General features: G+C 68.9%; 49 protein-coding genes and 1 pseudogene. 37 read left to right on the top strand and 13 right to left on the bottom strand.

Annotation, left to right across the window (positions count from 1 at the left end):
- Positions 1-104: 104 nt before the first annotated feature.
- The gene (locus tag V3W47_RS16225) at positions 105-950 is read right to left on the bottom strand and encodes an IclR family transcriptional regulator (protein WP_331826268.1); all 846 of its coding nucleotides are present in this window, start codon (positions 948-950) and stop codon (positions 105-107) included.
- 79 nt (positions 951-1,029) lie between these two features.
- Here V3W47_RS16225 and V3W47_RS16230 point away from each other — a divergent pair, with 79 nt between their 5' ends.
- The 18 genes and pseudogenes from V3W47_RS16230 (at position 1,030) to accC (ending at position 20,294) form a co-directional block, all read left to right on the top strand.
- On the top strand, positions 1,030-2,802 hold the full coding sequence (locus V3W47_RS16230; RefSeq protein ID WP_331826269.1) for a M28 family peptidase: 1,773 nt from the start codon (positions 1,030-1,032) through the stop codon (positions 2,800-2,802).
- Entirely contained in the window at positions 2,799-4,337 is a 1,539-nt protein-coding gene (locus V3W47_RS16235) for an ABC transporter substrate-binding protein (protein WP_331826270.1), read from the top strand. Before V3W47_RS16230 ends, V3W47_RS16235 begins: the two co-directional genes overlap by 4 nt.
- On the top strand, positions 4,337-5,293 hold the full coding sequence (locus tag V3W47_RS16240) for an ABC transporter permease (protein ID WP_331826271.1): 957 nt from the start codon (positions 4,337-4,339) through the stop codon (positions 5,291-5,293). Before V3W47_RS16235 ends, V3W47_RS16240 begins: the two co-directional genes overlap by 1 nt.
- Position 5,294: 1 nt before the next feature.
- On the top strand, positions 5,295-6,155 hold the full coding sequence (locus tag V3W47_RS16245) for an ABC transporter permease (RefSeq protein ID WP_331826272.1): 861 nt from the start codon (positions 5,295-5,297) through the stop codon (positions 6,153-6,155).
- Positions 6,156-6,174: 19 nt separating this feature from the next.
- Entirely contained in the window at positions 6,175-7,632 is a 1,458-nt protein-coding gene (locus tag V3W47_RS16250; protein WP_331826273.1) for a M20/M25/M40 family metallo-hydrolase, read from the top strand.
- Complete coding sequence (locus V3W47_RS16255) at positions 7,625-9,175, top strand: ABC transporter substrate-binding protein (protein ID WP_331826274.1); 1,551 nt, start codon at positions 7,625-7,627, stop codon at positions 9,173-9,175. The genes V3W47_RS16250 and V3W47_RS16255 overlap by 8 nt, the downstream gene beginning before the upstream one ends.
- A 52-nt stretch (positions 9,176-9,227) precedes the next feature.
- On the top strand, positions 9,228-10,454 hold the full coding sequence (locus V3W47_RS16260) for a dipeptidase (protein WP_331826275.1): 1,227 nt from the start codon (positions 9,228-9,230) through the stop codon (positions 10,452-10,454).
- Positions 10,451-11,311 (top strand): alpha/beta fold hydrolase, encoded by an 861-nt coding sequence (locus V3W47_RS16265; RefSeq protein WP_331826276.1) that lies wholly within the window; start codon positions 10,451-10,453, stop codon positions 11,309-11,311. The genes V3W47_RS16260 and V3W47_RS16265 overlap by 4 nt, the downstream gene beginning before the upstream one ends.
- Entirely contained in the window at positions 11,308-12,504 is a 1,197-nt protein-coding gene (locus tag V3W47_RS16270; RefSeq protein WP_331826277.1) for a M24 family metallopeptidase, read from the top strand. The genes V3W47_RS16265 and V3W47_RS16270 overlap by 4 nt, the downstream gene beginning before the upstream one ends.
- 171 nt (positions 12,505-12,675) lie before the next feature.
- Positions 12,676-12,954 (top strand): cupin domain-containing protein, encoded by a 279-nt coding sequence (locus tag V3W47_RS16275; protein WP_331826278.1) that lies wholly within the window; start codon positions 12,676-12,678, stop codon positions 12,952-12,954.
- Positions 12,951-13,904 carry an ABC transporter permease gene (locus V3W47_RS16280; protein WP_331826279.1) on the top strand — a complete coding sequence of 318 codons (954 nt, stop codon included), beginning with the start codon at positions 12,951-12,953 and terminating at the stop codon, positions 13,902-13,904. The genes V3W47_RS16275 and V3W47_RS16280 overlap by 4 nt, the downstream gene beginning before the upstream one ends.
- Positions 13,901-14,770 carry an ABC transporter permease gene (locus V3W47_RS16285; RefSeq protein WP_331826280.1) on the top strand — a complete coding sequence of 290 codons (870 nt, stop codon included), beginning with the start codon at positions 13,901-13,903 and terminating at the stop codon, positions 14,768-14,770. Before V3W47_RS16280 ends, V3W47_RS16285 begins: the two co-directional genes overlap by 4 nt.
- A 50-nt stretch (positions 14,771-14,820) precedes the next feature.
- A complete protein-coding gene (locus tag V3W47_RS16290) occupies positions 14,821-16,341 on the top strand; it encodes an ABC transporter substrate-binding protein (RefSeq protein WP_331826281.1) in 1,521 nt (506 codons plus the stop codon).
- Positions 16,342-16,404: 63 nt separating this feature from the next.
- A pseudogene (locus V3W47_RS16295) lies at positions 16,405-16,720 on the top strand (IS3-like element ISDds1 family transposase); the annotation flags it as partial.
- A 282-nt stretch (positions 16,721-17,002) separates the two neighbouring features.
- The gene (locus V3W47_RS16300; protein ID WP_331826282.1) at positions 17,003-17,476 is read left to right on the top strand and encodes a hypothetical protein; all 474 of its coding nucleotides are present in this window, start codon (positions 17,003-17,005) and stop codon (positions 17,474-17,476) included.
- Between the two features lie 114 nt (positions 17,477-17,590).
- Positions 17,591-18,148, top strand: a complete 558-nt coding sequence (efp, locus tag V3W47_RS16305) for an elongation factor P (RefSeq protein WP_331826283.1) — start codon at positions 17,591-17,593, stop codon at positions 18,146-18,148.
- A gap of 179 nt (positions 18,149-18,327) precedes the next feature.
- The gene (gene accB, locus V3W47_RS16310) at positions 18,328-18,870 is read left to right on the top strand and encodes an acetyl-CoA carboxylase biotin carboxyl carrier protein (RefSeq protein WP_331826284.1); all 543 of its coding nucleotides are present in this window, start codon (positions 18,328-18,330) and stop codon (positions 18,868-18,870) included.
- An 86-nt stretch (positions 18,871-18,956) separates the two neighbouring features.
- Positions 18,957-20,294 (top strand): acetyl-CoA carboxylase biotin carboxylase subunit, encoded by a 1,338-nt coding sequence (accC, locus tag V3W47_RS16315; RefSeq protein WP_331826285.1) that lies wholly within the window; start codon positions 18,957-18,959, stop codon positions 20,292-20,294.
- Positions 20,295-20,370: 76 nt separating this feature from the next.
- Here the strand turns inward: accC and V3W47_RS16320 are convergent, their stop codons facing one another.
- Positions 20,371-20,589, bottom strand: a complete 219-nt coding sequence (locus V3W47_RS16320) for a hypothetical protein (RefSeq protein ID WP_331826286.1) — start codon at positions 20,587-20,589, stop codon at positions 20,371-20,373.
- Between the two features lie 203 nt (positions 20,590-20,792).
- Here V3W47_RS16320 and V3W47_RS16325 point away from each other — a divergent pair, with 203 nt between their 5' ends.
- The gene (locus tag V3W47_RS16325) at positions 20,793-21,419 is read left to right on the top strand and encodes a class I SAM-dependent methyltransferase (RefSeq protein ID WP_331826287.1); all 627 of its coding nucleotides are present in this window, start codon (positions 20,793-20,795) and stop codon (positions 21,417-21,419) included.
- 3 nt (positions 21,420-21,422) lie between these two features.
- On the opposite strand, the gene V3W47_RS16330 is transcribed toward V3W47_RS16325, so the two are convergent.
- Entirely contained in the window at positions 21,423-21,731 is a 309-nt protein-coding gene (locus tag V3W47_RS16330; RefSeq protein ID WP_331826288.1) for a hypothetical protein, read from the bottom strand.
- A gap of 109 nt (positions 21,732-21,840) precedes the next feature.
- Here V3W47_RS16330 and V3W47_RS16335 point away from each other — a divergent pair, with 109 nt between their 5' ends.
- The 3 genes from V3W47_RS16335 (at position 21,841) to V3W47_RS16345 (ending at position 25,216) form a co-directional block, all read left to right on the top strand.
- Entirely contained in the window at positions 21,841-22,650 is an 810-nt protein-coding gene (locus V3W47_RS16335; protein WP_331826289.1) for an exodeoxyribonuclease III, read from the top strand.
- 128 nt (positions 22,651-22,778) lie between these two features.
- Positions 22,779-24,542 (top strand): DNA primase, encoded by a 1,764-nt coding sequence (dnaG, locus tag V3W47_RS16340; protein WP_331826290.1) that lies wholly within the window; start codon positions 22,779-22,781, stop codon positions 24,540-24,542.
- A 5-nt stretch (positions 24,543-24,547) separates the two neighbouring features.
- Positions 24,548-25,216: a nucleotidyltransferase family protein gene (locus V3W47_RS16345; protein ID WP_331826291.1), complete on the top strand. Its 669-nt coding sequence runs from the start codon at positions 24,548-24,550 to the stop codon at positions 25,214-25,216.
- A gap of 9 nt (positions 25,217-25,225) precedes the next feature.
- On the opposite strand, the gene V3W47_RS16350 is transcribed toward V3W47_RS16345, so the two are convergent.
- The 5 genes from V3W47_RS16350 to V3W47_RS16370 all read right to left on the bottom strand — a co-directional run bounded on the left by V3W47_RS16350 (position 25,226) and on the right by V3W47_RS16370 (position 30,523).
- Positions 25,226-26,041 (bottom strand): shikimate 5-dehydrogenase, encoded by an 816-nt coding sequence (locus V3W47_RS16350; protein ID WP_331826292.1) that lies wholly within the window; start codon positions 26,039-26,041, stop codon positions 25,226-25,228.
- Between the two features lie 24 nt (positions 26,042-26,065).
- Positions 26,066-27,007, bottom strand: coding sequence for an N-acetyl-gamma-glutamyl-phosphate reductase (argC, locus tag V3W47_RS16355; protein WP_331826293.1), 942 nt, complete (start codon positions 27,005-27,007; stop codon positions 26,066-26,068).
- Complete coding sequence (locus V3W47_RS16360) at positions 27,004-27,546, bottom strand: GNAT family N-acetyltransferase (RefSeq protein WP_331826294.1); 543 nt, start codon at positions 27,544-27,546, stop codon at positions 27,004-27,006. The genes argC and V3W47_RS16360 overlap by 4 nt, the downstream gene beginning before the upstream one ends.
- Positions 27,547-27,556: 10 nt before the next feature.
- Positions 27,557-28,612 carry an ornithine carbamoyltransferase gene (gene argF, locus V3W47_RS16365; protein ID WP_331826295.1) on the bottom strand — a complete coding sequence of 352 codons (1,056 nt, stop codon included), beginning with the start codon at positions 28,610-28,612 and terminating at the stop codon, positions 27,557-27,559.
- 93 nt (positions 28,613-28,705) lie between these two features.
- Positions 28,706-30,523 carry an SBBP repeat-containing protein gene (locus tag V3W47_RS16370; RefSeq protein WP_331826296.1) on the bottom strand — a complete coding sequence of 606 codons (1,818 nt, stop codon included), beginning with the start codon at positions 30,521-30,523 and terminating at the stop codon, positions 28,706-28,708.
- A 161-nt stretch (positions 30,524-30,684) separates the two neighbouring features.
- Between V3W47_RS16370 and V3W47_RS16375 the strand changes: the two genes are divergently transcribed.
- The 3 genes from V3W47_RS16375 to V3W47_RS16385 all read left to right on the top strand — a co-directional run bounded on the left by V3W47_RS16375 (position 30,685) and on the right by V3W47_RS16385 (position 34,389).
- Entirely contained in the window at positions 30,685-31,686 is a 1,002-nt protein-coding gene (locus V3W47_RS16375; RefSeq protein WP_331826297.1) for an MBL fold metallo-hydrolase, read from the top strand.
- 224 nt (positions 31,687-31,910) lie between these two features.
- Positions 31,911-32,696 (top strand): histidinol-phosphatase HisJ family protein, encoded by a 786-nt coding sequence (locus V3W47_RS16380; RefSeq protein ID WP_331826298.1) that lies wholly within the window; start codon positions 31,911-31,913, stop codon positions 32,694-32,696.
- A complete protein-coding gene (locus V3W47_RS16385; RefSeq protein WP_331826299.1) occupies positions 32,689-34,389 on the top strand; it encodes a helix-hairpin-helix domain-containing protein in 1,701 nt (566 codons plus the stop codon). The genes V3W47_RS16380 and V3W47_RS16385 overlap by 8 nt, the downstream gene beginning before the upstream one ends.
- Positions 34,390-34,816: 427 nt before the next feature.
- On the opposite strand, the gene V3W47_RS16390 is transcribed toward V3W47_RS16385, so the two are convergent.
- Positions 34,817-35,983, bottom strand: a complete 1,167-nt coding sequence (locus V3W47_RS16390; RefSeq protein WP_331826300.1) for an MFS transporter — start codon at positions 35,981-35,983, stop codon at positions 34,817-34,819.
- A 148-nt stretch (positions 35,984-36,131) separates the two neighbouring features.
- Between V3W47_RS16390 and V3W47_RS16395 the strand changes: the two genes are divergently transcribed.
- Positions 36,132-36,647, top strand: coding sequence for a hypothetical protein (locus V3W47_RS16395; protein WP_331826301.1), 516 nt, complete (start codon positions 36,132-36,134; stop codon positions 36,645-36,647).
- An 8-nt stretch (positions 36,648-36,655) separates the two neighbouring features.
- On the opposite strand, the gene V3W47_RS16400 is transcribed toward V3W47_RS16395, so the two are convergent.
- The gene (locus tag V3W47_RS16400) at positions 36,656-37,180 is read right to left on the bottom strand and encodes an isoprenylcysteine carboxyl methyltransferase family protein (RefSeq protein ID WP_331826302.1); all 525 of its coding nucleotides are present in this window, start codon (positions 37,178-37,180) and stop codon (positions 36,656-36,658) included.
- A gap of 102 nt (positions 37,181-37,282) precedes the next feature.
- On the opposite strand from V3W47_RS16400, the gene V3W47_RS16405 reads away from it, so the two are divergent.
- The 7 genes from V3W47_RS16405 (at position 37,283) to V3W47_RS16435 (ending at position 44,262) form a co-directional block, all read left to right on the top strand.
- On the top strand, positions 37,283-38,443 hold the full coding sequence (locus V3W47_RS16405; RefSeq protein ID WP_331826303.1) for an ABC transporter substrate-binding protein: 1,161 nt from the start codon (positions 37,283-37,285) through the stop codon (positions 38,441-38,443).
- Positions 38,444-38,567: 124 nt separating this feature from the next.
- Positions 38,568-39,626: an alpha/beta fold hydrolase gene (locus tag V3W47_RS16410; RefSeq protein ID WP_331826304.1), complete on the top strand. Its 1,059-nt coding sequence runs from the start codon at positions 38,568-38,570 to the stop codon at positions 39,624-39,626.
- Entirely contained in the window at positions 39,627-40,487 is an 861-nt protein-coding gene (locus V3W47_RS16415; protein WP_331826305.1) for a branched-chain amino acid ABC transporter permease, read from the top strand.
- The gene (locus V3W47_RS16420; protein ID WP_331826306.1) at positions 40,484-41,476 is read left to right on the top strand and encodes a branched-chain amino acid ABC transporter permease; all 993 of its coding nucleotides are present in this window, start codon (positions 40,484-40,486) and stop codon (positions 41,474-41,476) included. Before V3W47_RS16415 ends, V3W47_RS16420 begins: the two co-directional genes overlap by 4 nt.
- A complete protein-coding gene (locus V3W47_RS16425) occupies positions 41,473-42,255 on the top strand; it encodes an ABC transporter ATP-binding protein (protein ID WP_331826307.1) in 783 nt (260 codons plus the stop codon). The genes V3W47_RS16420 and V3W47_RS16425 overlap by 4 nt, the downstream gene beginning before the upstream one ends.
- Positions 42,252-43,007: an ABC transporter ATP-binding protein gene (locus tag V3W47_RS16430; protein ID WP_331826308.1), complete on the top strand. Its 756-nt coding sequence runs from the start codon at positions 42,252-42,254 to the stop codon at positions 43,005-43,007. The genes V3W47_RS16425 and V3W47_RS16430 overlap by 4 nt, the downstream gene beginning before the upstream one ends.
- 142 nt (positions 43,008-43,149) lie before the next feature.
- Positions 43,150-44,262: a GDSL-type esterase/lipase family protein gene (locus tag V3W47_RS16435; protein ID WP_331826309.1), complete on the top strand. Its 1,113-nt coding sequence runs from the start codon at positions 43,150-43,152 to the stop codon at positions 44,260-44,262.
- Positions 44,263-44,367: 105 nt separating this feature from the next.
- On the opposite strand, the gene V3W47_RS16440 is transcribed toward V3W47_RS16435, so the two are convergent.
- A complete protein-coding gene (locus V3W47_RS16440; protein ID WP_331826310.1) occupies positions 44,368-45,108 on the bottom strand; it encodes an alpha/beta hydrolase in 741 nt (246 codons plus the stop codon).
- Positions 45,109-45,234: 126 nt separating this feature from the next.
- Here V3W47_RS16440 and V3W47_RS16445 point away from each other — a divergent pair, with 126 nt between their 5' ends.
- Complete coding sequence (locus tag V3W47_RS16445; protein WP_331826311.1) at positions 45,235-45,756, top strand: pyridoxamine 5'-phosphate oxidase family protein; 522 nt, start codon at positions 45,235-45,237, stop codon at positions 45,754-45,756.
- Positions 45,757-45,829: 73 nt separating this feature from the next.
- Here the strand turns inward: V3W47_RS16445 and aspS are convergent, their stop codons facing one another.
- The gene (aspS, locus tag V3W47_RS16450; RefSeq protein ID WP_331826312.1) at positions 45,830-47,128 is read right to left on the bottom strand and encodes an aspartate--tRNA(Asn) ligase; all 1,299 of its coding nucleotides are present in this window, start codon (positions 47,126-47,128) and stop codon (positions 45,830-45,832) included.
- Positions 47,129-47,370: 242 nt separating this feature from the next.
- Entirely contained in the window at positions 47,371-47,859 is a 489-nt protein-coding gene (locus V3W47_RS16455; RefSeq protein ID WP_331826313.1) for a GreA/GreB family elongation factor, read from the bottom strand.
- 206 nt (positions 47,860-48,065) lie between these two features.
- Between V3W47_RS16455 and V3W47_RS16460 the strand changes: the two genes are divergently transcribed.
- From V3W47_RS16460 to V3W47_RS16470, 3 genes are all read left to right on the top strand, one after another.
- On the top strand, positions 48,066-48,728 hold the full coding sequence (locus V3W47_RS16460; RefSeq protein ID WP_331826314.1) for a hypothetical protein: 663 nt from the start codon (positions 48,066-48,068) through the stop codon (positions 48,726-48,728).
- Between the two features lie 123 nt (positions 48,729-48,851).
- Positions 48,852-49,388, top strand: coding sequence for a TetR/AcrR family transcriptional regulator (locus V3W47_RS16465; RefSeq protein ID WP_331826315.1), 537 nt, complete (start codon positions 48,852-48,854; stop codon positions 49,386-49,388).
- Positions 49,373-50,674, top strand: a complete 1,302-nt coding sequence (locus V3W47_RS16470) for an MFS transporter (RefSeq protein ID WP_331826316.1) — start codon at positions 49,373-49,375, stop codon at positions 50,672-50,674. Before V3W47_RS16465 ends, V3W47_RS16470 begins: the two co-directional genes overlap by 16 nt.
- Positions 50,675-50,966: the final 292 nt, after the last annotated feature.

Here is a 50,966-nt window from a genome sequence, read left to right on the forward strand (position 1 = left end):
CGGTGATGTTGCCCCTGGTTCGGGCGCGCCCTCCGGACGTAACGCTTGAACTCGGCGCTGTGGGTGGTGCGGTGGGTCATGAGGATGCCTCCTCTCTTCGAGGCTTAGCCCCTTCTCCGCCATACCGGGTTACCCTCAACCGCAGGGTGGTCAGGAGCACGCGATCCGGCGAGAAAGCCGAAACTCTCCGAAAGCTCGCGGCTGGCCGCACGAATCAGGTGGAGGTACCGCTCCTGTTTGTGCCCGTCGAGGCGCATCAGTGGCCCGGCGATGCTCACAGAGGCCACCGCCTGACCCTGGTCATCAAAGATTGGGGCGGCAATCGAGAAGGTGTCCTCCTCCAAATCCGAGATCGCCACATGCGCGCCGTCCTCCCGGATGCGTTCCAGCGCCTGCTTCAACACGCCCGCATCGGTGATGGTGCTGTCCGTGAAGCGTTCCAACGGCTTCTCGAGAATGGCGTCGAGGACTTCCTGGGGGGCATACGCCAGCAACACTTTGGACGACCCCCCGGCGTGCAGCGGCCCGATGCGCCCCACACGGGCGAACATCCGCACCGGGTGCGGTGAGGTCCGGATGTCGATGACCAGGGAGTGCTGGCCTTCCCTGACCACGAGGTGGATGTTCTCCCCGGTCTCCTCGGCGAGGCGGTCGAGAATCGGCCTGGCCGCCCGGGTCAGCGAATACTGCTCCTGGGCCTGTTGACCGAGGATGAGGGAGGCCGACCCCAGGCGTACCGCGTGCTCCTCGTCGAACCAGACGTACCCGAGGCGGGCCAGGGTCTGGAGGATGCGGTAGACCCTGCTTTTGGTCATGCCCGCCTGAGCGGCGAGCTGCGGGATTTTCAGCTCCGGGGACTGACCGACCAGGGCGAGGACCTGAAGACCGGCCTCCAGGGCCGAGATGGTGTATTCCGGTGACGACTCGGGCGTTGCACTTGACTTTGACATACGGCGACCTCACACTACACCCAGTCACAATCCACACAGCGAATCAGTAATTCATCTGGTGAATCACAAGGGGAGGGGTATGTTGCTCGCCGAAGAACGCCAGCTTCTCGATGCCGTCACGCTCGACCGCCCGTGGGAACTGATCGAGGCGTTCAGTGGCCTCAAGCGCGAGCATCCCGACGACGTGCGCCGCGCCGCCGAGCAGATCGAGCGTCACCTGCGCCAGCTCGGCATCCCCGTCAAGGTTCACCGCCCGGAGCTGTTTCTCAGCCTGCCGCGCCGGGCGAGCGTCACCGTCGGCGGCGCGACCTTCAGCGCCAAGCCGATGGCGATGAGCGCCATTTTCGGTGAGGGACTCACGGCTCCCCTGGTCTACCAGCCCAGCGTCTACGCGGCCAATGCCGACGACATGTTCTCCAGCGCCCTGCTGGAGGGGGAAGTTGATGTCCGGGGCAGGATCGTCGTGACGGAGGGCTTCGGGATGCCCGGCAAGATTCGGGAACTCGAACGGCGCGGCGCGGTGGGCATCATCGCCATCAACCCCGGAGAGCGCGCCCACTGGGGCATCTGCACCAGCATCTGGGGCACCCCGGACCTGAACGATCTGCCGCGCAAACCCCGTGTGGCCGTCGCCAACGTCAACCGACCCGACGGGAACCGCCTGGTCGAACTCGCCAAGTCCGGAGCGGAAGCCGTGTTGGTCACCGATCTGGAGGAGGGCTGGTTCCCGTCGTCCGTTCCGGTCGTGACCATCCCGGGAACCGAGGACCCCGACGCCTTCGTGCTGCTGCACGGGCACTACGACTCGTGGGACTACGGCGTGGGGGACAACGCGGTAGGGGACGCCACCCTGCTGGAGGTCGCCCGCAACCTGTGGAACCACCGGGCGCAGTTGCGCCGCAGCGTGCGGATCGCCTGGTGGCCGGGGCACTCCACCGGACGGTACGCGGGGAGCACGTGGTACGCCGACCACTTCGCCCTGGACCTCTACCGCCACTGCGTCGCCCAGATCAACTGCGACTCGCCCGGCTGCCGCTGGGCCACCGAGTACAAGGACGTGAGCGTGATGGCGGAGGCCACCGCCTGGGCGGGCGACATCATCCGCGACGTGACGGGCCAGGAGATGCACGCGGAACGCCCGGTGCGAGCCGGGGACTACTCCTTTAACAACATCGGCCTCAGTGGGTTTTTCATGCTGCTCTCGACCATGCCGGGCGACCTGCGGGCCGAGAAGGGCTACTACGCGGTCGGGGGCTGCGGGGGCAACATCGCCTGGCACACCGAGGACGACACGCTGGAGGTGGCCGACCGCGACATCCTGCTCAAGGACATGCGGATTTACCTCCTGTCGGCCTACCGCACGGCCAACAGCACGGTCATCCCCTTCGACTACACCCGGACCCTCGACGAGTTCGAGCAGGCGCTGAACGAGTACGCAGCGGCGGCGGGAACGGCCTTCGACCTCGGCCCGGCGCGCGCGGCGGTCCACGACCTGCGGCTGGACGTGGGGCGGCTCGCCCGGTCTGCGCGGGCACTAAGTGGCGAGTCCCTCGCGTCCCCCGCCGTGCGCCGGGTGAACGCCGCGCTGATCTCGCTCGCCCGGCACCTCGTTCAGGCCAGCTACACGCAGGTTCCCGCGTTCTTCCACGATCCCGCCGAGCATGTGCCGCCGCTGCCCGACCTCGCCATCCTCGGGAGGCTCGCCGAGGTCGGGCCGGAAGAGCGCGGGTTCGTGCTCACCCACGCGCGGCGGGGGCAGAACCGGCTGCTCGCCCACCTGATGGACGCGCAGAACGCCGTTCGCAGCGCCCTGGACCACATCGAGGTTTCCGTCAAAGGAGGACCGTCATGACAAGGCCGTTGATGGTGCTGAGTTTCGCTCTGGGCGTGGGGGTGGCGAGCGCGCAGTCGAACATCCTGCAACTGCCGCTGATCAACGACCCGATCATGAATCCCCTGATCGCGCCGGAGCTGGGCAGCATCCTGGTGAACAAGGTGATCTTTCCGGGCCTCGTGCGGCCCAACGAGGACCTCCAGCCCGTCCCGGACCTCGCCCGGAGCTGGACGATCACCAACGGGGGCCTGGTCTACACCTTCACCCTGCGGGACGATGTGCGCTGGCACGACGGCAAGCCCTTTACCGCCGACGACGTGGTGTTCACCTTCAACACGGCCAGGGACCCCAAGAGCGGCTCGCGGCTGGCGTCGGACTTCAGCTCCATCAAGTCCGTGGAGGCGAGGGGCAGGAACACGGTGCGCTTCGTCCTCTCCCGCCCCTTCGCGCCGTTCCTGATCCTGCTGGGGCACAACGCAGGTATCCTGCCCAAGCACCTTCTCGAAGGCAAGGACCTCAACTCGGCGACCGCCTTCAACCGCCAGACGCCCATCGGGACCGGCCCCTTCAAGGTCTCGCGGGTCGTGCCCGGCGCGAGCGTCACGCTGGTCGCCAACCGGGACTACTACGGCGGCGCGCCCAAACTGGACGGCATCACCTTCAAGGTCGTGCCGGACCTGAACACCCAGGTCGCGCAACTGCGCTCCGGCGGCCTCGACTGGGTGACGCTGGAACCCAGCAACCTGCCGAGTGTCCAGGGGGCGCAGAACGTCACCATCAAGCAGGCCGACGCCGTGCAGCACTACCTTGTCTTCTTCAACCAGAAAAACCCCCTCTTCACGAGCGCCACGGTTCGGCGGGCCATGCAGTACGCGGTGAACCGCCGGGCGATCATCGACGGCATCCTCAAGGGGTACGCCGACTATCCGACCGGCACCATTCCCACGGCGCTGCGGACGTATTACGACAAGTCCATCAAGCCCGTCACCTACGACCCGGCGCAGGCGAGAAAGCTTCTCCTCCAGGCAGGCTGGCGACCCAACGCCCAGGGTATTCTTGTCAACGCCAGGGGTGAGCCTTTCAAGTTCACCCTGATCGTGGACAAGGGCAACGCCACCCGTGAGCAGGCGGCGCTGGCCGTGCAGCAGGACCTGAAGAGGGTCGGGATGGACGTGACGCTCCAGACCCTGGAGTTCGCCACGCTGGTACGCGACTACCTGATTCCCGGAAAGTACGACGCGAACCTGATCTGGTGGACCACGCCGCCCGACCCGGACCAGTACTCGTTCTACGCCACCGGCCAGGACAACAACGAGGCCGCCTGGAGCAATGCCCGCGCCGACGCCCTGCTCCGGCGGGGCCGCGAGACGGTGGACCCCGCCGCCCGCAAGAATATCTACAACGCCTACCAGCGCCTGACCATGCAGGACCCGCCCGTGCTCGTCCTCTACTACCCCAAGGAACTCCAGGCCATCAGCCGTCGGCTGACCGGCGTCCCTGACCTGGGCATCCGCGACGCCCTGCGCCACACCGAGCGGTTCGACCTGCGCTGATGCTCAGCCCCGGATTCGTCGCCCGGCGTGTGCTGCACGCCCTCGTCGTGCTGGCGGTGGTGGCGGTGGTGACCTTTTTCATCGTGCGGCTCGCGCCCGGTGGGCCGTCCCTCCTGGCCGATCCCGCCCTGCGGGACGCCGAACGTGCGGCCATCGAGGCACGGTTAGGGCTGGGCGATCCTCTGCCCGTGCAATTCCTGAAGTTCGTGGGAAACGCCGTGCGGGGCGATTTCGGGCAGAGCTTCCTGTTCGGTACTCCCACCTTGCAGGTCATCGCCTCGCGCCTGGGCAACACGCTGATCCTGGCAGGGGCCGCCCTGACGCTGACGCTGCTCGTCGCGGTGCCGCTCGGGACGATCTGTGGCCTGCGCCCCCACTCCTGGCTGGACCGGCTGATCAGCGTGGTGAGCGTCGTGGTGCTGGCCGTGCCCGTCTTCTGGCTGGGCCTGATGTTGATTATCGCCCTCGCGGTGCTGCGCCCGGTTCTGCCCGCCGGGGGGATGTACACGACCGGGATGGAGGGCAATGTCCCAGACCTCCTGCGACACCTCCTGCTGCCCGCCGTGGTGCTGGCGAGCGCGTCCATCGCCGAACTGCTGCGCTACACCCGCTCCAGCGTCCGGAGTGCCGCACGGCTCGATCACGTCCGCACGGCGCGGGCGAAGGGGCTGCCCCAGCGAGCGGTGAACCTGCGCCACGTCCTGAAGAACGCCCTGATCCCGGTCGTGACGGTCATCGGCCTGCAACTTCCCCGGCTCGTGGGGGGTGCGGCGGTGACGGAGACCATCTTCGCCTGGCCCGGCATGGGACGCCTCAGCGTGGAGGCGGCGCTGGGGCGCGACTATCCGCTGATCCTCGGCGTGACGCTGGTCGTGGCGCTGGCCGTCGTGCTCTTCAACCTGCTCGTCGATCTGCTCTATCCCCTGATCGACCCGCGCATCCGGACCGAGGCCTGAGATGACGGCCCGGCTGATTCACCCCCCACAGGCCCCGGCCCAGCGAACGTGGCGGCGGTTGCGTCGCGACCCGGTGGCCGTCACGGCGGCGGCGGTGTTGGCCGGGGTGGTCCTGTTCGCGTTCCTGGGGCCGGTGGTGCGGCCCGTCGACCCCGACACCCTCGACCTGGGAAATACCCTGGGGCGGGCCAGTGGGCAGCACCCGCTGGGCACCGACGAGAATGGCCGCGACGTGCTGGTGCGGCTGATGCTCGGCGGGCGCGTCAGCCTGCTGGTGGGGCTGTTCGCGGTGCTGGTCTCACTCCTCGTCGGCACCCTGGTCGGCGCGTTGTCGGGCTTCTACGGCGGGTGGCTGGAGGGCCTGCTGATGCGCTTCACCGACGGCATCCTGGCGCTGCCCGCCTTTTTCGTCAGCGTTCTGACCCTGACCTTCTTCGGCCCAGGGCTGGTGCCGCTGGTGCTCGTCATCGGCCTGACCTCCTGGATGGGGCTGGCCCGGCTGGTGCGCGGCGAGGTCCTGAAGTACCGCGAGGAGCAATACGTCGAGGCGGCCCGCGCGCTGGGGGGGCGCGATGGCCGGGTGCTGTTCCGGCACGTGCTCCCCCAGGTCCTCCCCACCCTGATCGTGAACGCCAGCGTTGGCATCAGCACCGCCATCCTGGCCGAGTCGGCGCTGTCCTTTCTCGGTCTGGGCATCCAGCCGCCCAATGCCAGTTGGGGAAACATGCTCAGCGGCGCGCAAAACTACTTCTACACCGCCCCCCGGCTCGCCGTATACCCCGGCCTGTTGATTCTCGTCACGGTCCTGGCGAGCAACCTGCTGGGGGACGCTCTACGGGACGCCACGGAGCCGACGGGTTGAAGGCCCGCAAGGAGAGTCCATGCCAGACAGACCACACAGCGGGGCCACCGCGAAGAGGAGCATGAACGTTCAGGCCATCCACGCCGACCTGGAGCGGCATTTCGACGGCGACCTGGAGGACATCCGCCGCTTCCTGCGCCAGCCCAGCATCAGCTACACGGGCGAGGGCATCCGCGAGACGGCGCGGGCCGTGGCCGACCTGATCGCCTCGCTGGGGGGTGAAGCCGAGATCGTCGAGACGCCGGGCCACCCCATCGTGTACGGCGAGCTGTGGCAGGACGCGCCCCGGACCCTGCTGATCTACGGCATGTACGACGTGATGCCCACCGACGAGGACGGCTGGATCGCCGAGCCGTTCGGGGCCGAGATTCACGACCTGCCGGGGCTGGGGCCGAGCGTCATCTGCCGGGGCGCGGTCAACACCAAGGGACCGCTCGCCGCCTTCTTCACCGCCATGCGCGCCGTTCAGCGGGTCGAGGGGAGGCTCCCCGTCAACCTGCTCTTCGCCGTCGAGGGCGAGGAGGAGATGGGCAGCCGCTCGTTTCCGGCCTTTGCAGAGGAGTACGCAGACAGGCTGAGGCGGGCCGACGCGGTGCTGTTCCCCTTCTTCGAACAGGACGAGGCCGGGATGCCCAGCCTGGTCCTGGGCACCAAGGGGATGCTGTACGTCGAGCTGATCTGCACCGGCGGCGAGTGGGGCGGCCCCACCGAGCGCGGCATCCACGGCAGCTACAACGCCTGGGTGGCGAATCCGGCGTGGCGACTGACGCGGGCGCTCGCCAGCTTTGTCGATAACGACGAGACCATTCTGGTGGACGGCTTTTTCGACGACGTGCGTCCCCTCCCCGAGCGTGAGGCGGCCCTCCTGGATGAGCAGATCGACGCGGGGCTATTCGACGCCGGGGTGTTCCGGGACGCCTACGCCGTGCGGCGGCTCAAGGAGCCGGACGACCGCCGCGCGTGGCACCGCCTCTTCTCGCAGCCGCAACTCAACATCGACGGCCTCTTCGCGGGCTACACCGGCCCGGAGACCAAGACCGTGCTGCCGCATCAGGCGACGGCCAAGGTGGACGTGCGGATGGTTCCCAATATGGACCCAGACAAAGTGCTGGCCGGACTGCGCGCGCATCTGGACAAAGGAGGCTACGGCGACATCGAGATCAAGGTCTACAACAAGTATCCCTGGTCGAAACTCAGCCTGGACGAACCCGCCGTGCAGGCCATGATCCGCACCTACCGGGCGCTGCACGGAGAGCTGCAACTGTGGCCGATCAATCCCGGCAGCGCCCCCTACTACGTCTTCGAGCGGCTGCTGGGCCTGCCCTACGTCACCGGCGGCCTGGGGCACGGCTCGCGGCAGCATTCCAGCAACGAGTACTGCACGGTCGCGGGCATCCTGGACTTCGAGCGGTCGATGGTCACGTTTCTGGACGAATTCACGCGGGGTCAGACCCCGGAGGGAGACGAACATGCGTAAATGGCTTCTGGCGGGACTTCTCTTGGCGGGCGGCGCGTCGGCCCAGACCATCGTGTTCGGCCTGAGCGGTGAGCCGATCAGCCTCGATCCCAGCGTCACGGCGGACGGCAACAGCGCCTACGTGCAGACGCAGATGTACAACAGCCTGATCAGCTTCAAGCCCGGCACCGTTGACTTGCAGCCCGACCTGGCGCAGCGCTGGACCACCAGCCCCGAAGGCCTGACCTGGACCTTCTACCTGCGCCAGAACGTCCGCTTTCACGACGGAACGCCGCTGAACGCCGAGGCGGTGCGCTTCAACTTCCTGCGGTGGTGGGACCCCGGCTTCGAGTTCGGCGCGAACAAATCCTTCCTGGGGTGGAAGAACAACCTGGGCGGCTACAGGGGCGAGGCGAGTTCCATCGTCAAGGACGTGAGGGTGAGGAATCAGTACGCCGTCGACATCGTGCTGGGTCAGCCCTACCCGGCCCTCGGCTCGGTGCTGGCCGACGCGGGCCTTTTCGGCATCGCCAGCCCCACGGCCATCCGCAAGAACCCGGCGCAGTACGGCACTCCGGCGGGTCTCGCGGTGGGGACCGGCCCCTTCGTGCTGAAGAAGTGGACCAGCGGCGTGAACGTGGAGTTGAGCCGCAATCCCCGGTACTTCCGCGCCGGGCTGCCCAAATCCGACGCCCTGACCTTCCGCTTCGTCAAGGACCCCGCCGGACGCCTCAACGAGCTGCTGACGGGCGGGGTGGACATCGCGGGCGACCTGCTGCCCGATCAGCTCAGGTCCGTCCAGTCCAATCCCCGGCTCCGGGAGGTGCTGCGCCCGGCCCTCAATCTGGGGTACCTGGGGCTGAACACCAGCTACAAGCCGCTCTCGGACGTGCGGGTTCGCACGGCGATTGCCATGGCCCTGAACAAAAAGGCCATCGTGGACGCCTTCTGGAACGGTCTGGGCACCACCGACGGCCACCTGCTGCCGCCGCCCCTGGCCCGCTACCACGCCAGGACGGTCACGGACTACAAGTTCGACCCGGCGGCGGCCAAGCGCCTGCTGGCGGCGGCGGGCTACCCCAACGGTTTCACGCTGGACCTGTGGTACATGCCCGTCTCGCGCCCGTACTACCCGACCCCCAAACCCATCGCCGAGGCGATGGCCGCCGACCTCTCGGCGGTCGGGATCAAGATCAACCTCAAGACCGCCGACTGGGCCAAGTACCTCGAAGACCGCCAGAACGGCAAGCTCCAGGCCTTCATGCTCGGCTTCGTGTACGTCACCGACCCCGACAGCGCCTACACCTACCTGATCGCGGGCGGCTCGACCACCGACATCAACTGGACCAGCCCGGAGGCGGACGCGGCCTTAGTGAGCGCCCGCAAGCTCCCGAACGCGGCCCAGCGCCTGCCCCTCTACCACAAGGTCGACGAGATCATGTTCAGGGAGGCCGTCCGGATTCCCATCGTGCATTCGCGTCTGCTGGCGGCCAGCGGCGCAGGCGTGAAGGGGTGGATTCCCAGCCCGACGGGTTCGGAGAAGCTGGACACGGTGGAGAAGTAACGGGGCGTTTCCAGCCTTCCGCCGCGCCCCTTCTCTCACCAGGAGCCTGCCCATGACTGACCTAAAAGACGCTCCGATGCAACAGAAGAATTACACGGGCTACAAGTCCTTCTCCTACCTGGAGGCGGGCACCGACTACAAGGTGTGGCCGCTCAGCCCGGAACTCAACCGGGTCCCCAGCCGCCGGGTGGAGGTCAGCGCCGAGCAGGAGGAGCGGGTGCGGCGTCTCTTCCGCGAACATCTGATGATCTCGCTGCACGACCACTGCTTCGTGGCTCCGCAGGACCTCTCGCAGTTCCTGGAGTTCCGCCGCTGGGGGCGCGACTTCACCGGGTACGAGGGGCTGAGCGTCTCCGGGCTGGACGCCGTGTTCGACAACCTGATGAACGGCACCGCCATGATCACCTCACGCGGCGGCTGGAAGTGGGAGGACATCGTTTACGACCTCGGGATGCGCCTGTCCGACATCGCGCATCAGGACATGGTGATCCACTGCAAGACCACCGAGGACATCGTGAACGCCAAGAAAAACGGCCAGATCGCGTTCATCGTGTCCATCGAGGGCGCGGCGATGATCGAGAACGAACTCGACCGCCTCGACATCCTGTACGGTCTCGGCGTGCGCTGCCTGGGCATCGCCTACAGCGAGGGCAACGCGCTGGGAGCAGGCCTCAAGGAACCTCGCGACGGGGGGCTGACCGTGTTCGGGCGGCAGGCGGTCAGGCGCATGAACAAGCTCGGCATCGCCATCGACGTGAGCCACAGCGGGGACCAGACCTCACTCGACACCATCGAGGCGAGCGAGAAGCCCATCTTCATCACGCACGCCGGGGCGCGCGCCCTGTGGAACTCCAACCGCCTGAAGCCCGACGACGTGATCCGGGCCTGTGCCGGGAAGGGTGGGGTGATCGGCATCGAGGCCGCGCCGCACACCACCCTCACCGAGCGGCACCCACGCCACAGCATCGAGTCCTTCATGGAGCACTTCGAGTACTGCGTGAACCTTGTCGGGATCGACCATGTGGCCTTCGGGCCGGACGTGCTGTTCGGCGATCACGTCGGGCTGCATCACGCGCTCAGCGAGGCGCTGTCCATCGGGGCCTCGCGCGGGCACCTCCAGTACGAGGAGGTCGAGTACGTGGACGGCATCGAGAATCCCGCCGAGGCCTTTCCCAACATCGTGCGTTGGCTGGTGAAACACGGCTACAGCGACGAGGACATCGCCAAGGCGACGGGCGGCAACGTGATGCGGGTGCTGAAGGAGGCGTGGTACCGGTGAGCCGGACCCTGGAGGTCAATGGCGTCCGGCTGGTCTACGACGATTCCGGGGACGACACGGGGCGCAAAACGACCATCGTCACGCTGCACGGCGGGCCGGGGATGGGGAGCCGCGTGAGTGACTGGGCCGCCTTCCAACCGCTCACCGACCACTACCGCCTGATTTCCTACGACCAGCGGGGGAGCGGGGAGTCGGAGGGGGCCGAGCCGTACTCGCACGCGCAGTTCGTGGCGGACCTGGAGGCGTTGCGGACGGGGCTGAATCTGGGCAGGATCGTCGTATTGGGCGGGAGTTACGGCGGCTTCATCGCGTTGGAGTACGCCCTGGCCCGCCCGGAGAACCTGCACGCGGTCATCCTGCGCGACACGGCGGCGAGCAACCGCTTTCAGGGCACCAGCAAGGAGCGGGCGTTGAGCAGCGGCTTCCCGATGGACGGGGAGACGCTCGACCGCCTCTTCTCAGGTCAGATACAGGACAACGGCGACTTCCGTGCCAGCTTCGCCATGATCCAGCCGCTGTACACCGTGGAGCGTGATCCGGCGGCGGAGGCCGAACGCCTCGCCCGCATCCCCTTCCGGTACGAGACCCACAACTGGGCCTTCTCGCGCAACCAGCCGACCTACGATCTGGTGGACCGCCTGCCCGAGATCACGGTGCCCGTCCTGGTGACGGTGGGCCGCCACGACTGGATCACGCCGCTGGAGGCCAGCGAGGAACTGGCCGCCGGGCTGCCGGGGGGCGAACTGGTGGTGTTCGAGCGCAGCGGGCACTCGCCGCAGATCGAAGAACAAGCCCTCTATCTCCAGACCGTCCGCGAGTTCCTGGCCCGTCATCTGGCGGCGGTGGGCGCGGCGTGAGTGACCTCGGCCCCATCAGTCAGCAGGAGCGCGCGGCGCGGGCGCAAGCGGTCTTCGACCATCTGGATACGCCCCTGGACGCCCTGGTGCTGTTCGACGATCAGTTCATCTTCTACTACAGCGGCTTCGCCTTCTTCCCCACCGAGCGGCCCATCGCCCTGATCATCACGCGGGGCGGCGAGCGCGTCCTCTTCGTGCCCCGGCTGGAGCGCGAACATGCCGCTCAGACCGACGAGGCCGAGCGGGTGGTGGACTACCCGGAGTTTCCCGGCCAGCCCCACCCGATGAGGCACCTGTCCGACCTGCTGGCTGAACTGGGACTGGACCGGGCCAGGCTCGGCGTCGATCACGATGGCTACCCGCCCGTGATGGGCTACGACGGCCCGGCATTGAGTGAGCAGCTTGGAGGGGCCAGAGTTCGACGGGTCACCCGCGCCCTGGACCACCAGATGGCGCTCAAGTCTCCGGCGGAAGTGGCGCTCATCCGGGAAAGCGCCCACTGGGGAGCGCACGCCCACCATCTGCTGCAAACCTATACCCGAGTTGGCGAGAACGAGACGGAGGTCGAAGCCCGCGCCACCAAAGAGGCCACCGCCAGCATGATCGCCGCGCTGGGCGAGGGGTACCGGGGCCAGAACCGCTGGCTGAGCGGCGCGGTAGCCCTCTACCGGGGGCAGATCGGCGTTCACAGCGCCCTGCCGCACGCCATGACCACCGGAGCCACCTTTGGTCACGGCGATACGCTCGTCACCGGGGCTGGGGCCGCCGTCTGGGGCTACCTCAGCGAGCTGGAGCGCACCATGTTCGTGGGGGAGGCGAGCGCGCGGCAGCGGCTCTTCTTCGGGCACATGCTCAACCTGCAAGACATCGCCTTCGAGGCGCTGCGGCCCGGACGCACCTGCGCCGAGGTGGACCGGGCCGTGCGGGCCTACTACGAGCGCGAGGGGCTGTGGGACCACTGGCGGCACCACGTCGGCCACAGCCTGGGGCAACGCATCCACGAGAGTCCCTTTCTGGACCTCGGCGACGACCGCCCCCTGGAACCTGGCATGGTGCTGAGCGTGGAACCGGGCCTGTACGTGCCGGGGCTGGGCGGCTTCCGGCACTCGGACACCATCCTGATCACGGCGAACGGCATGGAGCTGCTGACCGATTACCCCCGCGATCTGGAGAGCCTGACCTTGCCGGCCTGACCGGGGAGACGACCAGCCCGACACTCGTGGAGAGGTTCTGGACCTCACGAGGAGTCCGGGACCGGGTGCGGAAAAGGGTAATGTTTCCTGGAGGCCCCTGCCCGCAGTCGGACTTCACCGCCAGCGTCGCTCCTGTCAACCGAGGTCCCCGTCCTGCCCTGCGGAGGTTTCATGGAGAGGCTCAACGTTCACGACGACCACCGCCGCTTCCGGGCCCTGCCCGCCACGGTCGGGCACCTCCACTTCCCGGCGGGCACGGTCCTGCCGGAGACCTGGCACGCGCAGGACGAGGTGTCCTTTATCCACAGCGGCTCCCTGCGCGCGGTCAGCGGCGACGAGGAGTTCCTGATCCGGGCCGGGGACGTGACCTTCATCCCCGCCGGGGAACGGCACCGCGCCGTCGTGCTGGAGGACGTGACGCTGAGCTACGTGCTGCTGGAGAGGGAATGAGTGTCGGTTGGCTGGCCCGCCGGGTGGCGCTGGCTCTCCTTGCGGCGTTCGGGGTCAGCGTGCTCGTCTTCGCGCTCCTGCGGCTGGTGCCGGGCGACGTGGTGACGAACCTGATCGGCCTGGAGGGGAACGTCAGCCCGGAGGGGCAGGCGGAGATGCGGCGGCTGTTCGGGCTGGATCAGCCGATCTCCGGGCAGTTCGCCACCTGGTTCGGTAGCCTGCTGCGGGGCGACCTCGGGGTCAGCCTCCGCACCGAGCGTCCGGTGTTCACCGACCTGCTGCTGCGCTTCCCGGTGACGCTGGAACTCACCCTGCTGGCGCTCCTGATCGCCCTCTTGATCGGGGTGCCGCTCGGCGTGACGGCGGCGCTGCACCGGGGCAAGCTCGCCGACGTGCTGTCGAGCGGTTTCGTGCTCGTCGGCCTCGCCGCGCCGGAGTTCTGGGTGGCCCTGCTGCTGATCCTGCTGCTCAGCCTGAAGTGGCCGCTCTTTCCCCCCAACGGCTTCGTGCCGTTTCAGGAGTCCCCCTGGGAGAACCTGCGCTCGGTGTTCCTGCCGTCGCTGGCGCTGAGTCTGGGGCTGGCCGCCGCCGTCACGCGGATCGTGCGCGCGAGCCTGCTGGAGGTCCTGACGCAGGATTACGTCCGCACCGCCCGCGCCAAGGGACTCGCGGAGCGCCGGGTGGTGTACCGCCACGCGATGCGCAACGCCCTGATCCCCGTCGTCACGGTGGTCGGCCTCCAGGCGGGCAGCCTGCTGGGCGGAGCGGTGATCATCGAGCAGATCTTCGGGCTGCCGGGCGTGGGGCGGTACGCGCTGGAGGGCATCAACCTGCGCGACTACCCGGTGGTGCAGGGTGCCGTGCTCTTCATCGCGGTGAGCTACGTGCTCGTCAACGTGGTCGTGGACGTGCTGTACGGGCTGATCGACCGGCGGGTGGTGTACGGGTGACGGCCCTGCCGGTCGTCCCCACCGTTCAATCGCCCGTGCGCCGGGCGGCCCGCCTGTTCTTCCGCTCGCCCGGCGGGGTGATCGGCCTCGCGCTGACGGTGCTGATCGTGCTGTGCGCGCTGCTGGCCCCCCTCCTCGCGCCCTACGACCCGGTGGCCTACCTGCCCGCCGACCGGATGCAGGGTCCCAGCCTGCGCCACCCCCTGGGCACCGACCTGTACGGGCGGGACCTGCTCTCGCGGGTGATCTACGGCAGCCGCATCAGCCTGTCGGTGAGTGCCCTCAGCGTGGGCCTGGCCCTGCTGGTGGGGGGGCTGTTCGGGGCGCTGACCGGGTATTACCGGGGCTGGGTGGACACGGTGGTCATGCGGGTGACGGACGTGTTCCTGGCCTTTCCCGCCGTGCTGCTCGCCATCGCCCTGCTCGCCTTTCTGGGCGGCGGCTTCTGGAACCTGACGCTGGCCATCGCGGTGGCCTTCACCGCCCCCTTCGCCCGGGTGGTGCGCGCCGCCGTCCTGCGAACCCGCCACGCCATGTTCGTGGAGGCGAGCGGTGCCCTGGGCGCGACCGACTCGCGGCTGCTGTGGCGGCACGTGTTGCCCAACGCGGTGGGTCCCATCCTGGTCGAGATCACCCTGCGCCTCGCCTACGCCATCCTCGCCGAGGCGGCCCTGAGCTTTCTCGGCCTGGGCACGCAGCCGCCCGCCCCCGCCTGGGGTCAGATGATCGCGGACGGGCGGCCCTTTCTGGAAACGAATCCCTGGATCTCCATCGCCCCCGGCCTGGCGATCATGTTCACCGTGCTGGGCTTCAACCTCTTCGGCGACGCCCTGCGCGACGCCCTCGACCCCCGGCTGGGTCGCTGACCCCGACTCTCCCCCATCTTCGCGCTCCCCAGGGGCACCCAGGAGGCACCATGAACCAGCGTCACGTCCTGAAGGCTTCGCTCCTCGCCCTCGGCCTGTCCTCCGGGGCCGCCGCGCAGACCTCCGGCGGCGTCCTGCGGGCCGGGATGCAGGCCGACCCGGTGGGCCTCGACCCCCACGTCACCGAGGCGACCTCCACCCGCAACCAGCTTGAGAACGTGTACGACACCCTGGTGGCCTTTGACGGCAGCGGGCGGATCGTGCCCTCCCTGGCGACCCGCTGGACGGCGAGCGCGAATGGGCTGACCTGGACATTCACGCTGCGGGGCGGGGTGCGCTTTCACAATGGCCGCGCACTGGAGGCGGGCGACGTGGTGTACTCCATCAACCGCCTCAAGAACCCGGCCACCAGGTCCCCGCGCAGCGGCGACTTTGAACTCGTCAGGTCGGTGACCGCGCCGAACAAGACGACGGTGGTGATCACGCTCAGCAGGCCCTTCTCCCCGCTGCTCAGCAAGCTCGCCTTCAGCCTGAACGTCATCGTGCCCAGGGAGGCGGCGGCCACGCTGAACACCCGGCCCGTGGGGACGGGACCCTTCACCTTCGTGGAGTACGTGCCGCAGACGCGCATGGTGCTGCGGAAGAACCCGAACTTCTGGGGGCGGGACGCGAGGGGCACCCGGCTCCCGTACCTCGACGGCATCACGTACACCTACCTTCCCGACCCCACGGCGCGGGTGACGGCGCTGCGGACGAACACCGTGGACTGGATCGAGTACGTGCCCGCGACCGACATCAAGACGCTCCAGGCCAACCCGCAGGTGCGCGTGCTGGGCGGGCCGAGCGCGAACTACCGGGCGCTGTTTTTCAACGTGGCGCAAAAACCGCTCGACGACGCGCGGGTGCGCCGGGCCATCGCCTACGCCATCAACACCCAGGAGATCGTGGACGTGGCCCTGCTGGGCACGGGGGGCCTGCCCGCGCGCGGCACCACCCTGCCGAACGGCAACTACTACGCCGTGCCCGACCCCAACTACGGCAAGCCCAACCTGGAGCGGGCGCGGGCGCTCCTGCGGGAGGCGGGCTACGGAGGCGGCTTCACGCTCGACCTCAAGGTCACCTCGACCTACGACTTCCTGCGTACGCCCGCCGAGATCATCCAGGCGCAACTCGCGCCCCTGGGGATCAGGGTGAACATCACGGCGCTGGAGTGGAGCGTGTACCTGCCGGACATCCTCAAGAAGAACTACACGGCGACCATCCTGGGCGAGAGCGGGCAGGGCGACCCGGACGACTACCTCTACACCCCCTTTGCGTCCGACAGCGGCGGGAACCTCACGAACTTCAAGGACGCGGGACTCGACCGGCTGCTCGATCAGGGTCGGCAGACCAGTGGTGCGGCGGCCAGAAAAGCCATCTACGCGCAGGTGCAGCGTCGGCTGGTGGACCTCAGCCCGATGGTCTTCCTGTATTCCAGCACGCAGTACGAGGCGGCGACCCGGCGGGTGCAGGGCTACCAGCATTACCCGAACACCAGTTACCTGGGCTTCCGGACCACCTGGCTCCGGTAAAGCCCGCCCCCGGGTAACTCGGGGGAAGTCACCTGCTGCCCCTCCCCCTGGTGAGGCTTCCACCCTCCACCAGGCCTCCTGTACCACAGCGAGCGGGGGAGCCAGGACGCCAGCCGGGGAGTTCAAGAACAACTGGCCCGCCGGCGGGCCAGGGGCAGCCTGAGCCGCAAGGGGGAGTGTTGGGACAACGCGGTCGTGGAGAGCTGTTTCAGCTTCCTCAACAGGGAGCTGTTCGAGGACCTCATCGTTGAGAACCGGGCTGCTGCACGGCGGGCAGTCTTCGAGTCCACCCTCGGTCTTCTCCCACCGCCAGCGACGCCATGCCACGCTCGGGGACTTGACGCCCCTGGCGTTCGAGCGCCAAGCTACAGCCGCTTAACTTCACCGACGCACAAGCCGGACAGGCCCAGGATAGCCTGGAAGTGTGTCCGACCTCCTCCCTCCAGCCTGGCTCAAAGAGGCCAGGAGACAGGTTCAGTCTGCCCTGCCTGACCTCTGGCCCGAGTTTGATCCGGGGCGCATTCCCCTCCTCTTCTTTGGCGGCGGGGTGACTCATCTGAGCGGGGCTATGCCACAGGAACCGGGCTGGGAACCCGCAGAGGGAGGTTGGGTATGGCCGGGACGCCACCCTGCCCTCACGGCAGGCACCGCACTTGACGAGGTGTTGCGCGCTCGCCTGGGCACGTCGCCTCTCCCCTTCCCCACTCCGGCGCTCATGGAGGCGGAGGCGGCACAGCTCGCCACCTGTGAGACAAAGACGCGGTTGGTGACGCGGCTGGACGCCTTTCGAGGACTGCCGGGAACGCGCCTATCCCTCAAAAGTCAGGTCCCCTTGCAGGTCGTGGGCTTCGACCCCCTCAATCTTCACGTCCTCCCCGACGGTTCTTACCTGCACGCCCGTTACCTGCGTCTTTCCGGGCCAGCAGTCGAATTGGAAGTTCTGGGAGGGCAGGCACTTGCCCACGGTCCGGGACCGCTCACAGTCACCGACCTGGAAGTGGCCGGACTGCCCGCCGACCTCACTCCTACTCTCGAAGCCGGGAGATGGTGCTTGAAGGGCGAGGTTCTGAGCGTTCAAGTTTCGCAGAGCTGCGTGACCAGGGACGGCGCGGGCGGGTGGCACCTGCACTTCTGAGCACTCCCGGCCCATCTGCTAGAATCTGCCCCGTTGCCGAATGCGGCGCGGCTCCCCCGGTGAGTTTCCCACGGTGAGACATGCGCCCCGGCCCGAGCAAGGAGATTTCGAGACATGATCAGCGTGACTGAACTGCGTAACGGCACGAAGGTGGAGATGGACGGCGGCCTGTGGGAGTGCCTGGACTACTCCCACCTCAAGATGGGACGTGGCGGTGCCAAAGTGGTGACCAAGTTCCGCAATATGGAGACCGGCTCGATTGTCGACCGCACCTTCAACTCCGGCGAGAAGTTGCAGGACATCTACGTGGAAGGCAAGAAGATGCAGTACCTATACAAGGACGGCCAGGACCACGTGTTCATGGACCTGGAGACCTATGACCAGGTGCATCTGCCCGGCAACCTCGTCGGCGACGCGGCCAAGTTCATGAAGGAGAACACCGATGTCGAGGTCCAGATGTACGGCGACAAGCCCCTCAAGATCACCCTGCCCAACCAGGTGATCCTGAAGATCGTGCGGACCGACCCCGGCGTGCGCGGCGATACCGTCTCGGGCGGCACCAAGCCCGCCACGCTGGAGACGGGGGCCGTCGTGCAGGTGCCCCTCTTCGTGGAGCAGGAGACCAACGTCAAGGTGGATACCCGCACGGGCGAGTACCTCAGCCGCGCCTAAATGAACCCCCGGAACGCCGCCCTTCCCCCTACCGGGAGGCGGCGTTTCCCTTTGCCATTAGACTCGGTGCATCTATGACGAGCGTTCGACTTCCAACAGGCTCCACACCTGGAGCCCGCGTCATGATAGGCAACGAGTTCTTGCCGGACTCACCACCCGAACCGACCACAGGAGGGCCTATGAATCCAGACGACCTCAAGAAGATTCTCGACGCCCTCAGCGCCGCCGATGTGCGCGAGTTCAGCCTCCAGACGGGCAGCTACACCCTCGACCTCAAGCGCGGGCCACAGGCTGGGATGGGCAATGGGGCCTCCACCTCGGCGAGCAGCGCGAGTTCCGCGCCGTCTCCTGCCTTCACCCCAGCCCCGGCGGCGACGAGTACGACCACGCCCGCTTCCTCCACGCCAGCCGAGACGACCGCGCCCACGCCTCCCGCTCCTACCGCCGAGCCAACCATTCCGGCAGCAGGTAGCCCGGCTCGCAGCGCCGGAACGCCCGTGAAGGCCCCCATCGTGGGCACCTTCTACACGGCCAGCAGCCCGGACGCCGCGCCCTACGTGAAGGTCGGCGACACGGTGCAGGCCGGGCAGGTGCTGTGCATCATCGAGGCGATGAAGCTGATGAACGAGATCGAGGCCGAGACGGGCGGCACCGTGCGCGAGATTCTGGTGAAGAACGCCGAGCCGGTGGAGTACGGGCAGACGCTGTTCATCATCGAGTGAGCGGTCAGCGGTCAGCGGTCAGCCATCAGCCGCCAGGGCTGAGGCTCCCGCTCCCCCTGACGGCTGAAAGCTGAGGGCTGAGAGCTGTGTTTAAGAAAATCCTGATCGCCAACCGGGGCGAGATCGCCCTGCGCGTCATCCGCACGGCGCGCGAGATGGGCGTGAAGACGGTCGTGGTGTATTCCACCGCCGACGAGAAGAGTCTGCCCGTGCTGCTCGCCGACGAGAGCGTGTGCGTGGGGCCGCCCGCCTCGAACGCCAGTTATCTCAATATCCCCAACATTCTCTCGGCGGCGCTGATGACGGGGGCCGAGGCCATCCACCCCGGCTACGGCTTCATGGCGGAGAACCCCGACTTCGCCGAGATGTGCCGCGAGCACGGCATCGTCTTCATCGGGCCGACGCCGGAGAGTATGCGGGCGCTGGGAAGCAAGGCGGGCGGGCGTCAGATCGCCGCCGAGAGCAACGTGCCCGTCGTGCCCGGCACAGGCGTGCTGGAGGACGTGGACGCGGCCCTGCTCGCCGCCAAGCAGATCGGCTACCCGGTGCTCCTCAAGGCGTCGGCGGGCGGGGGCGGGCGCGGGCAGAAGGTCGTGCGGACCCAGGACGAACTGCGGTCGGCCTTCGCGCAGGCGCAGGAGGAGGCGCGGCTGTATTTCGGGGACGCCGCCATCATCATGGAGAAGTTCCTGGAGGAGTTCCGGCATGTCGAGGTGCAGGTCATGGGCGACGGCCAGGGCCACGTCATCCACATCGGCGAGCGCGACTGCTCCATCCAGCGGCGCAACCAGAAACTCATCGAGGAGGCACCCTCCACACTGCCCGCCACCCTGAGGCAGGAGATTCTGGACGCGGGCGTGCGGCTCGCCAGGTTCGTCAACTACGCCGGGGCGGGCACCCTCGAATTCATCGTGGACCGCGACGGCCACTACTACTTCATGGAGATGAACACCCGCATTCAGGTCGAACACTGCGTCTCGGAGGAGATTTCGGGGCTGGACTTCGTGCGGCTGCAACTCCAGATCGCGGCGGGCGAGGGCCTCCCGCTCCGGCAGGAGGACATCGTGCTGCGTGGGCACGCCATCGAGTGCCGCATCAACGCCGAGGACCCCGACAAGGACTTCCGCCCGGCGGCGGGCAAGATCGAGGACATCCACTTCGCGGGCGGCCCCGGCGTGCGGGTGGACTCCCACGCTTACAGCGGCTACGTCATCCCGCCGCACTACGATTCGCTCATCGGCAAGCTGATCGTCCACCACGACAGCCGCGAGGGGGCCATCCTGAGAATGCGCCGGGCGCTGGAGGAGACCGTCATCCACGGCCCGAAGACCACCGTGCCGCTCTACATCAAGATCATGGACAACCCCTTCTACAAGCGGGGCGCGGTGATGACGAACTTCCTGAAGACACGGATGGAGATGTAACGGCCTGACACGCCCACTTCTTTCTACAACGACAAAAACACCCGGCCTCAAACCGGGTGTCTTCGCTGGTGTGGGTTTACTGGCCCGTGATGATGTTCTTGCCCGCCTTCTCGCGGTCCTCGATGACCTTACCGAGGATGAAGAACGTGGGCGGCCAGAAGCCGACGAACAGGGCGTCGCGCTCCTTCTCGCTCTCCTCGGTGGTGCTGGTTTTCGTGTTGCCCGACACAAAGTTCGCCGCCGAGGCGAGAATGGAGGCAAAGCCGAGGATGTACATGATGTTGGAGAGTTTCATGCGTGAACCTCTTTCTACAAGAACCGGGAGGGGAAAAACCGACGAAGCCGGACATAGCACCGAGTCTCAGAAACGCTCTGCCCGAACTGCCCCTGACTCTGCTGCGCCCCTCCCGTCTGAAAAGTAATCCTTCCCTCCTTCTGAAGGGGGCTTAAATCGCCGCTATGACGAACATGGAGGGAAGGTACAGCCAGGGTGAAAGTATGGCGCTTGCAGACCGCGATGAACGGCTGTCACAGCCTGCGGGGACGAGCTGGCCGTTCGGTCCCCTGCTCGGCGCGCTGGCCCTCTCCCCCACCGCCGACCTGCTGGGTGTGGGCGCTGGAGACGGGCGGGGGCTGAGGCTGCTCAGGGGTCGCGGGCATAGGGGTCGCCTGGCAGGGATAGACCCACAGCCGGGCAGGCCAGAGGTGGAACAAGGAGAGGCAGACGCTCTCCCCTTTGCCGACGCCTCCTTCGACGTGGTGGCGTTCTTGCGGGTATTGGGGCATCTGCGAGATGCGCGGGCGGCCCTGGCGGAAGCTTGGCGGGTCCTGCGGCCCGGCGGACGTGTGGTGCTGGCGGCGCACGGCGCGGACCACCTGCGGGAGACGTGGCGGGCGTTGGGGCAGGAAGGCCTGGGACCGGGACCGGAAGAGGCGTTGCGCTCGGCCCTCGCCGAGATGGGTTGGACCGCACGACGACTCGACCTTCGACTCCCCGTTACCCTCACGGCGGTGGATGCGGGCGTCGTCACATCCTACGGTTCAAACATCGACGTGCCGCAGACGGCCTTTCCCGTCGACGACACGTTGCATCTGGCGCTCTTTGTGGTTGTCAAACCTGCTTAACGGCTACTTGTCGAACTTCTCGTACCCGGCGGCGCTGCGGCGCTGGGCACCCCGCGCGTAGTCGAGCTGCATCTCGACGGTCTCGTGCTTGCCCTCCGTGAAGGTGGAGTCGTGAATCCAGTAGTTCAGGCGGTGGTCGCCGAGCTGGACCCAGAACTTGTGGGCGTCGTCGGGGTCGCGCCAGAAGACGACGTGCTCGTACTGGTTGCGTTGCGCCCAGGTCTGGACATCCGCGAGGACGCGGGCGGCCCTCGGGTGGGTCATCTCGAACTCGCTGCCGTCCTGTTCGTTGCGGAATCTGATCTCGGCCATACCATCCCCAGCGTACCCGATGCCCGCTGGACCGAGGTCAGGCATTTGGGTGAAGAGGGCTTCAGGACGCGCCTCTTCCCGGTCCTCACCTCCTGCTATCCTCCCGCCGATGCCCTCCCCGCGCCCCCTCAAGGTGACGACGACGAACGTGAACGGGCTGCGCGGTGCCATGAAAAAGGGGCTGCGCGACTGGGTGGCGCGCGAGCGGCCCGACGTGCTGCTGCTCCAGGAGGTCCGCGCCGACCCGCAGCCCGACGCGCTGGCGGACCTCGGCTATGCGGGCGCGTGGTTTCCCGCCCGGCGGCCCGGCTACAGCGGTGTGGCGCTCCTGAGCCTGCACCCCCTCGCGGATGTGCGCGTGGGCATGAACCACCCCGAGATGGACGACGAGGGCCGGGTTGTCAGCGCCGTCGTGGAGGGCGTGCGCTTCGTCAGCGTCTACCTGCCGAGCGGCAGCTCCGGCCCCGAGCGGCAGGGGTTCAAGGACCGCATCCTGGCCGACTATCAGGCGTGGACGGCAGCCACCCTCGCCGAAGGTCGGCCCCTCGTCATCGGCGGCGACTACAACGTCGCGCACCGGGAGATCGACCTCAAGAACTGGCGCTCCAACACGAGAAACAGCGGCTTTCTTCCCCACGAGCGGGCGTGGATGACCGCGCACCTCGCTTCCGGCCTGACCGACACCCACCGCGCGTGGCTCGGCGAGCGGGCGGAGTATACGTGGTGGAGCAACCGGGCGAACGCCTTCGCCAACGATGTCGGCTGGCGCATCGACTACCTGCTCGCAGCGGGCGTGGCCGTGCGGGACGTGGGCGTGGACCGGGGGGTGCGCTTCAGCGACCACGCGCCGCTGACGGGGATGGTGGAGGGGGCGGCCAGCTTCCAGCAGCCAGCTTCCAGCAAGGGACGGGAGAAATAGAACCCCAGCGCCCGCCCCGTCCGACCGTTCGGGAACTTTGCGGCGGCCTCTCCGGGCGAGTACACTGAGGGTCTTCCGCTCCCGGCCCATGCCGGTGGGTGTGCGGCGGCGAGGGGGTGAGGGGCGCAGTGGGAACCAAGGAGGATGTTCGGTCGCGGCTGAACATCGCGGAGGTCGTGGGCGAGTACGTGCGCCTCTCCCCCGCCGGGAAGGGCCGCCTCAAGGGCCTGTGTCCCTTTCACAAGGAGAAGAGTCCCAGCTTTCAGGTGGACACCGAGCAGGGCTACTTCTACTGCTTCGGCTGCAAGGCGGGCGGCGACGTGTTCTCCTTCGTGCAGCGGGCGGAGAACCTCTCGTTCGGCGACGCCCTCCGCAAGCTCGCGGAGAAGGCGGGCGTGCAGGTCGAGGCGAAGTACGGCGAGCGGTCGAGCCGCGACCTGTACGATGTGAACGCCTTCGCGCTGGAGTACTTCCGCGAGCACCTGCCCGGCCCGGCGCTGGACTACCTGCGGCGACGCGGGCTGACCGACGGGACCATCGAGAGCTTCGAGCTGGGCTACGCGCCCGAGGGCTGGGACGGCCTGCTGAAACGGGCGCGCAGCCGGGGCCTCGCCGAACGGCAATTGCTGGAGGCGGGCCTCCTCACCGAGAACCCGGAGTCGGGGCGGGTGTACGACCGCTTCCGGGCACGGGTGATGTTTCCCATCCGCGATCACCTGGGCCGCCTCGTGGGCTTCGGGGGACGGGTGCTCGACGACAGCAAGCCGAAGTACCTCAACACGCCGGAGACGGAGGCCTTCAAGAAGGGCGAGCTGCTGTACGGGCTGGACAAGGCGCGCGCGGGGCTGAGTGACGGGGCCGAACTCGTCGTGGTCGAGGGGTACATGGACGTGATCACCATGCACCAGCACGGCTTCACGGGGGCGGTGGCGAGCCTGGGCACGGCGCTGACCGCCGAACACGCTACCCTGCTGGAGCGGCTGGGGGCCACCCGCCTCACGCTGCTGTTCGACCGGGACGAGGCGGGGCTGCGGGCCACCCTTGCCGGGCTGGATCAGGTGCTGGGGGCGAAGTTCCGGGTGCGGGCCACGGGCGTGCCCAGCGGCAAGGACCCCGCCGACGCCCTGCTCGCCGGGGACGGGGCGGGGCTGCGCGCGGCGCTGGACGGCGGACTGGACGAGGTGGAGTACCGTGTGCAGGCGGCGGTCGAGGCGCACGGCCTGGGCACCACCGAGGGCAAACGCCGGGTGCTGATGGCCCTCCTCCCACGGATGCAGAACCTCGATCCGCTGGACGAGGGGGCGGAGCGGATGCGGACGCTGGCATGCCACACCCTCGGCATCCGGCCCGAGGCGCTGCTGGAGTGGATCGGCAGCAAGGCGCGGCGGCGCACCCTGACCGACACCCACCTCGCGGGCATGAGCGTGGCGCGCACCGAGGAGGACCGCGAACTCGCCCTCCTGCGTCAACTCCTCGTGGACCCCTCCCTGCTCGCCAAGCTCGACGGAACGACCCCGTGGCGCAACGAGGCGGTCCGCAAGGTCATGCTCGCCGCGCAGGGGGCGCGCAGCCCCGACGACATTCTGGAGGTCTTCCGGGGCCAGCCCGAGGAGCAGCTCCTGATCCGCCTGATGTTCGAGGGCCGCGACGCGGGCACCATCGGGCGCGAAAACAGCCATCAGTACGAGCAAAACGTGGGGGCCTACGCCGCCGCCGCCGTGGACGACATTCAGGTGGGGCTGAGCATCGATTCCCTGCGCGCCGAGGTGGACCTGCTCAAGCGCCAGGTCGCCGCCGCCGCCCCCGCCGAGCAGCTCGCCCTCCTGCGCCAGATCGGGGAGTTGCAGCGGGCCATCGAGGCGGAGAAGCGCGGGCGGCGGGCGCACGCCTGAAGCTCGTGACCCCACCCGCCCTCCCCGTCTGGGGCGTTCTCCTCGCGGCGGGCCGGAGCACCCGGATGGGACGGCCCAAACAGCTCCTCCTCCTGCGCGGCGTGCCCCTCGTGCGCCACGCGGCGGAGGCGCTGGCGGGCGGCGGCCACGACGGGCTGCTGGCGGTGCTGCCTCCCGGCGAGGTCGGGGCGGGCGTCCGCGCGGCGCTCGCCGACCTGCCCTTCGCGTTCGTGGTGAACCCCGACCCGGCACGCGGGCTGCTGGGGTCCTTCCGGGTCGCCGTGGAGGTCCTGCCGCCGGGCGTGGCCGGGGCCAATTTCGCGCTCGCGGACATGCCGCTCGTCACGGCGGGGATGCACGCGGCGCTGCTGGCGGCCTTTCGGGAGACGACCGCGCCCGCCGTCCTCGCCCGGTACGGAGATGGGAAGCAAGGGCAGGAGGCGGTGCGCGCCCCACCCCACCTCCTGCGCGCCGACCTGCTCGCCGGAGTGCCCGGCCTCCCCGACGCCGACCACGGCCCCCGCGCCCTGCTGCGCGCCCACGAGACCGAGAGCGTGACCCTGACCTTCCCCGCCGCCCACCTTCTCGACGTGGACACGCCGGGGGCGCTGGCGCGCGCCGAGGCGTGGCTGGCCGGGGACGGGCCGCCTTCCAGTGACAACACGGCGTCCTGACCGGAGCCGCTACGGCCCGCGCGCAAGGGCCGCCGCCCGCCCGATCTGCTCGTCGCCAGGGCGAACGCCCGTGTAGAGCACGAACTGTTCCACCGCCTGCAAGACGGCGACCTCTGCCCCGGTGATCACCCGCCTGCCGAGCTGTCGGGCGTAACGGATGAGGGGCGTCTCCGGCGGGAGGGCCACCACGTCGAAGACGGTCCGTGCCCGCGCGATGGTCTCCGGTGGGAAGGCCAGCTCGTCCGCCTCCGGGCCGCCTGCCATGCCGATGGGGGTGACGTTGACGAGGAGATCGGCCTCAATGCCGTCGAGACTGGGGTGCCACGCGAACCCACATGCCTCCGCCAGCACCCGCCCGGCCCCTTCGTTCCGGGCGAGGATGGTGCCCGAACGAAAGCCCGCGTCCCGCAGCGCGTACGCCACCGCCTTCGCCATCCCGCCGCTTCCCCGCAGGAGGAAGGTGGAGGTGGTGGGCACGCCTTCCAACAGCTTCGATACCGCGATGTAGTCGGTGTTGTAGGCGCGCAGATACCCGTCGTTATTCACGATGGTGTTCACCGAGCCGATGACGGCGGCGGAGGGGTCGAGTTCGTCGAGGAACTGGATGCACGCCTCCTTGAAGGGCATAGAGACCGCGCAGCCCCGGATGCCCAACGCGCGGACGCCACCGATAGCCGCCCGCAGATCGGTCGTCGTGAACGCCTTGTAGACGTAATCGAGGCCCAGCTCCTCGTACAGCGCGTTGTGGAAGCGGGTGCCGAAATTGCCGGGGCGGCCCGCCAGCGATATGCACAGCCGGGTATCCCTGCCGATTCTCGGTTTCAACTCGGCCTCGATTTCAACACAGCCTCACGCGGGGACCGGGGAGGCAGGTTCCCCCAGCCCCAGCATCACGTCCAGATTCTGCACTGCCGCGCCGCTCGCCCCCTTGCCGAGGTTGTCGAGCCGGGCGGCCAGGACGGCCCGCGCCCCGTCCGCGCTGGGGTAGACGAAGAGTTCCATGTCGTTCGTGCCGTTGAGCGCCTGAGGATCGAGGATGGCGGGATTCTCGGCCTGAGCGGCGACGCGCACGTACCGCCCACCCGCGTAATGGTCGCTGAGCGCCTCGTGGAGCCGGGCGGCGGACACGCCCAGGGCCTCCAGGTGCAGCGGGATGGTCACGGTCATCCCCTGTGCCCACGCGCCCACGTTCGGGGTGAAGATCGGCGTGCGGGTCAGGCCGCCGTAGCGCATCATCTCGGGCAGGTGCTTGTGGTCGAGGTTCAGGCCATAGCTCAGGTACGCGCCGCGCATGGGATGGGGCTGGTCCTTCTCGTGCGCGTCCACGAGCGCCCGCCCGCCGCCCGAGTATCCGCTGAAGCCCTGGATGTTCACAGGATGGTCCGCCGGAAGCAGCCCCGCTGCCGTCAGGGGCGCGAGCAGGGCGATGGCCCCCGTGCTGTAGCAGCCGGGATTGCTCACCCGCCGCGCCGTGCGGATGCGCCCCGGTTGCCCCGCGTCCAGCTCGGGGAAGCCGAAAACCCAGCCCTCTGCAACCCGGTGCGCCGTACTCGCGTCGAGCAGGCGGGCGTTCGGGTTCGTGGTGAGTTGAACGGCCTCGCGCGCCGCGTCGTCGTGCAGGCACAGGATGGAGAGGTCGGCGGCGTTCAGGAGTTCGGCCCGCGCCTCCGGGTCCTTGCGCCGCGCGGGGTCGATGCTCAGGAGTTCGAGGTCGGGGCGGCCCGCGAGCCGCTGGCGGATGTGCAGGCCCGTGGTTCCGGCCTCGCCGTCGATGAAGATTGTGGGGGTCATGAAACGAGATTCTCCTGGGGATGCCTGGCTCGCCACTCACGCGCCAGCAGGCCGTGGATGGCATCGTCAGCCCACCCGCCCCGGTGAAGGTAACTTTCCAGGGTGGTGCCCTCGTGCCGGAATCCAGCGCGGGCGAGGAGCGCGGCAGCGCGGCGATTGCGGGGATCGACGCTGGCGTAGACGCGGTGCAGGGCGAGTGCCCCGAACAGGTGTGCGATCAGCAGGTTCAGCCCTTCTGCGGCTAGGCCGTACCCCTGCGCGTGAGGAGCGAGCGTGATGCCGACTTCGGCCTGCTGACCCGCACCCCGTACGGCAAGGTCGCCCAGCAGCGCCCCGGTGTCCGCGTCCGCCAGGGCCAGTTGCGTCCAGCCGTCCTGTCCTGGGGTCCGACCATCCATCGTGTGGATCAATGCCTCAGCCGCCGCCAGCGGGTAAGGCAAGGGCCAGCCCTGATACCGGGCCACCTCCGGGTCGTTGCGGTACGCGGTCAGCGCGGGCGCGTCAGCCGAGATCAGGGGGCGCAGGACAACGCGGCTCATGCTCGTCAGCTTACCAGCGGGGCCTCGCCCCTCCCAGCAGGTGGTACAGCAGCGCCTTTTGCGCGTGCAGGCGGTTCTCGGCCTGATCGAACACGCGGGACTTGGGGTGCTCGGTCGCCTCCGGCACCGTCTCCTCGCCGTAATGGGCGGGCAGGCAGTGAAGGAAGATGCCGTGCGGGGCGATGGTCTCCAGCATCTCCGGCGTGACCTGATAACCCCGGAAGGCGCGGCGGCGGATGTCGGCCTCGGCCTCCTGCCCCATGCTGATCCACACGTCGGTGTACAGCACGTCGGCACCCTCCACGGCGGAGAGGTCATGGGTGAGGGTGACGCCCACGCCCGCCTTCACCGCATCCATGAGGACGCCCGCGTTCGGCTCGTAACCGACCGGGGTCACGATGGTCACGTCGGTCCCCGTCAGGATGCCCATGTGGATGTGGCTGTTGGCGAGGTTGTTGCCGTCGCCGATGTACACGACCCGCCGCCCGGCGAGATGGGTACCGAACTCCCCCTCGATGGTCTGGTAGTCCGCGAGGAGTTGCGCGGGGTGCAGCATGTCGCTCAGCCCGTTGATGACGGGAATGGAGGCATGGTCGGCGAGTTCCTGCAACGTCTGCTGGAGGTAGACGCGGCCCATCACGCCGTCCACCCAGCGCTCGAGGTTGCGCGCCACGTCGGGGACGCGCTCGCGGGTGCCGAGGCCGATCTCCGCGTTGGAGAGGGTGATCGCGTGCCCGCCGAGCTGGTACATGCCCACGTCGAAGGTCGTGCGCGTCCGCAGGCTCGCCTTCTCGAACACGAGGGCGAGGCTCAGGCCGGACAGGGGCTTGACGTTGCGCCACTCGCCCCGGCGCATGGAGTGGGCGGTGTCCAGCACGGCGCGCAACTCGGCGGGCGTCATGTCCAGATTGCTCAGGAAGTCGCGCCCGGCGAGGACGGGGGCGGGCAGCGTCTCCGGGGTGAGGAGCGCAGGATTATTCACCGGGACTGAGTTGGGCACGGGCGGCGTTTGCCCCATGCCTCCTGTCGTCTCGGTTTCCTGAGCGGTCAGGGCGGCCTTCGTCATAGAGAGGAAGTATACGCGGCGGGTGAGAAAAGATGCAGGCGGAGGCAGGCCAGGGGTCAACTCCCAGCCCGCCTCTGGAAATTGGGGAGGGAACTAGGGAATGCGCTTTGTCACGAAGGCGTCGAGCTTGCCCCTCTGGACGTACCCCGGCAGGGGCTGCAATGTGAAGCCAGTCAGGAAGATATTGCCTGTCTTGCCCACCGAAACCGCTCCCACATTCCCCGGCCCGCCCAGGTCCAGGGTCTGGAGCAGTGTGCCGTCCGGGGTGTACTTGAGGACCGAGGTCTCGGCGGCGAGGGGGACGACGTTGAAGGTCCGAGCGAGGAAAACGTTCCCCGCCGAGTCGAGCGCAAGACTACCGACATCGTTGCCGGGCGTTCCCGGCTGACGCGTCCAGAGCGCCACTCCGTCACGGCTGTACTTGCGCACGTAGGCGTCGAGACCGCCGCCCGCGCTCGTCTGTCCCGGAAGCGCCCGGTCAAAGTTGATGCGGCCCGCGACGAAGACGTTCCCGGCTGCATCCACTTCCAGGTCGTTGACGCTATCGTCCAGCATGGGGAGGCCGGACGGGTAGGAATAGGTGGGGTCCAGGGCGGAGCCGTCGGGCGTGTGACTCCCGAACTGCCGGGTCCAGATCACCTCACCGAAGGCCGTGAACTTGCTCACGAAGACGCCGCTGCCTCCCTCCACGGCAGCGCCGGGTAAGACGCCGCTGGTATTTCCTGCAACGAAGACGTGTCCCTCCGCGTCCACGTCGACGGCCCACGCCACATCGAAGTCCCCCGTCCCGAACTGCCGGGTCCAGACTTCGGTCCCGTTCGCCGTGTATTTCCGCACAAAGCCGTCGTAGCCCCCAAGATTGGTCTGTCCCGGCAAGCTCCCCGACGTCACCCCCACGACGTAGACATTCCCCACGGCGTCGAGGCTGACATCTTTCAATTCCTCCCTGGCAGTTGTCCCGAACTGCCGGGTCCAGACCTCAGTTCCGTTCGCCGTGTACTTCCGCACAAAGGCGTCAAACCCACCCTGCGAGGTCTGACCGGACAGACCCCAGGAGGTGAACCCGGCGACGTAGCTGTTTCCTGCTGCATCCACGGCGATTCCCCCGACGGCCTCCTCTCCCTCACCTCCGAACTGCCGGGTCCACACCTCCTGCCCCTGTGCGTTGACCTTCCGCACGAAGACGTCGTTGAATCCCGTCCTTGTCTGACCGGGGAAGGTCCCCTCAGCGGTCCCCGCAACGTAGGCATTGTCGCTCGCGTCCACCGCGATGTCCTGCCCCCGGTCCCAATGCTCTGTACCGAATTGGACAGCATACCCGGTCGTCTGACTTGCCACGGGTTCGATGACGAGGTAGTCGACCACGGCGTTGCGGTCCCTGCCCGGCCCCTCGTAGTGGTCGTTGAGGAAGCGGAACACCAACGTCTGCCCCGGCTGCACCTCGAACTCCCCAAACGTCCGCAGGTCGTACGTCGCCGTGTCCAGCGTCGCGGTCGCCAGCCGTCGCCAGTGGCGGTCGAGCAAGGCCACGGTGGGCCAGCCCTGGTAGGCCTCGCCCCGTCCCCGGAAGCGGACGGTGTAGCGCCCGGCGGGGAGGGAGGCGGGGACGGTGAAGTTCACGGCGTCGTTGGTGCCCCACAGGGCGACGGCGCGGCCCCCGCTGGCGGCGGGGTCGGAGATGCCGCGCCCGCCGCTGATGGGGTCGGACACCGCCTGCCCGCTGACCTGGGCGGTGACGTCCGGCTCGATGCTCCCCTCCTCCGCCTCCAGGTGAAAACCTCCTCCCGTCCCGGATATAGGGAGAGACGCCTGCTGACTGCATCCGAGCAGCGCGGCACCCAGGAGCAGGACTCCGGCGCGGCGGGTGAGCGGGGATGAGACAATGGAACGACGCCGGATTCTCCCGACCATATGTTCTCCTTGACGATCTCTGAGATATGTTGAGCTTCCTCATTTTAGACACATTGTGAAAAACCTCATGCCGCACATCGAGCAGGACGTCCATTCATTAAGGAGAGATGAGCGTAGGAGGTGGCGACCGGCGTCCCCTTCCCTCCCCTACCCTGTCCCCCATGCTGACGGCCCTAGTGCTGGGACTTCCGGCGGACGACAATGCGCTGTGGGTGACGGCGGACACCGGGCAGGGGCGGACGCGGCTGCTGCTGGACTGTGGGGCGCGGACGCTGGACGCGCTGCCCTTCGCGGAGGTGCGGGCGGTGAATCACGTCCTGTTCTCGCACCTGCACATGGACCATGTGGCGGGCTTCGACGCCCTCTTCCGGGCCACCTTCGACCTGCCGGGGCGGGAGAACCACGTGTGGGGGCCACCCGGCACGGCGCGCATCCTCTCTCACCGTTTCCGGGGGTACTGGTGGAACCACGCGCCGGAGTTGCGCGGCACGTGGCGCGTGCATGACGTGAATGCCGAGGAAATCCGCACCTTCCGCTTCGAGCTGCACGAGGCGTTCGAGGTCGCGCACGAGGAGGGCACGCGACCACACGCCGGGCCGCTCTTCACCACCTCCGAGGCCAGCGTGGAGGCCATTTCACTTCAACATCAGGGCGTCTGCCTCGGCTACGTCGTCCGCGAGCCGGAGCGCGTGAGCGTGGACACGGCGCAACTGGCGGCGCTGGAGCTGAGGGGGGGACCGTGGCTCGCCGCGCTGAAGGCGGGGGCGACGGGGACGCTGGACGTTCACGGCACTCAGCACGACGCGAAGGAGTTGCGCTCCCTCCTGCTGCGCCGGGAACAGGGCGGCAGCCTCGCCTACCTGACGGACTTCCGGCTGGACGCCGCCGAACTCGCCCGCCTCACGCCCCTCCTCGCGGGCGTGGACACCCTCTACGCCGAGGCGCAGTACCTCCCGGAGGATGCCGACCTCGCGCGGCGCAACGACCACACGACCGCCGACGCGGTGGCGACGTTGGCAAATGCGGCAGGAGTGCGGGACCTCTGCCTGCTCCACCTCTCGCGCCGCTACCGGGCTGAGCGGTGGCCGGAGTTCCTGCAAACGGCACGCGCGGTCTTCCCGGCGACCCGTTTTCCGTCGGGGTGGGTGGGAGGTGAGGGATAAGCGGTCAGCTCTCAGCCGTGAGCGAGAAGGGCAAGCGGGGCTTGCCACCCCCACCCGGCCTCCTTCACAAGAGGCACAAAGATCGTGTTCCTCGCTTGGTTGGGAAAAGTCGAGCGTCTTTGCCAACACTCAAAAACGGCCAGAAGTCAGCAGCCAAACGCCTTCTCCTTCACCCACGCCCCAGCCCCAAGTCAGGACGCCGCCCATCCCGTACCCTATCCCCCATGACTGCCCCCCTCTTCGACTCTCACATGCATACGCCGCTGTGCGGGCACGCGACGGGCACGCCACGCGAGTACGCTCAGGCCGCCCTCGATGCGGGGCTTTCCGGCGTGTGCTTCACCGACCACATCCCCATGCCCGCGTGGTACGACGCGCCGTGGCGGATGCGGCGGGACCAGCTCGGGGAGTACGTGGAGGCCGTGCTGGAGGCCCGCGCCGAGTTTGGGGGACGGCTGGAGGTACGCCTGGGGCTGGAGGCCGACTTTCACCCCGGCACCGAGCGGTACGTGGCGGGAGTGCTGGACACCTACGACTGGGACTATGTGATCGGCTCCGTCCACTACATCGGCGCGTGGGGCTTCGACAACCCCGAGTACGTGGCCGAGTACGGGGAGCGGGACCTCGGTGCCCTGTACCGCCACTACTACGCGCTCGTGGAGGGGGCGGCACGCTCCGGGCTGTTCGACGCCATCGGGCACCTCGACCTTCCCAAGAAGTTCGGGCACCGCGACCCCGACGGCTACGCGGCCCTGCACGCCCTCGATGTGGTGGCCGAGCGCGGGCTGTCGCTGGACTTCAACACGGCGGGGTGGCGCAAGCCCGTGGCCGAGGCGTACCCCGCCCCCGACCTCACCCGCGCCGCCGCCGAGCGCGGCATTACCTTCGTCCTCGGCAGCGACGCGCACCGGCCCGAGGAGGTCGGCTTCCACTTTACGGATGCGATTAAGCAGCTTCATGACGTGGACGGGCGCATCGTGACCTATGCGGGCAGGACGCGGCATGGCTGACCTGAGCCGCAAGAACTTCACGGGCGTCCTCAAGACCACCGCCGACCTCCTCGACCTGCTGGGGCAGGAGGTCTTCCGCGCCAATGCCTACCGGGGCGCGGCGCGCAGTCTGGAAGCGCTGGACGCGGACGCCGCCGAACTCGTCGCGTCGGGCTTCGCGGGGGTACCGAAGGTCGGAAAGAGCATCGCCGCCGAACTCGTCACCTACGCCGAGACGGGCCTCTTCGAGCCGCTGGAGGACGCCGCGAGCCAGGTGCCGCCCGGCGTGCTGGGCTTATTTCGGGTGCGCGGGCTGGGGCCGAAGAAAATCCGGCTGCTGTGGGACGCGGGCATCGACTCGCTCGAAACGTTGCGTGAGGCGGCGAGGGACGGGCGGGTGGCAGGTCTCAAGGGCTTCGGGAGCAAGAGCGCGGCGAGCATCCTGGAGGCGGTGGAGTTCGCGCTGGCGGCGCAGGAGCGCCAGCACCTCAGCACCGGGCTGGACGTGGCGCAGGCCCTGGCCGCGCGGCTGGCCGACCTGGACGCCCGCGTATCGGGGGACGCCCGGCGCGGCCTGGACACCGTGCGCGCCGCCCGCGTGACGGTCACGGGCACGGCGGAGGACGTGACGGCCCGCCTCGCCGGGTGGGTGGAGGGGCTGGCCCCCGTGGACCCCAAGCCTCTACTGTCAGGCCGGGTGGACGGCGTGCCCGTGGAAGTCGCCTACAGTCCGGCGGAGGTACGCGGGGCGCTCGACCTGATGATGGGCGGGAGTACCGAGTACCGCGAGGCGTTACGGTCCGAGGCCATGTCAAAGGGCTTCGACCTCAGCGGGCGCGGGTTGAAACGGGGCGGTCAGCTCATCCCCACCCCGACCGAGGAGGACGTGGCCCGCGAACTCGCCCTCACCCTGCGCCCGCCCGAGTACCGCGAGCCGGAACACGACGCGATCTGGGAGACCCTGCCGCATCCCGACGAACTCGTCACCGATGCCGACATCCGGGGAATGCTGCACACCCACTCGCTCTGGTCGGACGGGGCCGCGACCGTGCGCGAGATGGCCGAGGAGGCGGTGCGCCGGGGCCGCGCCTTCCTGGGCACGGGCGACCACTCCCGCGCCGCGCACTACGCGAACGGCCTGAGCGTCGAGCGCCTGCGCGCCCACATCCGCGAGGTCCGCGAGTTGCAATCGGCGGGCCTGCCCGTCCTCGCCGGGTCCGAGGTGGACATCCTGGAGGACGGCTCGCTCGACTACCCGGACGAGGAGTTAGCGAACCTCGATTACGTCGTCGCCAGCGTCCACAGCCTCTTCACCCTCGACGCGGGGCGGCAGACCGAGCGCCTCATCCGCGCCGCCTCCCACCCCCTCGTCACCATCCTGGGCCACCCGACGGGCCGCCTCCTCCTGCGCCGCCCCGGCTACGCGCTGGACCTGGACGCCGTGCTGGCCGCGTGCGAGCAGCATGGAACGGTGGTGGAGATCAACGCCAACGCCTACCGCCTCGACCTCGACTGGCGCGAGGCGTTGCGCTGGCGTGACCGCCTGACCTTCGCCATCAACACCGACGCGCACGTCCCCGCCGGGCTGGGCGACACCCGCTTCGGCGTCCTCATCGCGCGCAAGGCGGGCCTGACGCCGGGCCGCGTGGTGAACACGCTGGGACAGGCGGAATTTCTGGAGTTCGTGCAGAGGCAGCGGGCGGGGCGGGGGTAGGGAGAGGGCAAGCGTTGCTTGCTCCCCCCCTCCCAACCTCCCCCACGAGGGGGGAGGGGCAACAGATTGCTTGTGGGGATTGGGAGGTGGAGTCGTCACGTCGCCCCCTCCCCCCGGCCCTCTCCCACGGGGGAGAGGGAGAAAAGCTGCTTGTGCTTTCGCCTCCCAAAACCGTCACTCTCGACGCCCAATCCTCGCCCATAAGCCGACGCCCCATTCCACCACCACGTCGGCTCGCGGAGCTCCCTGGGTGGGCCTTCCAAATAGACCGCAACAAGATCAAACGTTGCCACGCTGAGAACTCGACCACGGGGGCGGCCCACAGGCCCTTTGCCTAGCGCAGCGCCACTCCCCCTCCCCCCAGAGGGGGCAGGGGGCTGGGGGGAGGGGGCAAATCGAAGCAAGACCCCCAGCCCCCCAACTCCCATCACTCAAACCCCACCCGCCCCGGCTCCGGCAACCGATACGCGATCACCGCACTGGGAAGCAGCAGCGTCAGGCTGACGAGCGCCGCCGTCGTCGGACTCGTCACGTCCGCCAGCGCCCCGACGAGGAAGATCAGCAAACCCGCGAAGCCCCACGAGAACCCCATCATGATGCTGCTCGCCACGGCCACATGCCCCGGCGCGTACTCCTGCGCGGCGACCACGCCCACCGGAACGCTCGCGTTGACGGCGGCCCCGACGAGGAACGTGAGCGGATAGAACCACCACGAGGCCGGGCTGGACAGGATTAGCAGCGCGAAGAACGGGATGGTGGTCAGGATGGCGGCCCGCAACACCGGAACCCGCCCGTAGCGGTCGCTCGCCCGCCCGCCGACGATGCCACCCACGGCGCTGGCGACGGCGTACACGGCGAGCGTGATGCCAACCTCCCGCGCCCCGAAGCCCCGCGCGAGCAGGATGAAGGGGAGCATGGCGTTGTAGCCCATGCTGGCGAGCGACCGCAGCACGGCCATCGCCCACAGCGACACGAGCGGCCCCCGAAAGATGCGGGCGTATTCGGCGAGACTGACCCGCCGACCGGACGACCGCCCCGATGGGGTGACGGCGAAGGTGATGGCGGCAACCACGGCACCGATCAGGGCGAACCACGGCAGATGCGTCAGCCCGACGCCCGCGAAGACGGGACCCAGCGCCATGCCGCCCGTTCCACCCGCGCTAAATAAGCTGGCCCACAGCCCACGCTTTTCCGCCGGACTGTTCAGCGCGACGTAGGCCGCCCCCGCCGGGTGGAAAAAGCCGCTCCCGAAACCCGCGACGGCCACGAGCAGCACGAGCGCCCCGAACCACGGCACGAAGCCCATCATGGTCAGGCCCAGTCCGGTCATCAGGGGGCCGAGGGCGGCGGCGTAGCGGCGGTCCAGCCGCTCGCCCACGATGCCGAGGAGGGGTTGCAGGACGCTGCTCGTCAGGCTGTAGACGCTGGAGAGCAGGGTGACGGCGGCGATGCTGACCCCGTACTTGCTTTGCAGCGCGGGCGTCAGCGGCGTGAGCATCGCCCCGTAGGCGTCGTTGATGAAGTGCCCCGCCGTGACCGCCACGGCGACGGCGGTGGCGTGGCGGGTGGCGGTGTGCGCGGCGGTCGCTTGCATGAGGTCCACCCTACGCCCCCGTTCCTCCGGGGCGTCCAGCAGGGCGGGCCGGAGCCTTCCCTCTGTCGGCCCCTCCCCCCGAATTGTGAAGTTCTTCCCACCCGGCGGGGGGATCACGCCCGCGCCCCCCAGCCGCTACGCTGGGGGCATGGTCGCCTCGTTCCGGCAAGAGATCGCCGCCGTCCTCCCCTCCGAGGAGCGGTTGCGCCTCCGGCTCGTGGAGCTGCCCGAGCGACAGTGGGTGGCGCTGGCCGGGGTCTTCGCGGCGGGTCTGCCCGAACTCGATGCGGTCGTCACCCTGCCCGGCGCGGTCCCCCTCGCGCGGGCACTCGCGCAGGCACGGGGCCTTCCGCTGCTGGAGGCGCACCTCCCCGGCGACGTGAACGCGTGGCTTCCCACCATCCCGCCCAGCGGCGAGGTCGTCCTCGTCACCGAACACCTGGCGGGCGGTGCCCCCGAGTTGGAGGCCGTCGCCCACGTCACCGCCCACGGGCTGCGGGTCGTGGCCGTCGCGGCGGCGGTGGAGCGCACGAGCGCCGGGGCACGCAGCCGCCTGGAGACGCAGGGCGTGCGCGTGTATGCCGCCCTCCAACTTGCCGACACGCCGGGCGGGCTGGTCTTCGAGCGCCGCGCGCCGAGGCGCTGGCGGGAGAGGCACAGGTAGGACAGGGGTCAGGGGTTGGTGGTCTTCACGTAGGCCCGGAGCGCCCGTTCCTCGGCGGGGATGCGGATGAGGAGCAGGAGGGCGGCGTTGAGCAGCGTGAAGGCGAGCGCCGTGCGCCACGCGCCGACCGCGAGCGGGGCGGAGGCGAGTTCCAGCGCGACGACCGCGTAGTTCGGGTGACGGATGAACCGGAAGGGGCCGCCCGTGACCCGTTCCCCGCCGGGCACGATCAGGATGCGGGTGTTCCAGTAGCGCCCGAGCGTGCGGATGACCCAGTAACGGAGCGGTTGCGCGAGCACGAACAGGACGAGGGCGGGGAGGTTGACCTGTCCGGCGGAGCGGCGGCCCTCCAGCAGCGTGCTCACCATCCACGCCGGGTGCAGCACGAAGAAGAGGGGGTAGTGTTCGCGCCCCTCCTCCACAGCACCGTGGTCGCGTGCCCAGCGTTCGTTGGCGCGGGCCACCCGCAGCTCCAGAAGGCGCTGGACGGTCAGGAAGGCGAGGAGGAGGGGGGCGAGGGTGCGGGCCTTCATCCCCCCGAGCTTAGAGCGGAACGCCCCCGGCCTTCTGGCTTCCACCCTCCACCCCCGGCTGTAACACACGAGTAACGTCCCTCCCCTACACTGCCCCCGAACATGAAAACAATGCTTCTGACGGGCGTTCTGCTCGCGCTGTCCGGCGCGGGCGCGGTAAAGGTCGGCGTGCTGCTTCCTCTCTCGGGCGCGGGCAGCGTTTCCGGGCAGGCGGCCCGCAACGGCTACCTGCTCGCGCTGGACGAGATCAACAAGGCCGGGGGCGTTCTCGGCAAGCCCCTGGAGGTGGAATTCGCCGACGACGGCTCCTCGCCCGCGAAGGCCGTGCCGGAGTTCGTCAAGCTCGTGACGGTGGACAGGGTGGACTTCATGGCGGGCGGCGTGAGCAGCGCCACCTCCATCGCCATCAGCGGTCCGGCCAAGCAGTACGGCACCTTCATGGCGTGGATCGGCGCGGCGGCGGTGCCCGTGGAGGACGCCTTCGCCGACCACCCGTACTTCTTCCACTACCACCCGTGGTCGTACTACAACTTCGAGGCGATCCTCGGCTACTTCAAGACGCTCAAGACCCAGAAAAAGGCCAGGAACATCGCCATCGCCTACGAGGACGGCCCCTTCGGCAGCGCGGGCATCAATGACACCGTGGCCGCGTTCAAGAAGGCGGGCTTCAACGTCGTGATGACCGAGAAGTTCAAGACGGGCAGCGGCAGCTTCGGCCCCCTGATCAGCAAGGCGAAGGCCGCGCGGCCCGACATCTTCTACTGGGTGGGCTACGACACCGACGCCCTGCCGCTCGCCACCGAGATCAAGCAGCAGAACCTGCAAGTCGGCCTCGTGTATGGCACGCCGCCCTCGTGGCCCGTGGGCTTCGAGAAGAACAACCTGTCGGACAACATCGCGGGCCTGAGCCTGTGGCTGCCCGCCAGCCCGCAGGCCGAGAGCCGCAAGTTCGTCGCCGCCTACCGCAAGCGGTTCGGCAACGTCACCGAGGAATACTTCGCGCCGCTCGCCTACGTGAACCTCAAGACGCTCGCCGCCGCCATTAACGTGGCCGGAAGCACCGACAAGGAGAAGGTGGCCGCCGCCCTCGCCGCGACGAACACGCCCACCCCCTTCGGCCCCCTGACCTTCTCCAAGAGCAACAAGACCCAGTACCAGGGCTTCAAGGCGGGCAACTGGCTGCACTTCCAGTTCCTCGGCGAGGGCCGGGTGCCGGTGTTCCCGATCAAGTTCGCGCAAAAGCCGATGGTGTGGAGCAAGTAAGCCATCAGCGGTCAGCTCTAGCATGGTTTCGCTGATCGCTGAAAGCTGAGAGCCGACCGCTCCAATGGGCCGCACCGCTTCCGGGTGGGCGGCCCCTGACGTTCGGACACAGAGAGGACTGGAGATGCCCGTCAATTCAAGGATGGTCCCGACCGCGCGCCTCCAGACGCATGTGCTGGAACGGCCCGCGTTGGGCACGGCGCGGCGGCGGGTGCTGCTGGTTCACGGCAACGTGTCGAGCGGGGCCTGCTTCCGCGAGGTGCTGGAGGCCTTGCCGGACGACCTGCACGCGGTCGCGCCCGACCTGCGCGGCTACGGGGGGAGTGAGGCGGCCCCCGTGGACGCCACGCGCGGATTGCGCGACTGGTCGGACGACCTGACGGCGCTGCTGGATGCGCTGGGCTGGGCGGACGCCGACCTGCTGGGCTGGAGCCTCGGCGGCGGGGTGGTGATGAACGTGGCCGTGGACCACCCGGAGCGGGTGCGCTCGCTGACGCTGGTCGCGCCGATCAGCCCCTTCGGGTTCGGGGGCACGCACGGGCCGGAGGGCACACCGAACGCGCCGGACTTCGCGGGGTCGGGGGGCGGCACGGTGAACGCGGCGTTCGTGGCGGCGGTGGCGGCGGGCGACCGCTCGGACGCGCCGGGCAGCCCGCGCGACGTGCTGCGGAAGTATTACGTCAACCCGCAGACCCTCACCCCGTCGCCGGGGCAGGAGGAAGAGTGGCTCTCCGCCATGCTTGCCACCCGCACGGGCGACGACCACTACCCCGGCGACCTCACGCCGAGCGGGCACTGGCCGAACGTCGCGCCGGGTACGCGGGGCGTGGCGAACGCCTTCAGCCCGAAATATCTGAACCTGAGCGCCTTCGCTGACCTCCAGCCGCCGCCGCCCGTGCTGTGGGTGCGCGGGGACGCCGACGCCATCGTGGGGGACGCGAGCCTGTTCGACCTCGCGCAGCTCGGGGCGCTGGGCGTGGTGCCCGGCTGGCCCGGCGCGGACACCTGCCCGCCCCAGCCCATGCTGGCGCAGACGCGCGCCCTGCTGGAGCGGGGACGGGCGAACGGCGGCACCTTCCGCGAGGTCGTGCTGCCCGGCGTGGGCCACTCCCCCTTTCTGGAGGCACCGGACGCCTTTGTAACCGCCCTCACCGAACATCTGCGAGAGGAGCCGCACCCCTAGATGGACCTTTTTCTGCAAACCCTCCTGAACGGCCTGCTGCAAAGCGGCATCTACGCCCTCGTCGCGTCGGGGCTGGCGCTGGCGGTCGGCGTGGTCGGCATCGTGAACTTCGCGCACGGCGAGTTCCTGATGATCGGTGCCTTCCTGGCCTGGGGCCTGAGCGCGTACCTCGGCGTCGATCCCCTCGTGTCGCTGCCGCTCGCCGCCGTCGCCGTCTTCGCGGTTGGGGCGCTGACCTACCGGGTGAGCATCCGCCATGTTCTCCTCGCGCCCGAACTCAACCAGATGCTCCTGACCTTCGGGCTGGGCATCCTGCTGCAAAACCTCGCGCTGATGTGGCTGGGCGGCAACACGCGCACGGTCACGACGCCGTACCAGGCGAGTTCGATCAGCCTGGGCGAACTCAGCGTGGGTGGGCCGAAGCTGATCGCCTTCGGCTTCGCCGCCGCCATCCTCGCCGGGCTGTACGCCATGCTCTACCGCACGAACCTGGGTCGCCAGATGCGCGCGGTCGCGCAGAATCGCCGGGGGTCGCAGCTCATCGGCATCAACGTGGACCGGGTGTACCTCATCGCCTTCGGGGTGGCGTGCGGGCTGGCGGCGGTGGCGGGCGTGCTCGTCGCCGTGCTGCTCTTCGCGTCGCCGACGGTGGGGCTGGTGTTCGCGCTGAAGGCGTTCGCCATCATCGTCATGGCGGGGCTGGGCAACCTGACGGGCGTGCTGTGGGCGTCGGTGGTCCTCGGCGTGTCGGAGGCCCTCGTGCAAACTTACGTGCCGGGCGGCGGCGGCTGGAGCGACGCGGTGTTCTTCCTGCTGATCTTCGCCACGCTGGTGTTCCGTTCGTTCCGGGGAGCACGGTGACTCGGCAGGTTGGGAGCCGGGCCGCCGAACTCACGCGGGCCGTGGTCCGCCGTCCCGAGTTCACCGAGCGGGCGTTCGTGCCGCTGGGCCTGTTCTTCCTCCTCGCGCTCGCCTTCCCCTTCCTGCCGCTCGGGATGCGGGCGGAATATCTGCTCCAGATCGCCTTTTTCACGGTGGTCGCCGGGATTCTGGCGCTGTCGTGGGACATCCTGGCGCGCAGTGGTCAGGTGAGCCTCGCGCACGCCGCCTTCTACGGACTGGGGGCCTACGGTTTCGCGCTGCTCGGCAAGGTCGTGCCCTGGTTCGTGGCGATGCCCCTCGCGGCGCTGATGGCGGGATTGATCAGCCTGATCCTCGGGGCCGTCACCATGCGCCTGAGCGGGATGTACTTCGCCATCGCCACACTCGCCTTCACGGAGGTCGTGCGGACGATCATCCAGAACCTGCCCGAGTCGGTGGCGGGCGGCGCGAACGGGCTGCTCGTCCCGGCGCTGCTGGGCGGGAACGCGCGGGCGCAGTATTTCCTCGCCCTCGTCGTCCTGCTCGTCACGGTGGGGGTGAGCCTCGCGGTGCGCTTCACGCGGCTGCATCACGCCTTCGCGGCGATCCGGCAGGGCGAGGAGACGGCGCGCGTCCTCGGCGTCAGCATCGTGCGGTACAAGTTGCTCGCCTTTTTCATCTCGTCGTTCCTGGCGGCGCTCGGCGGAGTGCTGTTCGCGGGCAAGACCTTTTTCATCAATCCGCTGGAGACCTTCAGCCTCGCCAACTCCATCGCGCCGCTGACGACCTCCATCTTCGGGGGGCTGTACACCACGCTCGGCCCGGTGCTGGGGGCGACGGTGCTGCGGGTGGCGGAGGAGATGCTGCACAACTACGTCAAGAACGGCTACCTCGTCGTGTACGGGCTGGTGCTGATGCTGAGCATCCTCTGGCTGCCACGCGGATTGATGGGGCTGTTCAAGAAGGGGAAGCAGGGGGGGGACCTGTGACGGCGGTGGCGGCCAGCGGCCAGCAGCCAGCGGCCAGCAGATCGGAGGTCGTCCTGCGCGCCGAGGGGCTGAGCAAGCGGTTCGGGGGGTTGCTCGCCGTGCAGAACGTGAGTTTCACGCAGTACGCGGGCGAGATTCTGGCGGTGATCGGGCCGAACGGGGCGGGCAAGACGACGCTGCTCAACCTGCTGTCGGGCGTGTACCGGCCCTCCTCGGGGCGGCTGCACCTGCTCGGGCGTGACGTGACGGACGCGAACATGGAGGCGCGGTGTCACGCCGGACTGGGCCGGGCCTTCCAGATCGTGCGGCCCTTTCCAGAGATGACCGTTCACGAGAACGTGACGGTGGGGGCGCTGTTCGGCAAGCGGGGGATGCGGCTGCCGGAGGCCCGCGCCCGCGCCTACGATCTGCTGGAGCGCACGGGCCTCGCCGCGCACGCCGACAAGGCCGCGCACGAGCTGACGCTGTTGCAGGACAAGCGGCTGGAGGTCGCCCGCGCGCTCGCCACCCAGCCCAGCGTCCTGCTGCTGGACGAGGTGATGGCCGGACTCCGCCCCGCCGAGGCGCAGGAGGCCGTGGCGCTCGTCCGGGGTGTGCGCGACAGCGGCGTGAGCGTCCTCTTCATCGAACACATCATGCCCGTGGTGCGCGACCTCGCCGACCGGGTGGTCGTGATGGACCAGGGGCAGGTGCTGGCAGAAGGCACCTACCGCGAGGTGACGGCGAACCCGCAGGTCGTGGCCGCGTATTTAGGGACGGAAGAGGGGCTACACGCATGACCGCGACTCAGGGCACTCAACCTGCCTCCCGCACGCCGGGACAAGACCTCGTGATCGAACACCTCGCCGCCGGGTACGGCAAGGTGCAGGTGCTGTGGGACGTGAGCCTGCACGCCCGGCCCGGCGAGTTCGTCGCCGTCATCGGGGCGAACGGGGCGGGCAAGACGACCACCCTGCGCGCGGTGAGCGGCGTGGTGCGGCCCACGGGCGGGCGAATCGTCCTCGGCGGGCGGGACATCACGCGCTCGGCCCCGTCGCAGATCGTCGGGCTGGGCCTCGGCCACGTCCCCGAGGGCCGCGAACTCTTCCCGCTGATGACGGTGCGCGAGAACCTGGAACTCGGGGCCGCCCTCCGCGCCGAGGCCCGCGCGGTGCAGGCACAGACGCTGGAGCACGTCTACACCCTCTTCCCCCGGTTGCGCGAGCGGCAGGGACAGCTCGCGGGCACCCTCTCCGGCGGCGAGCAGCAGATGGTGGCGGTGGGCCGCGCCCTGATGGGCCGCCCGAGCGTCCTCGTGGTGGACGAACCCAGTCTGGGCCTCTCACCGCTGATGACGCAGACCGTCTTCGAAGCTCTGAAGGCCGTGAATGCCGAGGGCGTGACCGTCCTCCTCGTGGAGCAGAACGTGGGCCTGAGCCTCAAGCTCGCCGACCGCGCCTACGTGCTGGAAAACGGGCAGGTCGTGAACGAGGGGACGGGGACGGCGCTGCTGGCGGACCCGAAGGTGCGGGAGGCGTACCTGGCGCTGTAGACAGAGGGCAGACTTGCAGGAGGTTGGGGGCGTGGGGGAACCTCCGCGCCTTTCTCTTGTGGAGGGGGTTCGGGCGTCCGCGTGGCATGATCGGGGGGAGCGTCCGACGAACCTCGCCGCCCCTCACTCGGAAGGTGGAACCATGAAGCGCCTGTCTTTCTCTGGTCTGGCTTTCTCTGGTCTGGCGTTCCCCGCCCTGCTATCTCTCAGTGTGCTGCTGCTCGGCTCCTGCGCCCCCTTTCGTGCGGGGCAGGACACGACCGGACCGGCCACGCCGTTCACCCGCTACGTCGCGCTGGGCGACAGCATCACCGCCGGGTTCCAGTCGGGCGGACTGACGGCGGCATCACAGCGTGCGGCGTATCCCACGCTGCTGGGCGAGCGGGGCGGGCTGGACGTGCCCATGCCGGAGGTGAACGACCCCGGCTGCCCGCCCCCGGTCGGCGTGGCGGGAACGAAGAACTGCACGCTCCGTCAGCCGGGCGTCGTGTCCCCGGTGGTGGCCGTGCCCGGCGCGAAGGTGGGCGACGTGCTCTCCAGCACCGACACCGCCGTCACCGACCCCGACCCGCAACTGTACGACGCGGCGCTCTACCGGGCCATCCTCGGGCCGGGCACCACCCAACTGGAGGCGGCGCTGGCCCGCCGTCCCCTCTTCGCCACCGTCTGGATCGGCAACAACGACGTGCTGCTGCCCACCCTGCGGGGACGACCAGATCAGGCCACGCCGCTCGACCGCTTCCGCACCGACTACGCCGCGATGGTGGACCGACTGCGGGCGGGGGGCGTCCGCTACCTCGTGCTGATGACGGTGCCGGACGTGACGCGGGTGCCCGCCCTGATTCCGGCGCGGCTGCTGCGGCTGCGGGGATTGGTGGACGCCAGTTGTCAGGGGCAGGAGGTGTATTTCGGAACCGTCGTCATCGGGCGGGCGACCCAGGCCTCTCCCCTCTCCTGCTCGGCCCCCGAGGCGCTGACCGCCGCCGAGTACGCGGGGTCCCAGCGCATCGTGGAGGGGTACAACGCCGCCATCCGCGAGATCGCCGCCGCCCGGAACGTGCCCGTCTTCGACGTGACCCCCGTGCTCGACGCGCTGCCGGGACGGCCCCTGCTTCCTTCTGCCGCACAGCCATTCGGGCCGTCGTTCAGCCTCGATGGGGTTCATCCGAGTACCCTTTCTCACCGCCGTTTTGCACAGGAACTTGCGGTGTTCATGAACGCGCAGTTCGGGACGCGGTTGAACACGCGGCCTTGAGTTGGGGCAGGGATGACAACCTCTCCTGCTGAGCTGAAGAAGGTGGAGACTATCCGACTACTCCTTGACGTAGGAGGGGTGTTCCGGCGTTGTCTCTTTTCCCGCCTACCTCCCCGTCAAAAACCGCGCCGTTTCCCGGTACAGCATCTCGGTCGTCTCCAAACTCTCGAAGGTGTGGGTGCCGCCGGGGATGGCGATGGCGTCGCAGCCGAGGGCCTGGGCGTAACGGACGCCGAACTCGGGCGGGCAGGTCTGGTCGGCGTCCCCGTGGAAGACGCGGGCCACGCCGCCCCAGCGTGCGGCGGCCTCCAGCGGGCGCAGACGCGGCATCTCCAGCAGGAACTCCCGGCCCAGCGGCCAGCCGTTGTAATCGAGGATGACGGGCGGCGCGTACCCGCCGCGCAGGAAGGGCAGCCACAGCTCCGGCAGGGCGGGTGCCCACAGGGCGAGGCGGTGGGGCCGCACCCGCTCGGCGGCGAGGGCCGCGACGAGACCGCCCATCGAGAAGCCCAGCAGCATCACGCGCTCTGAGTCCATCTGGGGCAGGCCGCGCACGTAGGCGAAGGCGGCCTCCACGTCCTCCACCTCGCGGGCGACGGTCATCTCGGAGAAGTCGCCCTCCGACTCGCCGCTCCCCCGGAAGTCGAAGCGCAAGGAGGCCACGCCGCGCGGGGCGAGAGAGCGCGAGAGCAGCGGCAGCAGGCGGTGGTCGCCGCCCCGGTTGCCCGTGAAGCCGTGCAGGACGACGACCGAGGACCAGCCGGAGGAGGGCCGCTCGCCGTCCGGGACGTGCAGCATCCCGTAGAGGCGCTGGCCGGACACGGAGAACTGGGCGAACTGTTCCATGCGGGAGATGATGGCAGACGGGAGGCGGCAGAAGGCGAGCGCGTGAGAGCCGGGGCACCGAACGCCTAATCCCCGCTCAACCCGCCCCCTCCGGCCCATGCCTACACTGCCCGCAGGGAGGAAGACATGACCGAGCCGCAACACATCGACGACCCGAAGGAAGCCGCCCGCATCCTCGCCGAGAAGATTGAGGGCGTGCGCTTCGCTACCTTCACGACCATCTCGCAAGGCGGCACCCTCCACGGGCGACCAATGGCGACCCAGGAGGCCGAGTTCGACGGCGACCTGTGGTTTTTCACCTACGCCGACAGCCACAAGGTCGCGGATGTGGAGGCTAACCCGCAAGTCAACCTGGGCTACAACAACCCCGACAAGAACCTGTGGGTCAACGTGACGGGCACTGCCGAGCGGGTGGACGACCGTGCGAAGATGCAGGAACTGTGGAAGCCGCCGCTCAAAGCGTTTTTCCCCGACGGCGTGGACGACCCCAACCTCACCCTGCTCAAGGTTACGCCGCATCAGGCCGAATACTGGGACGGCCCGGCCAGCGGCATCGGCAAGGTCGTCGCCTTCGCGCGGACGCTGGCGAGCGGGGGGAAGACGCCGCCCGGCAAGGACGTGAAGCTGGACCTGGAGGGAAACGTCTAGGAGTCGAGAGGTCGAGAGGTCGAGCGTGGGGACTCCCGACTCCTCGACTCCTCGACCGGCGGCACCGCCGCCCCTACGGCGTCAGCCGGTGCCGATCACGCGGGAACGCCCGCGCGTACCGCACGTTGGCGATGCCGAGGAGCTTGGCCGTCAGCCGCTCGGCCCCGATGGCGAAGCCGCCGTGGGGGGGCATCCCGTACTGGAAGACCTCGGTGTAGCCCGCCAGCGACTCGGGGTTCAGCTTGTACGCGGCGATGGACTCCATCAGCATCGCGTGGTCGTGGATGCGCTGGCCGCCGGAGGTAATCTCGATGCCCCGGAAGAGCAGGTCGAAGCCGCGCGTCAGCTCGCCCTCGTCGGGGTGGGCGTAGAAGGGCCGGGCGGCGCGGGGGTACTTGGTGACGAACACGAAGTCGGTGCCCTCCGTCTCCGCGTAGTGCTGCGAGAGCAGGCGCTCGGCCTCCGGGTCGAGGTCCTTGCCGCCGACCGCGTGGCCGTACTTCTCCGCCACGAGTTGCCGGGCGTCCAGCAGCGTGATGCGGGGAATGCGGGCGGGCACGTCGGGGATGGTCGAGCCGAGCAACTTGAACTCGTCCCCGGCACGCTCCCTCAACCGCGTCGTGATCGCCGCGAGGAGACGGGTCTCTAAGTCCATCACGTCCTCCTCGGACTCGATGAAGCCCATTTCCACGTCGAGGCTGAGGTACTCGTTGAGGTGGCGACTCGTCGCGTGTTCCTCGGCGCGGTAGACGGGCGCGACCTCGAAGACGCGCTCGAAGACGCCCACCATGATCTGCTTGTAGAGTTGCGGACTCTGGGCGAGGTAGGCCGGTCGCCCGAAGTAGTCGATGGGAAAGAGGTTCGCCCCGCCCTCCGCCCCCGCCGACACGATCTTGGGCGTGCTGATCTCGGTGAAGCCCTCGGTCATGAGGTGGTCGCGGAAGCCCGCCACGAGTTCGGCCTGCACCTTCAGGGCCGCGCGCTCCTTCAGCCCCCGCACCGTGACCACCCGGTAGTCGAGCATGGTCTCGGGGTTGACGTTCCACTCCATCTTGGGAATCTCGACGGGCGGCGGCTGAGTGGCGGCGGTCAGGACCCGCAGGCTCTCCACCGCCACCTCGAAGCCGCCGGGGGCTTTCGCGTGCGCCTTGACCCGCCCGACCACCTCGATGCTGCTCTCGGGCAGGGGGAGGGTGAGGCCGCTGCCGACGCATTGGGCGAGGCCGCTACGGTCGCGCAGGACCAGAAATTGCACGCCCCCGAGGTCGCGGCGGGCGTGCAGGAAGCCTTGCAGTCTCACGGTCCGCCCCTCGTGTTGGGGCAGCTCGCGGGTGAGGGTGCGCTGGAGGTGGGACAGGGGTTCGGTGGTCATGGCGGGTGGGGTCTCCTGTGGGGGCGGTGCCGATAAGAAAACCCCCGACTCCTCAGAGGAAGGGTCGGGGGCGCGGTATGCGGCGCGGGCGTCCCCTAGCGGGGATCGTCATTCAGGTTGTGGGCGAGCGCCGCCGTCATGCCGGGGAGTGTAGCGGGCACCGTCTGTCCCGGTCAACGCGGGCGGCTAGGCAGGGGTGGGGGGGCGGCCAGCGGCCAGCTTCCAGCCGCCAGCCCCGAGCCTCAGCCCGCGCCCACGCTGCGGACCGTGTAGCGGACCTGGCGGTCGCCGACCTCCACCTCCACGTGCTCGCCGACGCGCCGCCCGAGCAGCGCCCTCCCCACCGGGCTGTCCTCGCTGACCTGGGTAATGCCCTCCGTCAGGGCCGTCACCTCCACGGCGCTCACGAGCTGCACCGTCATCTCCCGCCCACGCTCCTCGTCGGCGAGCACGACCACGGAGCCGAGGCGGGCCTGCCCGTCGCCCTCGCCCTCGGGCGGCACCTCGACGACCACGGCGCGGGCGAGCACGTCCTCCAGCTCGAAGATGCGGGCCTCCATGCTCGCGAGGTCGATCTGGGCCGTCTCCAGGTTGCGGTCCTCGATGTCGTTGGAGTCGTCGCGCAGGGAGGCGAGGGTAGCGATGGCGTCGTCGTGGCGCTCACGTTCCTTCTGCAACGTCTCTTCCAGGCGGCGATAGCCCTCCGCCGTCATGGGAATCTGGTCTGCCATATAGGTTCCTCCTGTGGCTGGTGTCTGCCCTCTCGTCGTCCTGGCCGGTTCATCTGACCCGCCGGGGCGCGGCTCTGGGGAAGAAATTGCCCAAGACCGCTTCACGAAGGGGCGGCGGGGGGAGGTCAACGGTGGGCCAACGTCCGCCCCCGAACTCCTCATCGGCGAGGGGGCACACGCCGCTCTAATTCCTGGGAGGAGAATCTATGACCGACCCCACCGACCGCGACATGACGGCCCAGGAGTCCACGCTGGGCGACAACATCGACCAGGAGACGCTGGAGGAGGACGTGACGGCGACCGCCGAGGACATCGAGCGCGACAGCCGCGAGCCGAGCGACGCGGAGCTGCGGCCCGTCGGCGGCGAGAGCATCACGGGTGCGGCGACGATGGACTACTCGCTGCCGGGCGACGGCAACCCGGCCAATCAGGACGACCAGTCGAACGCCGACCTCATCATGGGGAACGTCCCTGACGAGGAGGAGTCCGATCTCCCGGTGTCCGGCCAGGTGTCGGGCGTGGACTACGGCGACACCGGCACCGACGCGCTGGCGGGCGCGGGCGCGCTTCAGGACGAGGGCATCGACCCGAGCCTGCGCGTGGAAATGCTCGACAACGCGATGTCCTTCGGCGACGACTTCGTGCCGAACAACGTGAACGACGACCCCGGCTTCGACGACGGCGTGCCGGGCAGCTTCTCCGACTTCAGCGTGACCACGCCGGGCGAGTCGGGCAGCGCCCCCCGCCTCGCCGACCCCAGCCAGGACGCGGGCGGCGAGGTCAAGGGTGCCCGCGTGGCCGGTTCGGGCGGCATCGACGGCGGCCCGCCCCGCACGACGCCGCTGCCGGGCACGGAGCAGGACGAGTAACCGCCCTCCTCACACGAGCGCAGGGGCGACCGGGCGTCGTCCCTGTTTTCGTTGGCCCATGATCAAGCTGGTGCGGGACAGACACCTCTTGCTTACCAACCGTCCAGACGGTACGTTAACGACATGGTTCGAGTCCGCAATTCCGAGGCGACCCGCGCGGCCCTCCTCTCCGCCGCCGCGACGGTGTTGCAGGCGCAGGGGGCGGGCCTGTCGCTCGATGCCGTGGCGCGTGAGGCGGGAGTCAGCAAGGGTGGGCTGCTGCACCACTTTCCCTCACGCGAGGCGCTGCTGGACGCGCTGGCGCTGGACCTGCTCGCCCGCTTCGAGCGGCGGGTGGAGGCGCTGCGGGAGCGTGAGGTCGCGGAACACGGGGAGCGGCCCGGCGCGTGGCTGCGGGCGTATATCGCGGCGAGTTTCGACAGCGACCCCGAGGAGGACGCGCTGTACGAGGCGCTGAAGTCGCTGCCCGCGATCTGGGATCAGCTCGGCGTGATGGGCGAGGCCCACGCCCGGCTCTCCGCCCGTGCCGAGGCCGACGGCGTGCCCGCCGCCCGCGCCCACGCTGTCCGGCTGGCGTGCGACGGGCTGTGGCTGGGCGGCTTCTCCCTGGGTCAGCGGGGGGCCGTCCGCGAGGAGTTGATGACATGGACACGGGTGTAGCCCCCTCCGTCTCCCCCACCCACCCCGACCCCGGTCCCGGCTGGCAGACTCGCTTCTGGGCAATTTTCGGCGGACAGACGCTCTCGCTGATCGGGTCGGCGCTGACCCAGTTCGTGCTGCTGTGGTGGATCACCGACACGACGGGCAGCGCCTCGGCCCTGGCGACGGCGGGCATGGCGGCGCTGCTGCCCCAGGCCCTGCTGGGACCGCTGGGCGGCACCTTCGCCGACCGCTACTCCCGCCGCCTGCTCATGATCGCGGCGGACACGGTGAGCGCCCTGTGTATGCTCGTGCTGATCTGGCTGTTCGCCTCCGGGCGGGTGGAGCTGTGGCACGTCTACACGATGATGTTCGTCCGCAGCGCGATGCAGGCGTTCCAGGGTCCGGCGGCGCAGGCGAGCACGGCCATGCTCGTGCCGAAGGACTTCCTGCCGCGTGCCGCTGGCTTGAATCAGGCGATGATGGGCGTCATGACGGTGGCCGCCGCGCCGCTCGGGGCGCTCGCCATCAGCGTGATGCCGCTGTGGGCGGCGCTGGGGATCGACGTGGCGACGGCGCTACTGGGCATTGTACCGCTGCTGCTCTTCCGTATTCCCCAACTCCGGCTCGCCGCCGGGGAGCGGCGGGGCGTGTGGCGGGAGTTTCGCGAGGGCGTGTCGCTCGTGTGGCGTCACCCCGGCCTGCGGCGGCTGTACGGGTTGCTCGGCGCGGTCGTGCTGGCGATCATGCCAACCTTCACGCTGACGCCGCTGCTCGTCAAGGAACACTTCGGGGGCGGGGCCGCGCAGGTCGCGTTGATGGAGGGGCTGTCGGGCCTGGGCATGATCGCGGGCGGGCTGCTCGTAGCGGCCCTCGTCCCCCGGCGTCCCATCGTGGCGGTGCTGCTCGCCTTCGCGCTCTCCTGCCTCGCCATCTCGCTGACGGCACTCGCCCCGCGCGAGGCGTTCTGGCTCGCCGTCGTGTGGTGGGTGGTCAGCGGCATGACCTTCATCTACGGCAACGCGCCGCTGACGGCCACCCTCCAGACGGTGATCCCCAACCAGCTCCAGGGCCGCGCCCTCTCGCTGCTGAATATGGTGATGGGCCTCGCGGGGCCGATTGGGCTGGCGTTGACCGGGCCGCTGGGGTCGGCCATCGGCGTGCGCTGGGTCTTCGTGGTGGCGGGCGTGCTGGGCACCGTGGCGAGCCTCGCCGGGCTGCTCTCGCCCACGCTGCTGCGGCTGGAGCGGGCGACCCCGGTTAGCGTTGACCCCGTGTCCGACGACGTTCTAGAAATGCAACGCTAAGTAGCGTCTGCATATCGTAAATATACAAGGGAGAGCCGTTACCTAGACGCTTCTGAAGAGACCTCTAAAGCGTTTGACAGAAAAACAGTGTCCTGCTGAGCGCGAGCGCAGCGAAGCATCCTCCACCTCGTGACGGAAGGCCCTTCGCTGCGCCCAGGGTGACACCCTGACCGCCTGACAGAAAGTATGAGAAAGCGTCCCCGGTAGGGGACACTTTCTGTTTGTGACAACTGAAAATGCCGCCGGGGACGCTCCTCGACTCTACCAGGCTGTCCTGGCTCAGCTCCAGACT

Origin of the sequence: Deinococcus sp. YIM 134068 (genome assembly GCF_036543075.1) — a bacterium.
In the GTDB taxonomy this organism is placed as follows: Bacteria; Deinococcota; Deinococci; order Deinococcales; family Deinococcaceae; genus Deinococcus; species Deinococcus lichenicola.

Excerpts from the sequence above, each read along its gene's own strand:
- V3W47_RS16320 (WP_331826286.1), bottom strand. The coding sequence starts at position 20,589 with ATGAAACTCTCCAACATCATGTACATCCTCGGCTTTGCCTCCATTCTC.
- V3W47_RS16465 (WP_331826315.1), top strand. The coding sequence starts at position 48,852 with ATGGTTCGAGTCCGCAATTCCGAGGCGACCCGCGCGGCCCTCCTCTCC.
- accB (WP_331826284.1), top strand. The coding sequence starts at position 18,328 with ATGAATCCAGACGACCTCAAGAAGATTCTCGACGCCCTCAGCGCCGCC.
- efp (WP_331826283.1), top strand. The coding sequence starts at position 17,591 with ATGATCAGCGTGACTGAACTGCGTAACGGCACGAAGGTGGAGATGGAC.
- V3W47_RS16395 (WP_331826301.1), top strand. The coding sequence starts at position 36,132 with ATGGTCGCCTCGTTCCGGCAAGAGATCGCCGCCGTCCTCCCCTCCGAG.
- V3W47_RS16325 (WP_331826287.1), top strand. The coding sequence starts at position 20,793 with ATGGCGCTTGCAGACCGCGATGAACGGCTGTCACAGCCTGCGGGGACG.
- V3W47_RS16235 (WP_331826270.1), top strand. The coding sequence starts at position 2,799 with ATGACAAGGCCGTTGATGGTGCTGAGTTTCGCTCTGGGCGTGGGGGTG.
- V3W47_RS16370 (WP_331826296.1), bottom strand. The coding sequence starts at position 30,523 with ATGGTCGGGAGAATCCGGCGTCGTTCCATTGTCTCATCCCCGCTCACC.
- V3W47_RS16360 (WP_331826294.1), bottom strand. The coding sequence starts at position 27,546 with ATGAGCCGCGTTGTCCTGCGCCCCCTGATCTCGGCTGACGCGCCCGCG.
- V3W47_RS16470 (WP_331826316.1), top strand. The coding sequence starts at position 49,373 with ATGGACACGGGTGTAGCCCCCTCCGTCTCCCCCACCCACCCCGACCCC.
- V3W47_RS16240 (WP_331826271.1), top strand. The coding sequence starts at position 4,337 with ATGCTCAGCCCCGGATTCGTCGCCCGGCGTGTGCTGCACGCCCTCGTC.
- V3W47_RS16255 (WP_331826274.1), top strand. The coding sequence starts at position 7,625 with ATGCGTAAATGGCTTCTGGCGGGACTTCTCTTGGCGGGCGGCGCGTCG.
- argC (WP_331826293.1), bottom strand. The coding sequence starts at position 27,007 with ATGACCCCCACAATCTTCATCGACGGCGAGGCCGGAACCACGGGCCTG.
- V3W47_RS16430 (WP_331826308.1), top strand. The coding sequence starts at position 42,252 with ATGACCGCGACTCAGGGCACTCAACCTGCCTCCCGCACGCCGGGACAA.
- V3W47_RS16230 (WP_331826269.1), top strand. The coding sequence starts at position 1,030 with ATGTTGCTCGCCGAAGAACGCCAGCTTCTCGATGCCGTCACGCTCGAC.
- V3W47_RS16260 (WP_331826275.1), top strand. The coding sequence starts at position 9,228 with ATGACTGACCTAAAAGACGCTCCGATGCAACAGAAGAATTACACGGGC.
- V3W47_RS16435 (WP_331826309.1), top strand. The coding sequence starts at position 43,150 with ATGAAGCGCCTGTCTTTCTCTGGTCTGGCTTTCTCTGGTCTGGCGTTC.
- V3W47_RS16440 (WP_331826310.1), bottom strand. The coding sequence starts at position 45,108 with ATGGAACAGTTCGCCCAGTTCTCCGTGTCCGGCCAGCGCCTCTACGGG.
- V3W47_RS16415 (WP_331826305.1), top strand. The coding sequence starts at position 39,627 with ATGGACCTTTTTCTGCAAACCCTCCTGAACGGCCTGCTGCAAAGCGGC.
- argF (WP_331826295.1), bottom strand. The coding sequence starts at position 28,612 with ATGACGAAGGCCGCCCTGACCGCTCAGGAAACCGAGACGACAGGAGGC.
- V3W47_RS16330 (WP_331826288.1), bottom strand. The coding sequence starts at position 21,731 with ATGGCCGAGATCAGATTCCGCAACGAACAGGACGGCAGCGAGTTCGAG.
- V3W47_RS16460 (WP_331826314.1), top strand. The coding sequence starts at position 48,066 with ATGACCGACCCCACCGACCGCGACATGACGGCCCAGGAGTCCACGCTG.
- V3W47_RS16455 (WP_331826313.1), bottom strand. The coding sequence starts at position 47,859 with ATGGCAGACCAGATTCCCATGACGGCGGAGGGCTATCGCCGCCTGGAA.
- V3W47_RS16225 (WP_331826268.1), bottom strand. The coding sequence starts at position 950 with ATGTCAAAGTCAAGTGCAACGCCCGAGTCGTCACCGGAATACACCATC.
- V3W47_RS16405 (WP_331826303.1), top strand. The coding sequence starts at position 37,283 with ATGAAAACAATGCTTCTGACGGGCGTTCTGCTCGCGCTGTCCGGCGCG.
- V3W47_RS16275 (WP_331826278.1), top strand. The coding sequence starts at position 12,676 with ATGGAGAGGCTCAACGTTCACGACGACCACCGCCGCTTCCGGGCCCTG.
- V3W47_RS16410 (WP_331826304.1), top strand. The coding sequence starts at position 38,568 with ATGCCCGTCAATTCAAGGATGGTCCCGACCGCGCGCCTCCAGACGCAT.
- V3W47_RS16245 (WP_331826272.1), top strand. The coding sequence starts at position 5,295 with ATGACGGCCCGGCTGATTCACCCCCCACAGGCCCCGGCCCAGCGAACG.
- V3W47_RS16375 (WP_331826297.1), top strand. The coding sequence starts at position 30,685 with ATGCTGACGGCCCTAGTGCTGGGACTTCCGGCGGACGACAATGCGCTG.
- V3W47_RS16335 (WP_331826289.1), top strand. The coding sequence starts at position 21,841 with ATGCCCTCCCCGCGCCCCCTCAAGGTGACGACGACGAACGTGAACGGG.
- V3W47_RS16390 (WP_331826300.1), bottom strand. The coding sequence starts at position 35,983 with ATGCAAGCGACCGCCGCGCACACCGCCACCCGCCACGCCACCGCCGTC.
- V3W47_RS16400 (WP_331826302.1), bottom strand. The coding sequence starts at position 37,180 with ATGAAGGCCCGCACCCTCGCCCCCCTCCTCCTCGCCTTCCTGACCGTC.
- V3W47_RS16250 (WP_331826273.1), top strand. The coding sequence starts at position 6,175 with ATGCCAGACAGACCACACAGCGGGGCCACCGCGAAGAGGAGCATGAAC.
- aspS (WP_331826312.1), bottom strand. The coding sequence starts at position 47,128 with ATGACCACCGAACCCCTGTCCCACCTCCAGCGCACCCTCACCCGCGAG.
- V3W47_RS16380 (WP_331826298.1), top strand. The coding sequence starts at position 31,911 with ATGACTGCCCCCCTCTTCGACTCTCACATGCATACGCCGCTGTGCGGG.
- V3W47_RS16280 (WP_331826279.1), top strand. The coding sequence starts at position 12,951 with ATGAGTGTCGGTTGGCTGGCCCGCCGGGTGGCGCTGGCTCTCCTTGCG.
- V3W47_RS16290 (WP_331826281.1), top strand. The coding sequence starts at position 14,821 with ATGAACCAGCGTCACGTCCTGAAGGCTTCGCTCCTCGCCCTCGGCCTG.
- V3W47_RS16445 (WP_331826311.1), top strand. The coding sequence starts at position 45,235 with ATGACCGAGCCGCAACACATCGACGACCCGAAGGAAGCCGCCCGCATC.
- V3W47_RS16385 (WP_331826299.1), top strand. The coding sequence starts at position 32,689 with ATGGCTGACCTGAGCCGCAAGAACTTCACGGGCGTCCTCAAGACCACC.